Annotated in this window: 54 protein-coding genes, 1 tRNA gene and 1 pseudogene (1 of these 56 only partly in view); 17 read left to right on the top strand and 39 right to left on the bottom strand. The window is 68.1% G+C overall.

Annotation, left to right across the window (positions count from 1 at the left end; genetic code table 11):
* The 5 genes from IFU11_RS10240 to IFU11_RS10220 form a co-directional block, all read right to left on the bottom strand.
* Positions 1–481, bottom strand: partial view of a GTP pyrophosphokinase family protein gene (locus IFU11_RS10240; protein ID WP_192018887.1) — the 5' portion only. 371 nt of this gene lie to the left of the window's left edge; the window shows 481 of its 852 coding nt (coding positions 1–481); the start codon lies at positions 479–481; its stop codon lies off the left edge, out of view.
* A 105-nt stretch (positions 482–586) separates the two neighbouring features.
* Entirely contained in the window at positions 587–1,315 is a 729-nt protein-coding gene (locus IFU11_RS10235) for a YoaK family protein (protein ID WP_192018886.1), read from the bottom strand.
* A gap of 78 nt (positions 1,316–1,393) precedes the next feature.
* Complete coding sequence (locus IFU11_RS10230) at positions 1,394–2,362, bottom strand: acetylxylan esterase (protein ID WP_192018885.1); 969 nt, start codon at positions 2,360–2,362, stop codon at positions 1,394–1,396.
* Positions 2,363–2,403: 41 nt separating this feature from the next.
* Complete coding sequence (locus tag IFU11_RS10225; RefSeq protein WP_192018884.1) at positions 2,404–3,186, bottom strand: IclR family transcriptional regulator; 783 nt, start codon at positions 3,184–3,186, stop codon at positions 2,404–2,406.
* A 53-nt stretch (positions 3,187–3,239) separates the two neighbouring features.
* Complete coding sequence (locus IFU11_RS10220) at positions 3,240–5,588, bottom strand: FAD-dependent oxidoreductase (RefSeq protein ID WP_192018883.1); 2,349 nt, start codon at positions 5,586–5,588, stop codon at positions 3,240–3,242.
* Positions 5,589–5,750: 162 nt separating this feature from the next.
* On the opposite strand from IFU11_RS10220, the pseudogene IFU11_RS20760 reads away from it, so the two are divergent.
* Positions 5,751–7,095 (top strand): annotated as a pseudogene (locus tag IFU11_RS20760) (MFS transporter); the annotation flags it as partial.
* Position 7,096: 1 nt separating this feature from the next.
* Here the strand turns inward: IFU11_RS20760 and IFU11_RS10210 are convergent.
* The 4 genes from IFU11_RS10210 to IFU11_RS10195 form a co-directional block, all read right to left on the bottom strand.
* Entirely contained in the window at positions 7,097–7,462 is a 366-nt protein-coding gene (locus IFU11_RS10210; RefSeq protein WP_192018882.1) for a hypothetical protein, read from the bottom strand.
* Between the two features lie 64 nt (positions 7,463–7,526).
* Positions 7,527–7,967 (bottom strand): DoxX family protein, encoded by a 441-nt coding sequence (locus tag IFU11_RS10205; RefSeq protein WP_192018881.1) that lies wholly within the window; start codon positions 7,965–7,967, stop codon positions 7,527–7,529.
* A gap of 2 nt (positions 7,968–7,969) precedes the next feature.
* A complete protein-coding gene (locus IFU11_RS10200; protein ID WP_192018880.1) occupies positions 7,970–8,491 on the bottom strand; it encodes a GNAT family N-acetyltransferase in 522 nt (173 codons plus the stop codon).
* A 12-nt stretch (positions 8,492–8,503) separates the two neighbouring features.
* Positions 8,504–9,502: an acetylxylan esterase gene (locus IFU11_RS10195; RefSeq protein WP_192018879.1), complete on the bottom strand. Its 999-nt coding sequence runs from the start codon at positions 9,500–9,502 to the stop codon at positions 8,504–8,506.
* A gap of 95 nt (positions 9,503–9,597) precedes the next feature.
* Between IFU11_RS10195 and IFU11_RS10190 the strand changes: the two genes are divergently transcribed.
* Positions 9,598–10,419 carry a DeoR/GlpR family DNA-binding transcription regulator gene (locus IFU11_RS10190; protein ID WP_192018878.1) on the top strand — a complete coding sequence of 274 codons (822 nt, stop codon included), beginning with the start codon at positions 9,598–9,600 and terminating at the stop codon, positions 10,417–10,419.
* Between the two features lie 61 nt (positions 10,420–10,480).
* Here the strand turns inward: IFU11_RS10190 and IFU11_RS10185 are convergent, their stop codons facing one another.
* From IFU11_RS10185 to IFU11_RS10165, 5 genes are all read right to left on the bottom strand, one after another.
* Positions 10,481–11,374: a LacI family DNA-binding transcriptional regulator gene (locus IFU11_RS10185; RefSeq protein ID WP_086472515.1), complete on the bottom strand. Its 894-nt coding sequence runs from the start codon at positions 11,372–11,374 to the stop codon at positions 10,481–10,483.
* A 73-nt stretch (positions 11,375–11,447) separates the two neighbouring features.
* Positions 11,448–13,352, bottom strand: a complete 1,905-nt coding sequence (locus tag IFU11_RS10180) for a BNR-4 repeat-containing protein (RefSeq protein ID WP_192018877.1) — start codon at positions 13,350–13,352, stop codon at positions 11,448–11,450.
* A gap of 39 nt (positions 13,353–13,391) precedes the next feature.
* The gene (locus tag IFU11_RS10175; protein ID WP_192018876.1) at positions 13,392–14,726 is read right to left on the bottom strand and encodes an ABC transporter substrate-binding protein; all 1,335 of its coding nucleotides are present in this window, start codon (positions 14,724–14,726) and stop codon (positions 13,392–13,394) included.
* 94 nt (positions 14,727–14,820) lie between these two features.
* Positions 14,821–15,759, bottom strand: coding sequence for a carbohydrate ABC transporter permease (locus IFU11_RS10170; protein ID WP_083397394.1), 939 nt, complete (start codon positions 15,757–15,759; stop codon positions 14,821–14,823).
* Positions 15,756–16,604: a carbohydrate ABC transporter permease gene (locus IFU11_RS10165; RefSeq protein ID WP_192018875.1), complete on the bottom strand. Its 849-nt coding sequence runs from the start codon at positions 16,602–16,604 to the stop codon at positions 15,756–15,758. Before IFU11_RS10165 ends, IFU11_RS10170 begins: the two co-directional genes overlap by 4 nt.
* A gap of 272 nt (positions 16,605–16,876) precedes the next feature.
* Between IFU11_RS10165 and IFU11_RS10160 the strand changes: the two genes are divergently transcribed.
* The 4 genes from IFU11_RS10160 (at position 16,877) to IFU11_RS10145 (ending at position 18,938) form a co-directional block, all read left to right on the top strand.
* Positions 16,877–17,416 (top strand): hypothetical protein, encoded by a 540-nt coding sequence (locus tag IFU11_RS10160; protein ID WP_137242905.1) that lies wholly within the window; start codon positions 16,877–16,879, stop codon positions 17,414–17,416.
* Positions 17,417–17,512: 96 nt separating this feature from the next.
* Positions 17,513–17,953: a hypothetical protein gene (locus IFU11_RS10155; RefSeq protein WP_137242906.1), complete on the top strand. Its 441-nt coding sequence runs from the start codon at positions 17,513–17,515 to the stop codon at positions 17,951–17,953.
* Positions 17,954–18,041: 88 nt separating this feature from the next.
* Complete coding sequence (locus IFU11_RS10150; RefSeq protein ID WP_161578585.1) at positions 18,042–18,443, top strand: peptidoglycan-binding domain-containing protein; 402 nt, start codon at positions 18,042–18,044, stop codon at positions 18,441–18,443.
* Positions 18,444–18,524: 81 nt separating this feature from the next.
* Entirely contained in the window at positions 18,525–18,938 is a 414-nt protein-coding gene (locus IFU11_RS10145) for a peptidoglycan-binding domain-containing protein (RefSeq protein WP_137242908.1), read from the top strand.
* 85 nt (positions 18,939–19,023) lie between these two features.
* Here the strand turns inward: IFU11_RS10145 and IFU11_RS10140 are convergent, their stop codons facing one another.
* The 5 genes from IFU11_RS10140 to IFU11_RS10120 form a co-directional block, all read right to left on the bottom strand.
* Positions 19,024–21,126 carry an alpha-galactosidase gene (locus tag IFU11_RS10140; protein ID WP_371742756.1) on the bottom strand — a complete coding sequence of 701 codons (2,103 nt, stop codon included), beginning with the start codon at positions 21,124–21,126 and terminating at the stop codon, positions 19,024–19,026.
* Between the two features lie 7 nt (positions 21,127–21,133).
* Positions 21,134–22,456, bottom strand: a complete 1,323-nt coding sequence (locus tag IFU11_RS10135; protein ID WP_192018873.1) for an ABC transporter substrate-binding protein — start codon at positions 22,454–22,456, stop codon at positions 21,134–21,136.
* A 78-nt stretch (positions 22,457–22,534) separates the two neighbouring features.
* On the bottom strand, positions 22,535–23,404 hold the full coding sequence (locus IFU11_RS10130; RefSeq protein WP_079704354.1) for a carbohydrate ABC transporter permease: 870 nt from the start codon (positions 23,402–23,404) through the stop codon (positions 22,535–22,537).
* The gene (locus IFU11_RS10125) at positions 23,401–24,345 is read right to left on the bottom strand and encodes a carbohydrate ABC transporter permease (RefSeq protein ID WP_137242911.1); all 945 of its coding nucleotides are present in this window, start codon (positions 24,343–24,345) and stop codon (positions 23,401–23,403) included. The genes IFU11_RS10130 and IFU11_RS10125 overlap by 4 nt, the downstream gene beginning before the upstream one ends.
* Positions 24,342–26,351 carry a beta-galactosidase gene (locus tag IFU11_RS10120; protein WP_192018872.1) on the bottom strand — a complete coding sequence of 670 codons (2,010 nt, stop codon included), beginning with the start codon at positions 26,349–26,351 and terminating at the stop codon, positions 24,342–24,344. Before IFU11_RS10120 ends, IFU11_RS10125 begins: the two co-directional genes overlap by 4 nt.
* Positions 26,352–26,502: 151 nt before the next feature.
* Between IFU11_RS10120 and IFU11_RS10115 the strand changes: the two genes are divergently transcribed.
* Positions 26,503–27,525, top strand: coding sequence for a LacI family DNA-binding transcriptional regulator (locus tag IFU11_RS10115; protein ID WP_192018871.1), 1,023 nt, complete (start codon positions 26,503–26,505; stop codon positions 27,523–27,525).
* 78 nt (positions 27,526–27,603) lie between these two features.
* Here IFU11_RS10115 and IFU11_RS10110 read toward each other — a convergent pair whose 3' ends face one another.
* The 8 genes from IFU11_RS10110 to IFU11_RS10075 form a co-directional block, all read right to left on the bottom strand.
* Positions 27,604–27,879 (bottom strand): hypothetical protein, encoded by a 276-nt coding sequence (locus tag IFU11_RS10110; RefSeq protein WP_192018870.1) that lies wholly within the window; start codon positions 27,877–27,879, stop codon positions 27,604–27,606.
* 110 nt (positions 27,880–27,989) lie between these two features.
* The gene (gene rarD / locus IFU11_RS10105) at positions 27,990–28,892 is read right to left on the bottom strand and encodes an EamA family transporter RarD (protein WP_192018869.1); all 903 of its coding nucleotides are present in this window, start codon (positions 28,890–28,892) and stop codon (positions 27,990–27,992) included.
* Positions 28,893–28,925: 33 nt separating this feature from the next.
* Positions 28,926–30,053 (bottom strand): SIR2 family protein, encoded by a 1,128-nt coding sequence (locus IFU11_RS10100; RefSeq protein ID WP_192018868.1) that lies wholly within the window; start codon positions 30,051–30,053, stop codon positions 28,926–28,928.
* A gap of 342 nt (positions 30,054–30,395) precedes the next feature.
* A complete protein-coding gene (locus tag IFU11_RS10095; RefSeq protein WP_192018867.1) occupies positions 30,396–31,883 on the bottom strand; it encodes an ATP-binding protein in 1,488 nt (495 codons plus the stop codon).
* 131 nt (positions 31,884–32,014) lie between these two features.
* The gene (manD, locus tag IFU11_RS10090) at positions 32,015–33,256 is read right to left on the bottom strand and encodes a D-mannonate dehydratase ManD (protein ID WP_192018866.1); all 1,242 of its coding nucleotides are present in this window, start codon (positions 33,254–33,256) and stop codon (positions 32,015–32,017) included.
* 30 nt (positions 33,257–33,286) lie between these two features.
* The gene (locus IFU11_RS10085; RefSeq protein ID WP_192018865.1) at positions 33,287–34,678 is read right to left on the bottom strand and encodes an MFS transporter; all 1,392 of its coding nucleotides are present in this window, start codon (positions 34,676–34,678) and stop codon (positions 33,287–33,289) included.
* A gap of 63 nt (positions 34,679–34,741) precedes the next feature.
* Positions 34,742–35,746 carry an L-idonate 5-dehydrogenase gene (locus IFU11_RS10080; protein ID WP_192018864.1) on the bottom strand — a complete coding sequence of 335 codons (1,005 nt, stop codon included), beginning with the start codon at positions 35,744–35,746 and terminating at the stop codon, positions 34,742–34,744.
* Positions 35,743–37,260 carry a mannitol dehydrogenase family protein gene (locus tag IFU11_RS10075; RefSeq protein ID WP_192018863.1) on the bottom strand — a complete coding sequence of 506 codons (1,518 nt, stop codon included), beginning with the start codon at positions 37,258–37,260 and terminating at the stop codon, positions 35,743–35,745. Before IFU11_RS10075 ends, IFU11_RS10080 begins: the two co-directional genes overlap by 4 nt.
* A gap of 154 nt (positions 37,261–37,414) precedes the next feature.
* Between IFU11_RS10075 and IFU11_RS10070 the strand changes: the two genes are divergently transcribed.
* On the top strand, positions 37,415–38,380 hold the full coding sequence (locus IFU11_RS10070) for a LacI family DNA-binding transcriptional regulator (RefSeq protein WP_192018862.1): 966 nt from the start codon (positions 37,415–37,417) through the stop codon (positions 38,378–38,380).
* A gap of 24 nt (positions 38,381–38,404) precedes the next feature.
* Here IFU11_RS10070 and IFU11_RS10065 read toward each other — a convergent pair whose 3' ends face one another.
* The 5 genes from IFU11_RS10065 to IFU11_RS10045 are packed head-to-tail and all read right to left on the bottom strand — an operon-like array spanning position 38,405 to position 41,847.
* Entirely contained in the window at positions 38,405–39,178 is a 774-nt protein-coding gene (locus IFU11_RS10065) for an ABC transporter permease (protein ID WP_192018861.1), read from the bottom strand.
* Positions 39,175–40,134, bottom strand: a complete 960-nt coding sequence (locus IFU11_RS10060) for an ABC transporter ATP-binding protein (protein WP_192018860.1) — start codon at positions 40,132–40,134, stop codon at positions 39,175–39,177. Before IFU11_RS10060 ends, IFU11_RS10065 begins: the two co-directional genes overlap by 4 nt.
* Entirely contained in the window at positions 40,131–40,355 is a 225-nt protein-coding gene (locus IFU11_RS10055; RefSeq protein ID WP_079704339.1) for a helix-turn-helix transcriptional regulator, read from the bottom strand. The genes IFU11_RS10060 and IFU11_RS10055 overlap by 4 nt, the downstream gene beginning before the upstream one ends.
* Positions 40,352–40,774, bottom strand: coding sequence for a hypothetical protein (locus tag IFU11_RS10050; protein ID WP_192018859.1), 423 nt, complete (start codon positions 40,772–40,774; stop codon positions 40,352–40,354). The genes IFU11_RS10055 and IFU11_RS10050 overlap by 4 nt, the downstream gene beginning before the upstream one ends.
* Complete coding sequence (locus IFU11_RS10045) at positions 40,771–41,847, bottom strand: ABC transporter permease (RefSeq protein WP_192018858.1); 1,077 nt, start codon at positions 41,845–41,847, stop codon at positions 40,771–40,773. The genes IFU11_RS10050 and IFU11_RS10045 overlap by 4 nt, the downstream gene beginning before the upstream one ends.
* 122 nt (positions 41,848–41,969) lie before the next feature.
* Between IFU11_RS10045 and IFU11_RS10040 the strand changes: the two genes are divergently transcribed.
* Positions 41,970–43,127, top strand: coding sequence for a low temperature requirement protein A (locus tag IFU11_RS10040; RefSeq protein WP_371742755.1), 1,158 nt, complete (start codon positions 41,970–41,972; stop codon positions 43,125–43,127).
* A gap of 118 nt (positions 43,128–43,245) precedes the next feature.
* Here the strand turns inward: IFU11_RS10040 and IFU11_RS10035 are convergent, their stop codons facing one another.
* From IFU11_RS10035 to IFU11_RS10025, 3 genes are all read right to left on the bottom strand, one after another.
* A complete protein-coding gene (locus IFU11_RS10035) occupies positions 43,246–43,446 on the bottom strand; it encodes a hypothetical protein (RefSeq protein WP_192018857.1) in 201 nt (66 codons plus the stop codon).
* Between the two features lie 103 nt (positions 43,447–43,549).
* Positions 43,550–43,921, bottom strand: coding sequence for a hypothetical protein (locus IFU11_RS10030; protein ID WP_192018856.1), 372 nt, complete (start codon positions 43,919–43,921; stop codon positions 43,550–43,552).
* Positions 43,922–44,002: 81 nt separating this feature from the next.
* Positions 44,003–44,089 (bottom strand) — tRNA-Leu (locus IFU11_RS10025).
* A 238-nt stretch (positions 44,090–44,327) separates the two neighbouring features.
* Between IFU11_RS10025 and IFU11_RS10020 the strand changes: the two genes are divergently transcribed.
* The 7 genes from IFU11_RS10020 to pknB all read left to right on the top strand — a co-directional run bounded on the left by IFU11_RS10020 (position 44,328) and on the right by pknB (position 53,251).
* Positions 44,328–45,074, top strand: coding sequence for an FhaA domain-containing protein (locus tag IFU11_RS10020; protein WP_191939957.1), 747 nt, complete (start codon positions 44,328–44,330; stop codon positions 45,072–45,074).
* Entirely contained in the window at positions 45,071–45,607 is a 537-nt protein-coding gene (locus IFU11_RS10015; RefSeq protein ID WP_064294019.1) for an FHA domain-containing protein FhaB/FipA, read from the top strand. Before IFU11_RS10020 ends, IFU11_RS10015 begins: the two co-directional genes overlap by 4 nt.
* 4 nt (positions 45,608–45,611) lie before the next feature.
* Positions 45,612–46,856: a Stp1/IreP family PP2C-type Ser/Thr phosphatase gene (locus IFU11_RS10010; RefSeq protein WP_191939956.1), complete on the top strand. Its 1,245-nt coding sequence runs from the start codon at positions 45,612–45,614 to the stop codon at positions 46,854–46,856.
* Positions 46,846–48,243 (top strand): FtsW/RodA/SpoVE family cell cycle protein, encoded by a 1,398-nt coding sequence (locus tag IFU11_RS10005; RefSeq protein WP_079704333.1) that lies wholly within the window; start codon positions 46,846–46,848, stop codon positions 48,241–48,243. The genes IFU11_RS10010 and IFU11_RS10005 overlap by 11 nt, the downstream gene beginning before the upstream one ends.
* Positions 48,240–49,715, top strand: a complete 1,476-nt coding sequence (locus IFU11_RS10000; protein ID WP_071261991.1) for a peptidoglycan D,D-transpeptidase FtsI family protein — start codon at positions 48,240–48,242, stop codon at positions 49,713–49,715. The genes IFU11_RS10005 and IFU11_RS10000 overlap by 4 nt, the downstream gene beginning before the upstream one ends.
* Positions 49,712–51,460 (top strand): protein kinase domain-containing protein, encoded by a 1,749-nt coding sequence (locus tag IFU11_RS09995; RefSeq protein ID WP_192018855.1) that lies wholly within the window; start codon positions 49,712–49,714, stop codon positions 51,458–51,460. The genes IFU11_RS10000 and IFU11_RS09995 overlap by 4 nt, the downstream gene beginning before the upstream one ends.
* Before the next feature lie 99 nt (positions 51,461–51,559).
* Positions 51,560–53,251, top strand: coding sequence for a Stk1 family PASTA domain-containing Ser/Thr kinase (gene pknB, locus IFU11_RS09990; RefSeq protein ID WP_192018854.1), 1,692 nt, complete (start codon positions 51,560–51,562; stop codon positions 53,249–53,251).
* A gap of 134 nt (positions 53,252–53,385) precedes the next feature.
* Here the strand turns inward: pknB and IFU11_RS09985 are convergent, their stop codons facing one another.
* The 3 genes from IFU11_RS09985 to IFU11_RS09975 are packed head-to-tail and all read right to left on the bottom strand — an operon-like array spanning position 53,386 to position 54,988.
* The gene (locus IFU11_RS09985; RefSeq protein ID WP_192018853.1) at positions 53,386–54,021 is read right to left on the bottom strand and encodes an anthranilate synthase component II; all 636 of its coding nucleotides are present in this window, start codon (positions 54,019–54,021) and stop codon (positions 53,386–53,388) included.
* On the bottom strand, positions 54,018–54,179 hold the full coding sequence (locus IFU11_RS09980; RefSeq protein WP_162852296.1) for a hypothetical protein: 162 nt from the start codon (positions 54,177–54,179) through the stop codon (positions 54,018–54,020). Before IFU11_RS09980 ends, IFU11_RS09985 begins: the two co-directional genes overlap by 4 nt.
* Positions 54,180–54,181: 2 nt before the next feature.
* Positions 54,182–54,988 (bottom strand): class E sortase, encoded by an 807-nt coding sequence (locus IFU11_RS09975; protein WP_191939953.1) that lies wholly within the window; start codon positions 54,986–54,988, stop codon positions 54,182–54,184.
* A gap of 78 nt (positions 54,989–55,066) precedes the next feature.
* Here IFU11_RS09975 and IFU11_RS09970 point away from each other — a divergent pair, with 78 nt between their 5' ends.
* Positions 55,067–55,312, top strand: a complete 246-nt coding sequence (locus IFU11_RS09970) for a cell division protein CrgA (RefSeq protein WP_064294026.1) — start codon at positions 55,067–55,069, stop codon at positions 55,310–55,312.
* Positions 55,313–55,747: 435 nt separating this feature from the next.
* On the opposite strand, the gene IFU11_RS09965 is transcribed toward IFU11_RS09970, so the two are convergent.
* A partial coding sequence (locus tag IFU11_RS09965) for a rhomboid family intramembrane serine protease (protein ID WP_192018852.1) occupies positions 55,748–56,541 on the bottom strand: 794 nt, incomplete at its 5' end.

Here is a 56,541-nt window from a genome sequence, read left to right as displayed (position 1 = left end):
CTCCCTGCAGGTGCGTCCGCACCTGCACTTCCACGTATCGCTGCAATTTGAGGCGCAGGTGGACGGCACGATAACCACTGTGCGGATCCGCTCGCAGATCGCGGACAGCGTCCTCAGGGCGATGATCGAACGCGCCGGCGATGGCTACCGCGACCGCATCCTGCTCGGAGAGCGTCATCTCCGCTTCGAATCGCACGCCCGCGATGTCTCCGATGCGACCCAGCGGCGTCTTGCCCTGCCTGATGAGCTTGTCTCGCAGCGTATCGATCGTCTTGGGACGGGAAGTGATTTCGGGTACTCGGTCGCCAAGTAGGGGCGACCAGTCGATTCGTTCGATGCGCTTCTGCACGAGCGTCGCAAGGTCGTTGGACCAGAGCATCACCTCCGAGTAGCTCGGTAGAGATGGGTCTGGTTCAGAGCGGTCGCGGATCTGAGTGCCCAGCCGCTCGAGCTGCCTGTTCGACCATGGGCACTGTTCCATGGCCAGGATCGTGTCCGTCGGGCGTGCTCTCTGCAGCCAGATGAGCCGTGTACACATCAATCCATCGACCGAGCACCTTTGTGGAGGACTCGTCGTTGAAGAAGCTCAGCCGGAGGCCGTCGGCGCGAGCCGGAGGAGGACCAGCCCGACGATCGACGGGACGAGAGGCAGCGCGGCACCGAACACCGGGTCCACGCCGGTGAGGAGCGAGCCGCAGAGGGCGCCCGCCACGAGCAGCACGATCGCGCCGATGCGGATGAGGTGGTGGTCGTGGACACCGTCGGCGAGGCTCTGCATGAGACTCGTGAGGGTGCCGGTCACGAAGGTGGTCGTCACGCCTGAGCGTTCGATGCGACGGGCGACGGCCGTCTGCCCCGCCATCGCGAGCGTGGAGAGCGCGATGAGGACGCAGATCACGGGCGTCGTGCGCAGGTCGGAGGACACGATCCATCCGATGAGGACACACGCTTGCGCGACCACCGCACCGCCGAGCACGAGGACGAGCCGGTGCTGCGGCGCCTCCGGGGTCGGTCTGTCAGCGGTGGCGACGAGCCTCGTGAAGCGGAAGGCGAGGAACGTCCCGACGGAGAACAGCAGCACGGCGACCGTCGCCCCGAGCAGCACCTCGCCGAAGTCCGGCCGGCTCGTGAGTCCGGCCAGCACGAAGTTGCCGGTCATGTTCGCGGTGAAGACGCCGCCGAGTTGGAGGAACGCGAAGGCGTCGGTCGCCCCGGCCGCGAACGACAGCACGAGCGCCATCGCCGCGATCATGCCGGCACGCGTCCGACGCCGGGTGGTCGTCAGGGTCGGGTCGGTGCCGCCGGTCTCAGTCACGTGCACATCGTCCCACGCCCGTTCGCCCATCTTCGGGCGAATGGGAGCCCGCTCGCCCCGAGATGGGCGAACGAAGCGTCAGGCGAGGAGGTCCGCGAGGAAGGTCAGCTGCGCCTGCTGCTGCACCGGCCCGCCACCCTCGTGCCCGTTGTACGGGTAGACGGCGATGTCCTTCTGCGTGCCCGCGTAGTGGTTGAACGCCGCGTACACCGTCGAGGGCGGACACACCGCGTCGCAGAGCGCGACGGAGAACAGCGCGGGGGCGGTCGCACGGGCGGCGAAGTTCGTCGCGTCGAAGTACGAGAGCGTCCGGAACACCTCCTCCTCGTGACCACGTCGGCTGATGAGGTACGTCTTCAGCTCGGCGAAGGGGCTCGCGTCGGTGATCTGCAGGGCACGACGGAAGTGCGACAGGAACGGGACGTCGACGAGCGCCGCGGCGAGTCCCTCGCAGAGCCCGGCCGCAGCGAGCGCGATGCCGCCGCCCTGGCTGCCGCCGGCGACGACGACCCGGGCGGGGTCGACGTCGGGGAAGCTGCGCACCACGTCGACCGCGAGCGCCGCGTCCGTGAAGACCCGGCGGTAGTAGTAGGTCTCGGGACTGTCGAGGCCGGCGCTCATCTTGCCGGCGACCTGCGGACCGCTCCCGAACGGGTCGGCCGTCGCGCCCGGCAGGTTCGCGCTCCCCTGGCCGCGGGTGTCCATGACGAACACCGCATAGCCCGCGGACGGGTGCATCGTCCACTGGTGGGCGAGCCCACGACCGCCGCTGTACCCGATGTAGTGCACGATGCACGGGAGCGGCTCGGTCGCGCCGGCCGGTCGGATGAACCAACCCTTGATCGGGTCGCCGCCGAATCCGGAGAACGTGACGTCCTCGACGACGAGACCCGTCAGCTCAGGGTTGGATCGTTCACGCACCGTCGGCTGGGCGAGGGCGTGGGCTTCGGCGAGGGTGTCCATCCAGAAGGTGTCGAAGTCCGACGCCTCCTCGCGGTCGGGCAGGTACTGCTGGAGCTGGGCGAGGGGGAGGTCGAATTGCGCCACTGGTCACCTTCGGTTCGTGAGATCGGATGCGGGAGGACGGGTCAGGAGGACGGGATCGCGGAGATGAGTCCGAGACCGACGCTGATGCGGTCGGCCACCTCGATGAGGTCCTCGGTGAGGACGTCGAGGTCGCGCTCGCGCATCAGGCTCAGTCGACCCGAGATGGAGATCGCCGCCACGACTCTGGCGTTCGCGTCGCGGATCGGCGCCGCGATCCCGAGACGACCCAGCGCGAGCTCCTGGTCCTCCATGCAGACGCCGCGTTCCCGCGCCGTCGCGAGCTCGGCCGCGAGCGCCGCGTGCTCCGTGATGGTGTTGGCCGTGTAGCGCGGGAGCGGCTCGTCACCGAGCAGCGCACGGAGGCCGTCCGCGTCGAGGTCGAGGAGCAGACACTTGCCGAGCGCGGACGCGTGCAGCGGCTGGCGCAGCCCGATCATCGAGTGCGATTTGGGTGCAAGGGCTCCCTCGAAGTGGCAGAGGTAGATGAGGCTCGAGCCGTCGAGGACGCCGACGTTGACGCTGAGTCCGATCCGCTGCGCGAGCTCCTGGGCGGGAGCACGCGACTCCCGGTGCACCGGGTTCTGATTGAGCCCCTCGCTTGCGAGCGCCAGAATGGCCGCGCCGATGGCGTAGGACGGACTGTCGGCCACCTTCGTCACATAGCCGAGCTCCTCGAGCGTGCCGAGGAGGCGTGCGGTCGTCGAGGTACCGAGACCGGTCGCACGGGCGATGTCGGAGGCCCGCAACGGTCCGGTGGTCGATGCGCCGAGAACGGCGAGCACGGATGCTGCACGGCCGATGCCCTGCTGGATCTCACCTGCCACTGGTCCTCCACGGTGTCGGTGTCGGTTCGGATGTCCGGCCTCGGAGGCCGTGTTCAGCGTAGCGGTCGGGCTCGGCGTGGCCGGGTGGTGCGCCCGCTCGGCTGCTCGAAGACCTTCACACTCGCGACACTCACGTAGGGCGACCCGTTCGTGGCCGTGACGACGACACGGAGGGCGTCGACCCGCACGGGTTCGACATCGTGGATCCGGTGGCGGTGGCGGTTCCCCTCGACCTCGGCCAACACCGTCCACGTCCCTTCAGCCGCACCCGCCGGTCTCCCCTCGAGTCGGTAGTCGGCGACGAGCTCCGGCACCGCCTCGAAGTCGGTGCGGTGGTGGTGCAGGTTGATGAGGTCCACGTCGACGTCGTCGTTGAACACGATCCGGACGGACGCGACATCGACCGGCTCATCCCAGTGCAGGGTGAGGACCTCGGGCTCGGCGACCAGATCGCGGTTGTCATCGAGTCGCTCCGAGGACCACAGGTGCGGTCCGCCGTAGGGACGTTGGTAGCCGTCGACGATCCGCTCCGGGCGGTACGCCGTGGTGTCCCCACCGACGGCCAGCGCGACGCTCCGGCCGCGCAGCTTCCGCGCGTTCCAGTCGAGGATCGCCTGGTCCTGCTCCTCGGGGATGTGGTCGTCGAACACCTCGTCGGAAGCGTGCTTGGCGGTCAGCACGAGGAGCCCGTAGGGGTGGCCTTCAGTGAGGAGCAGGCTGATGTCCGGGTTGGCGCGGACGACGAGCACCGCGTTCTGCTCGATCTCCGGCGTCCATCCGAAGCGGACGGTGGCCGACACGCCGACCCCGGCAGCGATCTCCGCGGCGCCATCGAGGAGGTACTCGACCGGGACGGCGTTCTGACGCTTGCCCGTGCTCCACAGCTCGACGCGGAGGGTGGTGTCGCGTGCGGCGTCGACCAGCAGGGTGATCTGGTCGAGTGACGGAGCGACGGGCACCAGGATCGCGACGTCGCGGTCGAGCGTGAACCGCTCGCCGGAGCCGAGGTGCTCCAGTGTGGAGATCGCGTCGAGCGCGCTCGAGGCGGAGACCGTCGCCCGCCTGGCCAGGTCGTCGGGGTCGTCCGTGGTGATGCCGATGACCGGCGCGTCCTCGCGGAGAAGCGTGCGCTGCAGGAGCGGGAGCGCCTGCCCGGCGAGCTCCCGCGGCGTCAGTCCATCGCGGGCGATGAGCGCCGCAGCCGTCCCCACCGCCTGACCCTGCGTGGCGCAGGTCGCCATGACGCGGGTGGACCCGAACGCGACGTGGGAGGCGGAGATGTTGCGTCCGGCGAACAGCAGGTTGCCGACGTCCCGCGAGTACAGGCTGCGGAAGGGGATCCCGTAGGTGCCGTTGCTGAAGCGCTGTTGCGCACCGGCGGTCTCGGCGTAGACGCCCTCGACAGGGTGCAGGTCGATCGACCACCCTCCGAAGGCCACGGTGTCCTCGAAGTCGACCTGGTCGAGCAGGTCGTTCTGCGTGAGGGTGTGGTCGCCGAGGAGCCGGCGGTACTCACGCTTGCCCGGGATCGATCCGACCCACTCGAGCGTGAGGTTGTCGGCGTCGAACTCGCCGGAGTTCTTGATGTAGTCCCAGATCCCGAAGACGACGCTCCACAGTTCGTCGCGGATCTGCTCGTTCTCAGCGACGGTGTCGAGCTCGCCGCCCCACTCGATCCACCAGTAGTTGCAGCCGTTGTCGCCGGTCCGGATGATCCGGTTGGTGAGGATCGGGGTGTCGCGGATGTCGCGCGCGATGTCAGGGGCAACGAACCGCTCGGGGCGTCCGGCGTCCTTCGTGTAGAAGAAGATCGAGCTGCCGAGGAGTTCGTCGTCCGCCACCTCGGGCGCCCACGGCTCGCCGAGCTCGGCACGGCCCTCTCGCCCGATGCGGGAGGTCGCACCCGCCAGATGACCCACCAGCCCGTCTCCGGTGCAGTCGATGAAGACTGGTGCGACGAACTCCGTCTCGATCTCGCTGCCCATCGTCCATCCGGTGACGGACGCGATCCTCGGTGTCGGCGACGCCACGCCCTCAGCGCCCTCCGCCATCGTGACGATGCGGACGTCGGTGTTGAGGTGCAGCTGCAGGTTCGGCTCGGCCCGCACGAGGTCGAGGACCGTCTGATCCCAGTAGAACGGGTTGCCCTCCGGGTTGCGGTACTGGTTCTCGAGGAAGAGCTCCCCCATGATGCCGGTCTCCCGCGCGAACCGCTGGTGCCCGTGCGCGGTCGCTCCGACGACCCACACCCGCACCTCGCTCGACGAGTTGCCACCGAGCACCGGCCGGTTCGTGACGAGCGAGACCCGGGAGCCGAGACGGGCGGCCGCGACGGCGGCCGAGACCCCCGCGAGACCACCGCCGATGACCACGACGTCGGCGGACTGGGTGCGGTGCTGCATGGGAGACACTCCTTCGTGATGCGTGATCCTGGAAGCCGTCGGACACGTGTCGACCACCGGACGGTTGCCACGCTACCATTCAGCGGTACGACTTTCCCATTCAGTGGGTAAGATTCTTCGGCAGGTGAACCTCGAAGCACCCCGACAACGATGTGAGGACCGATGGACGAGAGCAGGACCCAGGCCGCAGCCCTGGCCGAAGCCGCCGCGCACAGTGCGCAGACCCCCTACGACGACGCTGAGCGATCACGCCGGATGCGGAAGGTCATCTGGGCCGCGGGGGCCGGACACTTCGTCGAATGGTTCGACTTCGGTCTGTACGGCACGCTCGCGACGGTCATCAGCCTCAACTTCTTCCAGCAGGGCAACACGCAGGCGGCCCTCCTGCCCGCGTTCGCGGTGTTCGGCGCCGGCTTCGTGATGCGCCCCCTCGGTGGCCTCTTCTGGGGCTCGCTCGGCGACCGCATCGGGCGCAAGACGGTCCTCGCGACGGTGATCCTCGTGACCTCCGGGGCGACGGTCGTGATGGGTCTGCTACCGACGTTCGACCTCATCGGCCTCTGGGCGCCGATCCTGCTCGTCATCGTGCGGCTCGTGCAGGGCTTCGCCGCCGGCGGCGAGAGCTCCGGCGCCACGACGCTCCTCGCCGAGTACGCCCCGTCCAACCGACGCGGCTTCGTGACGAGCTTCATCGACGTGTTCGGCTTCGCGGCCTTCGTGGTCGGTGCGGGCCTCGTGCTCCTCTTCACCTCGACGCTCGGCACCGACGCCCTCAACGAATGGGGTTGGCGCGCCCTCTTCTTCCTCGCCCTGCCCCTCGGCCTCGCTGGCCTCTACCTGCGGAACAAGCTCGAGGACACCCCGGAGTTCCAGGCGATCCAGGCCAAGGGGACCGTCTCGAAGTCACCGCTGCGGACCTCCTTGCGCACCTCGTGGAAGGCGCTGCTCTTCTGCGTCGGCTTCGTCGTCATCAAGGCCGTCGGCCACTGGATCCTGCAGACCTTCATGCCGTCCTACCTGCAGACCGACCTCGGCTACTCGCAGCCGCTCAGCTACGGCGTCACGGTGCTCGGGCTGCTCGCGATCGCGATCCTCGTCCCGTTCATGGGCCTGCTGAGCGACCGCATCGGGCGGAAGCCGGTGATGATCGCCGGTTGCGTCGGGTTCCTGGTGTTGACGTACCCGACGCTCATGCTCATGAGCGCGGGCAACTTCGCCGCCGCGGCCGTCGCGATGGTGATCCTCGGCGTCTTCATGGCGGCGTACGACGGTGCGTCGAGTGCTGCGATGGCCGAGCTGTTCCCGACCAGCATCCGTTACGGCTCGATGGCGATCGCGTACAACCTGTCGGTCGCCGTGTTCGGTGGGATCACGCCCTACTTCGCGACATTCCTGATCGCCTCGACCGGCAACCGGTTCGCTCCCGCGTTCTATGTGATGGCGGCCGCGCTCATCACGTTGATCGTCGTGCTGCGGGCCCGCGAGACGGCCAAGCTGCCGCTCCCGCNTCAGCGGGCGAAGTCGCGCAGGTCGAGGTCGGGATCCTCGAGGACGTCCGAGGTCTCGATGGAGTCGCGCGGCTCGTAGGCCGTCGTGGACGGACGGATGTCATCGAGGTAGCCCTGCAGGCGCGATTCGGCCTCACTGAAGTCCGGTACGTCCTGATCCCAGGCGTGCGGCACGGACAGCACGTCGTTGCCGAGACCGATCACGAGCTGGGCTGATGCGTCTTCGACGTCGGAGTCCACGACGATCGGAATGGTGACCGCTTCAGCGCGTCCGCGCTTCGCGAGCTCCGCCGTCAGTTCGACCAGCAGGGCCGCGACCTCGTCGGTCGTCACAACGTTCTCACCCGCGTATGTAATGCATCGCATGCATCAACCCTGCCGGATCAGGCCTGGAACCTCAGGCCCCTTGACACCCGGTGGGGCCGGATGACTAGGCAGCTCCGAGGCCGGACTCGGTCGAGGACGACCGGCGGCGGCTGGTCCGCCACGCTCGCCACGCTCCCGTCGACCAGAGCGCCCAGACGACGAGAAGCGGTTGGAACACCAGTCGAACACCGCGCGCGACGTCACTGTCGAGGCCGAAGGCGTCGGTGCCGCGGACGAACTGCTCGATGTTGCCGGGGAACACCGCGACGAAGAACGCGGCGACGAGCCAGCCGACGGCGACGCGGTACCGGGCGAGCAGGATCAGCGAGAGGCCGAGCAGGATCTCGACGACTCCCGACGCAACGACGACCACGTCGACCGGCAGGGGCAGCCACTGCGGCACCTGGGCGACGAAGGACTGCCGCGCGAAGGTGAGGTGGCCGGTACCCGCGAAGACGAGAGCCGCTCCGAGGAGCCAGCGGGCGAGTGTGCGGACGATACCCATCCTCAGCTCGCAGCCGTCACGGCGTACTTGAAGCCGCGGTGCGAGCCGACGAAGCCGAGTCGTTCGTAGAAGCGGTGGGCGTCGACCCGGGCCTCGTCGGAGGTCAACTGCACGATCGACGAACCGGTCGCCGGAGCGGCGACGTCCGTCACCCAGCGCATCATGGCCGATCCGACACCACCGGAGCGCAGGCTCGAGGACACACGCACCGCTTCGACCAGCAGCCGTGTCGAGCCGCGACGGGCCATCCCGGGGATGCGGGTCAGCTGCATCGTCGCGATGACGGCCTCCGCCGCGTCGACGACCAGCAGGATCTCGTTCGCCGGGTCGTCGATGAGGTCCGCGAGCGCACGCTCGTAGGCGGGGAGATCGCTCTCGTTCGCCAGGTCACCGCGGGACGCACTGATCGGGTCGTCGGCGAGGAGCGCCATCAGCGCGTCGAGGTCGGCCAGGTCAGCCCGCCGCAGCAGCAGTTCCTGCCCCGGTGTGGTGAGGGCGACGGGGAGCGTGAGCGCAGCGATCATCCATCCACCCTCTCACCTCTCGATCGTCGATCCGTCCACTGCCAGCGCGACCGCCCGGAGTGCGTGTGCCCTCGTCGCGGCATACGACTCCGCCAGTACCGCATCGAGCCCCGGATACTCGATGTGTCCGGCGGGGAGGACGCTCAGCTCGAGGTCCTCGAGTGCGTTGGCGACGGCGAACTGCCCGGGTGGTGGCACGTGTCCGTCCCAGAGCGCGGCCTCCACCCGCACCGGCACGTGGATGAACCCCGCGGCCGTCGAGGCGTCGAAGAACCGCAGGACCTCGCGCGCCTCCGGGTGCTCGGCGACGTGGTGTCGCACACGCTCCCCGCTCCCCTCGCACGGCAGGCGCAGACGCAGGTCGTACTGACCGAAGCTCGGCACCACGAGCGTCGCTCCGACGAAGCGGTCGTCCCACGGCAGGGCGAGCGCACCGATCCCCCCGCCGAAGCTCTCACCGACGAAGTAGAGCGGGAGCGGTCCGACGACGTCGAGCAGCGCCGACGCCGCGTGCCAGAGGTCGACGGCACAGCGGCCGAGCGCGTACCGCTCGACGCTGTCGATGCCGAACAGGACATGCCCGTCCTCCGGTGTCGGCGCTCCGAGTCCCGCGTTGAAGACGCCCTGGCCGCGTGCGATCGGGAAGATGACGGCGGCCTCGTCCGGGACGCGGGACCAGTCCGGCGCGTCCCGCCCGCCGTAGCCGTGCCCGTGCACCATCCCGAAGCGCGCCTGCCCGTCCGCCGGCGTGGCGAGCCATCCGCGGAGGCGAAGGCCATCGGCGACCGTGTGCTCGACGACGAAGACCTCGTGGGCACCCTGTCGGCCGATCGGGGTCAAGACCGGATCTGGAGACACCTCACGTGCCGCCGCGTACCACCCGCGCCACAGCTCCTCGAATCCGGCCGGCGGCACGACCGGTTCGATCGCCAGGAGCGCCTCGAGGTCGTAGCCGTAGGTGCCGTCGCGAACCTCGTCGCCGAACCAGTCCCGATGTCGTACCTCACACATGCGTTGTCCGCCTCCGTCTCGTCGTCGTGGATCGCCGGTGCCGAGGTTCGCCGTGCGCGCGTGCCAGACTGGCAACCGGGTCGAAGGAGGACGCTGTGCTCGGTGCGGAACGCAGATCGCAGATCATGTCGGAGGTGCGCCGCAACGGTGCGGCGAGCGTCGTCGACCTCGCGACCGCACTCGGCGTCAGCGAGATGACCGTGCGACGCGACATCGAGCAACTCGCGACGGAAGGCCTCGTCGACCGCGTCCGTGGTGGCGCCACCACGCCCCGCCTGCCCGACCGTGCCGAGCTGGGCTTTCCCAACCAGGCACGCCGACTGCTGGCCGAGAAGCGCGCCATCGCCCGTCGCGCGGCCATCCTCGTCGAGCCCGGCATGTCGGTCGGCCTGTCCGGCGGGACCACCACCTGGACCCTCGCCCAGGAGCTGCGAGCCATCCCGGAGCTCACCATCGTCACGAACTCCCTCCCGGTGGCCGACGTGTTCGCACGGCCCGACCGCGCCGACGAGCCGTACACCCAGACGGTCGTGCTGACCGGCGGCGTCCGCACCCCCTCGGACGCCCTGGTCGGTCCGGTCGCCGTGCGCGCGATCGAGTCCCTGCACTGCGACGTCGTCTTCCTCGGCGTCCGCGGGATCGACCTGCAGGCGGGGCTGACGACCTCGAACCTCCTCGAGGCCGAGACCAACCGGGCGTTCGTCGGCGCCGGGCGTCGCTCCGTCGTGCTCGCCGACCACTCCAAATGGGGCGCCGTCGGGCTGACGACGATCGTCGACCTCCGCGAGGTGGACCACCTCGTCATGGACGACGACGTGTCCGAGGACGTCGAGACCACGCTGCGCGCGCAGTTCGGCGAGGTCTGGCTCGCGCCGGTCGCCTCCGCTTCGCTGGACGACGACCGTATGGACGCCTGACCGCGACACGTCCAGCACCCCGGCACAGCGGAGCGCCGGCCTGCCCTGCCGCTCATGGACCTCAGCGTGCCGTGCTGTCGCGCACGACGATCCGCGCGTCGACGACCACGTGCCGGACCGGGGTGTCGGCACCGGGCGGGGCGGCGATCTGGCGTTCGAGCTCGGTGAAGGCCGCGCGCACGATCGCGTCGTAGTCGGGCGCCACCGTCGTGAGCGATGGGGTCGAGAACTGGGCGGCGTGGACGTCGTCGATGCCGATCACCGCGACCTCCTCGGGCACCAGCCGGCCGGCTTCGTGCAGAGCCGCGAGGACGCCGAAGGCGATCGAGTCGTTGGAGCAGACGACGCCGTCGAGCGCGACGCCCTCGGCGGTCATCCTGCGCATCACGCGGCGTCCCTCCTCGGGCGTGAACGCGTCGACGTGTCCGATCAGCGACGGCTCCTGCGCGAGCCCGAGCCGCGCGACCACGTCCCGATACCCGGCGTACCGCTGATCCGCTGCGTCGGACGGTCGTTCGTCCCTGGGCCCGATGAACGCGATCCGGGAGCAGCCGACCTCGGCGAGGTGCGTCGTCGCGGCGTCGGCGGCCGCCCGGTTGTCGATGGAGATGTGCGTGAACGGGCTCACCTGGATGTGCTCGCCGAGGAGCACCAGGGGCCCCGGGGAGGTCCGCCGCGTGAGGTCGCCGACCGTCAGCGAGCGGGGGATGTGGATGAGTCCGTCCGTGAGCGGCAGGCCCACCCCGTTGGCGATGTCGACCTCGCGGTCGTGGTCGCCCTCGGTGTGCTGGATGAGGATCGACAGTCCACGCTCGTCGGCACCACGGACGAGGAGCGTGGTGAGCTCCGCGAAGTACGGTTCGTCGAGGTTCGGGACGGCGAGCGCCACCATGCCCGTGCGCGAACGGCGAGGCACCGGTGCCGACCGCTGAGAGCCGAAGGCGGCGTCCGACATGGTGCTGCTCCTCACTGCTGACCGGGTGGATCCCGGCCGCTCGGGACCGTTGCGGTCCCGACTGAGCACAACGCTATCCCGGGACATCGTCGTTCCTCGCGGATTCGGTGGCCGGTGCCGCGATCGCCTCGATCTCGAAGACCCGCGCGACGTCGGTCGCCGAGGCGGACGGGTCGGTGATGAGCAGGCGCACCGCGTCGACGACCAGTCCGTCCACGGGCGCGGTGACGGTGCCTGCGGTGTTGTCGTCGAACCGTCCGACCTCGACCCAGGCACCGCCCGTCCGGACCTCGATCGTGAAGTCACGGAGCACCGAATCGGTCGAGACTCCCCCGGCGTAGCCGCTCTTGACCCTGACCTCGGCGAGCGCCGTCGGGGCCTGCCAGGCGGCCGTGATCGTGGGTGCCGTATCGCCGACCGCGGAGATCCAGCGACTCGCGTCCGTGCACACGCCGTCGACGGCGAGCGCCCCGCCGGTGTCGGCTCGCAGCGCGGAGGAGGCCGTCACCGTGGCTCCGAGCGCGACGTTCGTCCCGCCGAGGTCGCCTCGGAGTCCGGACACGATGTCGGCGAGCGTCGTGCCGCCGGTCTCCGCGGCCGTACCGCGGTGGATCGAGGCCCAGCGCAGGGTCCCGCGCGTGGTCTCGCTGACCGGTGCCGTCAGATACAGGACGTCGGTCCCGCTCGTGGTCTCCGCTCGCAGGCGCTGTGGGCCGGACTCCGGATCGCCCACGACACGAGCCGACCAGGTCGAGCCGGCTCCCCCTCGCTCCAGCCGGACCACCTGGCTGCGGTTCTCGCCGCAGACCTGCACGGCGAGGACCGCGTAGACGCGGTCGACCCCGCCGGCGCTCGTCGTGTCGATCGCGGCGACGGTCGAGACGCCGGAACCGAGCGCGGAGGCGTCGATGAGCGACTCGTCATTCCAGGCACCGCCGTCCCACGAGGTGTATCGCACGTCGTATGCGGTCTCGTCGGCTTCGACGAACCGGTAGACGATCCCCGCGAGCGCCGTGCCATCGAGGGCGAGTTTCGCGGTCTGCAGCGCCGGCGTGTAGCTGCCGATGGCCTCACCGGCACCGAAGGGGCGCCAGACGACGGATCCCGGGGTGGTCGGGGTGATCGGTCCGGTGAGCGCTGTCCCCGCGACGTCGGCGAAGGAACCGTCGGACGGGTCGTACGTCGCGTACGACCCGAGGTGCCGCGCCGGGTCCGCCGGGAATGGGCCCCATTCCCACAGCACGTGGACGCGGCCGTCGGCGTCCACCTCGAGGTCGTCGGGATAGAAGGAGTAGCCGGTCGCTGCGGCGACCACCGCTTCGCGTTCCCAGACACCGGTGTCGAGGTCGTACCGATAGAGGCGCCCCTCACGTCGTACTTGTGCGTCCGTCCCGACGCGCACGAGTACCCAGGCGTCGCCGTCCGGCCCGCGCGCCGTCACCGGATAGGTGATCGCCGCGTCGAGGTCGGGCATGGACGACGTCGTCTCCACGAGCGAGGTGACGTCGCCGGGTGCACTGGACCGGAACACGTTCCACTGCTCGTTGTGCATCGACACGAAGGCGTGGATGATGCCGTCGCCGTCGACCACGATCGACGGCTGGTTGTGACCGTTGTCGTCGGTGAAGGTCACGCAGGCACCGCCGGCCGTCGAGCGCAGGCACCCTTCGGTCCATGTCCCGTCCGCGCCCCGCGAGGCCAGGTGCACCTCGTGCTTGGAAGCGGTGGACGCCGGCGCGTTGAAGGCGAAATAGGAGACACCGTCGACGACGTCGAGCGGTCGCCACCAGCCGGCCTGGTTCGACGTGTCGACGGTGACGGGCACGGTCTCGACCGAGTCGGTCACCGTACTCGCACCCTCGTCGCTCCGCACTGGTCCTCCTGGAGCGGCGACCGCCGGCGCCGTCACCCCCAGCGCGAGGACCGTGAGTGCGGCCGCGGCGAGCGCGCGGACCGTGTTCGATGAGCTGCGTCGCATGGTTCTCCCGGTGCCGGTCACGATCGTCCGATCCGCGGCTCAGCCGACGAGCTTCTGCGCGGCTGCCCCGGCGGCCTTCATGGCTTCAGCGGGCTTCTCCTGGCCGACGAGGACCGCCTGCACCTTCTCCGCGATCTTCGTCTCGATCTGCGAGTACTGGACGAACTTCCAGAACGGGTTCGTCGAGCTCGTCTTGGTGATCCGGTCGCTGAAGTTCGTGGCGAACGAGTCGTTCTTCACGGCGTCGGAGTTGAGCGCGTCCTCGGTCGCCGGCGGCAGACCACGGGCAGCGAAGTCCTCGAGCACGGTCTCCGGGTCGGACGTGACCCACTGGGCGAAGTCCGCTGCGGTGCCGGCGGCCGGACCGTCGACCACGGCGAGCGCCCCGCCCCACACGAGCGCACGGGGCGTGTCCCCCTGCTTGAGGACCGGCCGGGAGACCGGCTGCAGCTTGCTCGCGAAGTCGGGGTCGGGTGACTCGCCGGTCACCGCGCTCCGTCCGACGATCGCGTCGTCGTAGATCGCGGTGCGGCCCTGCGCGAAGAGGGAGCGTGCGTCGAAGCGGTCGACGTCTGCTGCGATGAGGCCCTGGTCGTACAGGCTCTTGTACCAGGTGACCGCCTCGATGCTGGCGTCATCGCCGATCGTCACGGTGTCCCCGTCGACCAGGGGGCTGCCGAAGGTCTGCATCCAGATGAGGATGTCCTTCAGCTGCGCGGCCTTCGTCGACGCCGCGTAGGGGATCATGCCGTTGCCGAGGCCCTTGAGCTGCTTGAGTGAGCCCTCGAACTCGTCGATCGTCGTGGGGAACTCGCCGATGCCGGCCTGGTCGAGGATCGCCTGGTTGGTGACGAGGCCGATCGCGCCGATCGTCCACGGGAGGCCGTACTGCACGCCGTCGAACGTCGCGGCCGTGAGTCCGGCCTTCGTGTATCCGCGTCCCTCGGTCAGCCCGGACACGTCCTGCAGCTTGCCGAGGCTCGCGAGGGAACCCAGCCACGCGACATCGACGTGGGCGACTCCTGAGAACTGACCGCCGCGGACCTGCAGCATGAGCTGGTTGATGTACTCGTTGTAGGGGAAGGACACCTCACCGACGTCGATCTTGGCCTTGCCCTCGTATTTCTGCAGGAGGCTCTGGATGGCGGGTGCCGAAGCCTTCTCGGTGAGCGACCAGCTCGCGAAGTCGAAGTCGGTCGCTGTGCCGCCGGCGGTCGCCTTCGGGATGGATCCCGCTCCGGGCGCGGCACCGGTGGGCGCACATCCGGCGAGGGTGGCTGCGGCGACGCCGATGCCGAGGAACTGCAGGGCACGGCGGCGGGTGATGACGGTCTGCTGTGCGGCGGTGGCGAAGGACGGGGTGGTGTGGGACATGGCTCCTCCTCGAGCGTGATCCTGGTGGGACGTGTCTGGGTTGGTGGAACGGATTGTGGGGAGACCGGCGGCGGGCCGGTTCGGTGTGCTGCGCTCAGCCCTTCACGGCACCGGCGGTCAGTCCGCCGACGAGGTGACGCTGCAGGGCCATGAACGCGATCGCCACGGGTAGGGAGACGACGAGCGATGCGGCCATGAGCTCGGGCCAAGCCGTGGCCGCCTCACCGACGAAGGTGTTCACGAGGCCGGGCGGGAGGGTCTGCTTGTCGGGTCCCGCCAGCGTGAGCGCGAAGATGAAGTCGTTCCACCCGCGAACGAAGGCGAACAGGCCCGCGGCGACCAGGCCGGGTGCGGACAGCGGCAGCACGATGGAGTGGATGATCCGCAGGCGGGACGCCCCGTCGACGCGAGCCGCCTCGATGAGTTCGTCAGGGATCGTGTCGAAGAACCCCTTCAGCATCCAGACGCACAGCGGCAGGGTGAACGTCGTGAAGGAGAGCACCAGCGCCGCGTAGGTGTTCAGGAGTCCGTAGGCACTGAACACCGAGTACAGGGTGATCAGCAGCAACGCCTGCGGGAACATCTGCGAGGCGAGCACGAAGTACATGAGTGATCGACGCCCGCGGTAGCGGAACTTCGAGAACGAGTAGCCCATGTAGGCCGAGACGATCACGGACAGCAGGGCGGTGATGACCGACACGATGATGCTGTTCCGCAGGTAACCGAACAGGTCCGGGTTCGATGCGAGGGCGGTGTAGGCCTCGAAGCTGATCTCCGTGGGGAAGAGCTTCGGTGGGTAGGAGAAGACCTGGGCTCGCGGGGTCAGCGAGGTGGCCAGCAACCAGTACACCGGCAGCAGCCCGAAGCCGCCGCAGACGATCACCGCGACCCAAGCGCTGATCCGGACCGCCCGGCTCTCCGAGCGGAAGAGCGACGGACGGCGTCGCAGCGTGCCGAGTTCGGTCGCGACGAACGGCGGTTGCGGGTCCGGCGTGGTGTCCTGCGGTGCAGGCGGGGCGGTGGAGACGCTCATTTCTGCTCGCCTTTCTCCGAGAATCGGACGTAGACGACGACGAGCGCCATCAGGAGGATGAGCCAGAGCAGTCCGAGGGCGCCCGCGTGGCCGAGGTCGAAGCCGCGGAAGGCGGTCTCGTAGACGGCGGTGGCGAAGGTCTGGGTGCTCCCGGCCGGACCGCCGCCCGTCAGGACGTAGATGATGTCGAAGTGCTGGAAGTTCCAGATGAACTCGAGCAGCAGGACGAGGCCGATGATGCCCTTCAGCTGCGGGACCGTGATCGAGAAGAAGCGTCGGATGGTCCCGGCGCCGTCCATCTCGGCCGCCTCATGGAGTTCCTGTGGCACGGTCTGCAGGCCGGCGAGCAGCATGACCATGATCCAGGGGAAGGACTGCCAGGTCTTCGCGACGATCACCGCGAACATGGCCGTCTGCGGTTGGGCGAGCCAGGCCTGCGCGTCGACCCCGAACAGGCCGAGGACGGCGTTCGCCACCCCGTAGTTCGCGTTGAAGATCCACATCCAGAGGAACGACACGACGACACCCGGAACGAGCCAGGGGATCAGCATGAGTCCGCGCAGCATCTTGGCACCGCGGATGCGCGTGTTGAGCGCGAGGGCGAGCGCGAAGCCGATGATGAAGGGGGCGATGGTCGTCCCGAGGGTGAAGACCATGGTCTGCCCGAGCAGCTTGAGGAAGTCACCCTGGAGCACGTCGATGATGTTCTGGAATCCGACGAACTCGCGTCCGGGGACGACCAGGCTCTGCTTGAAGAACGCCGTGACGAGCGCGGTCAGCAGCGGATAGGCGACGACCGCCACCAGGAGCGCGAGCCCCGGGAGGACGAGGACGAACGCGAACATCCCGTCCGGCATCCGTCTTGGTTTGTTCGAAACTGTATCTAACTGTGAAGTCGTCATACTCACATCCTTGTGAGGAGCATTCCGCTGCATGCGGGGCTTCCTGGGGCGGCGGCGCTCTTATCAGCGGCCAAGTGTTGTTCAGCATGCCCGGTGTCCGCGTGACAGGTCAACGCGCGGTGGTCACGGTTCAATAACGGACTGTTCGTACTTGATTGAAACTGTCTCATAAGAGCGTCCGTCCGCTGCCGGAGTGGACATGGGAGAGTTGATGGGTGAACTACGACCTCAGCGCTCCTGCTCGCCGCGACATCAAAGGCCTCACGGCCGCCATCGAGTCGGCCGAGGACGCTGCTTCACTGCAAGCGCGTCTGAGCGTGCCCCGCTACGGCGTGTTCGACCTCGTCGGCCGGGCCCGCCGCTCGCCGATCATCGGCGGACTCCTCCTGGCCGGCACGGCACTCGATCAGAACGGCAAGCCGACGAAGCCGTTGCAGGTGCTCGAGTCGATCCCCGAGCTCGACCCCGTCGACCCCGACGCCGGTGCTGTCGCCGCTCAGCTCGCCGAGCTCTCACACGGCGACCTCGTCACGGTGCGGTTCTCCGATGGCGCTTACGGCGACTTCGGAGTGACCGGCATCGCCGTCTGGTCGGTCCCCGGCACCACCTTCCTCGTGGGCGGCTGGCTCATCGGTTCCGCGGGTGCGCCGGCGCCCCGGGTCACCGAGCTCGTCCGTCTCGCACCCGTCGGCGACCACCCGTGGCCCGTCCCGGCCCAGATCACCGTCGTCGGCGAGGACATCGGCATCGACTGACCGCGCTTCGTTCGCCCAAACATGGGCGAACGAGCACACATTCGCCCGAAGATGGGCGAACGAACCGACACACCGGAGGCGCTGGGGGGCGAACCGATGAGCAGGACCGTCCGCGAGGTCGTCTCGGCCGGGATGATGTGCCTCCCGCTGGCAGTGGGGATCGTCACTGCTTGGACCGTTCTCCCGACCGCACCCCCGACGCTCGACGTCCACGTCGACCGGAGCGGAGTGGTCGACGGCACCGCGCCGACCTGGCTCATGGTCGCGGTCCCGCTCGCGCTGTCCGTGGTCGCCGCGGTCCTCGGCCTCGCCGGTCTCCGCGAGTCGTGGCAGGCGAACCGTCGGGTGCAGCGAGCACTCGCCGGAGGAGCGGCCGTGCTGGGTCTCGTCGTCTGGATGTGGTCGGTGGAGTTCACCCGGCTGGCCGGTACGGGAGCCGACCTGGTCGCGCTGCCGGTCGTCCTCTCGGTGTTCGGCGCGATGTTCTGGGGCGTCCTCTGCTTGGTCGTCACCCCGCCCGATCTCCTCGCGGACTGAACCCGGGCATGGGCACCACTGCCCATTCAGGGTTCGAGACGCCCGACCTACGCTCGTGATGTCCGAGCAGTCGACCGAGAGGAACATCATGACCACACGAACGATGCGCAACAGGATCACCATCGCGGGGGCCGTCCTCGGTCTCGCCATCGCCGGCTCCGTCGGCGGCGTGGCGACCGCCACACCAGCCGAAGCAGCCGGTCAGTGCGTCGACTACCAGTACTCGATCGGCGGCGACGGCGGGTGCGTCGCCAACATCCAGACGCTCCTCAACGCCCTCAAGGCCGGAGGTCCCCAGCTGGAGGTCGACGGCCAGTTCGGGGAGCAGACGCGAACGGCCGTCATGGCGCTCCAGAGCACCTTCGGCGTGGAGCCCGACGGGGTCGTCGGCCCCGACACCTGGGCCCAGATGTGCACCCCGCACATGGGCCCCGGGCCGATCACGTGGTACCCCTACGATGCTGCTCGTGCCTCCGGCTGCAACATCTGATGGGCACCACTCCCCATTCACCGTTCGAGACGCTCGACCTACGCTCGTGATGTCCGAGCAGTCGACCGAGAGGAACATGACATGACCACACGAACGATGCGCAACAGGATCACCATCGCGGGGGCCGTCCTCGGTCTCGCCATAGCCGGCTCCGTCGGCGGGGTCGCCACGGCTGCACCGGCCCAAGCGGCGGGCCAGTGCGTCGACTACCAGTACTCCGCCGGCGGCGACGGTAGTTGCGTCGCCAACATCCAGACCCTGCTCAACGCCTTCGGGCCGAGGATCCCCGGTGGTGTGTCCAACCTGGAGGTCGACGGCCAGTTCGGCGACCAGACCCGAGCAGCCGTCGTAGCCTTCCAGACGTACTGGGGCATGCAGGTCGACGGCGTCGTGGGCGCCGAGACCTGGAACATCCTCTGTGCTCCGCAGATGGGACCCGGTCCGGTCGCCTGGTTCCCGTACGACGCGGCTCGCGCCTCCGGCTGCAACATCTGACCGGACCCGCACGACGACACTCCCTCGCCCGTGTTCGGGCGAGGGAGTTCTCGTTCACCCGGGAACGGGCGAACGAACGTGGCGGCTACTCCGCGTCGAGGGTGAAGAGCTGCGCCTGCTCGGGAGCGAGCAGCGGCATCGCGACCCCGACCTCGGCCATCGCGCGGCCGGTGAGCACGACCGAGCCCTCGGTCAGCCACAGTGGCGGCACGTCCTGGATCGACCGGGCGGGCGCGCCGAGGTCGAGCGGGCGGACCCGATAGCGACGCTCGGGATCGAGGCCGGGCACGCGAAGTGGCGCGGGGATCGCCGTCAGCGGTGCGGCGAGCGCCACCTGCGCGACGATCGCGGACGAGCGGTCCTGGGCGATCACCCCGTGCGCGTGCAGTGCCGGGTCGGCGCTGTCCATGCGGACGACCTCGCCCGTGTGCAGCAGCGGGCGAAGGCGCTTGTAGTGCGCGATCCATGTCGCGATCAGCTCGAGTTCCGGCTCGCTCGCCTCGTTGAGGTTCCACTCGATGCCAGCGCTCCCGAAGAGGGCTGTGGCCAGGCGGAACGAGAGGTCCGAGGTGCGCCAGGTGGTGTGCGAACGGGCCGCACCGAGATGACCGCCGAGATACTCCGGTGGAATGACGAGCCCCGTGTGGCGCTGGATCGACTGCCGCTCGAGCGGGTCGTTCGTGTCGCTCGTCCACACCCGCTCGACCCGTTCGAGAATGCCGAGGTCGATCCGCGCGCCACCTGAGGCGCACGACTCGATGTCGACACCGGGGTGCAGCGCACGCACCTCGTCGAGCAGTCGGTAGAGCGCCGTCGTCTGCCGGTGCGCCGAGCCGCCGAGGAGGTCGCGGTTGTGGTCCCACTTGAGGAACGCGATGTCGTACTCGGTCAGCAACGCGTCGAGTCGTCCGAGGAGGTACGCGAAGGCGTCCGGGTTGTCCAGGTCGAGCACCCGTTGGAAGCGCCAGGTCGGAGCGTCCGGGTGCCCGAGGACCCAATCGGGATGCGTGCGCGCGAGCTCGGAGTCGGGGTTCACCATCTCGGGCTCGACCCACAGTCCGAAGTCCATGCCGGCACCGGTCACCGCGTCGATGAGTGGCGACAGCCCGCCCGCCCAGCGTTCCGGGTCGACGAACCAGTCGCCCAGCGCACGGCGGTCGTCCGTGCGACCGGTGAACCAGCCGTCGTCCAGGACGAACCGTTCGACACCGACGCGCTTGGCCTGCTCCACGAGGGTGAGCAGTGTCGGCAGATCGTGGTCGAAGTACACGGCCTCCCAGGTGTTCAGCACCACCGGGCGAGGCTTCGTGATCGTGCTCCACGAGCGGATCCAGGGGTGCAGTCGCGCGGAGACGCCGTCGAGACCAGCGTCGGAGTAGACGGCGACCGTCCACGGCGACTCGTAGGTCTCCCCTGGCTCCAGCGTGACTTCGCCGGGCGCGAGGAGTTCACCGGAGCCGGTGACCACGGGACCGAGTGGCGAGCGCTCACTCCAGATCACCTTGTCGCCGCTCCACGCGAGGTGGGTCGCCCACACTTCGCCGCTGCGGAACTCGAAGCCGGGTGCGCCCGCGACGGACAGGAACGCGTCGTCGTGACCGGGTCGTCCGTGACGGTGCTCGCGCGTCCAGGCACCCTGACCGAGGCGGTGGCGCTGCGGCGTGCGCTCGTGCGTCCAGAGACCGGTGAAGTCGAGGAGTTCGGTGGCGCGGCCGGGAACCGGGAGCACGACGGCGAGGGCGTCGACGGCGAGCGGTCGGTCGACCTCGGCGTCGTTCCGCACCGTGTGCCGGACGCGGAGCACACCCTGGGGGGTCAACTCGATCGTCGAGACGATCGTCACCGCGGCGCGCTCGTCGGAAGTCGTCAGGATCAGCGAGGTGTCGGTGGCCTGTTGGTCGATCAGCCGCAGCGCGAGCAGGTTCGACGCATCGGTTCCGCCCGACCGGTGCACGCCGATACCCGGGCGGCCGCTCCAACCGTCGAACACGGTGGGCAGCAGGCTGAGGCGCGGCGGGGCGTCGATGGAGGAGGGCGGGATCGCCGGCGTCAGCCCGTCGGCGACGGCGATGAGGGAGTCGGCGGCGAGTTCGCCGACATCGGCTCCCCAGTGGAGAATGGTGGGCACCTTCGTGCCGCGGGCGTCGACGATCAGGCTGACGCCCGCGGCACGAAGGTGGTGGATCACTGCTCTGTTACTCCTTGACGGGGATGGACTGCGCCTTGAGGGCGTCGATCGTCGCGGACTGGCCCTTGGTGAGGGCATCGAGCAGGGTTCCGTCGCCGGAGACCGCAGCCTTGAAGCCGTCGGACACGTCGTTGTACGTCTGCGTCATCGTCGGACCCCAGGCGAAGTCCTCCGACACCTCGGAGGAAGCCTCCGCGAAGACATCGTAGATCGGCTGGCCGCCGTAGAAGTCGACGCCCTCCTTGAGGACGGGCAGGTTCAGGCCCTCCTTCGTCGCCGGGTAGATGTTGGCGCTCTTGTTGAGCATGGTGAGTGCCTCATCGGAGGTGTTCAGCCACAGCGCGAACTTCGACGCCTCATAGGGGTGCTTGGAACCGGTGAAGACTGCGGTCGAGGAGCCGCCCCAGTTGCCTGCCGTGGAGTCGCCGGCCTCCCACTGCGGAGCCTTCGCGACGGCCCACTTGCCGGCGGTGTCGGGAGCACCCGAGGCGATGGAGTTCGCGCCCCAGACGGCGGAGTTCCAGGTCCAGGCGGCGCTGGTGTTGTAGGCGTTGTCCCACTCGGTCGTCCAGGTGGGGACGGTCGAGACGAGGTCCTCGTCGATCAGGTCCTGCCAGTAGTCGGCGACCTTCTTGGAGGCGGGGTCGGTCAGGTCGACGGTCCAGTCTCTGCCGTCGTTGTTGAACCAGCTGCCGCCGGCCTGCCAGACGAAGCCGGCGAACTGGTTGATGTCACCCTGCGAGAAGTTGGTGATGTAGGCACCGGTGGCGCGGACCTGCTTGGCGGCCTCCTTGTACTCGGCCCACGTCGTCGGGATGGCGATCCCGTTCTGCTCGAACAGGTCGGCGCGGTAGAACATGGCCATCGGGCCGGAGTCCTGCGGGACGGCGTAGACCGAGTCGGACTCACCGAGCGAGACCTGACCCCAGGTCCAGTCGACGAAGTCGTCCTTGGCGGCCATGACGTCGTCGCACGCACCGAGGTCCATGAGGCCGTTCTGCACGCGGAAGTTCGGCAGGGCGTCGTACTCGATCTGGCCGAGGTCGGGGGCGTTGCCGGCCTTCAGCTGGTTGAAGAAGTTCTGGTACGTACCGCTGTTGCCGTTCGGGCCGGTCTGGACCTTGACCTGGATGTCGGGGTTCTCCTTGTTCCAGACGTCGACGACCTCTTCGATGCCGGGGATCCAGGAGGTGAAGCTGAGGTCGACCTTGCCCTCGGCCGGGGCGCAGGAGGCAGCAGCACTGCCGCCCTCCGACCCGGTGGAGGAGCAGCCGCTCAGGACGACGGCCGACAGCACCGCTGCGGCGACCGCTGTTCTCTTGAGGTTCATAGCGAATCCGTTCTTCTGTGAATGGTGCGGGATGGGTGTTGGTGCGGGATGGAGAGGAGTGTCAGCTCGTCGGTCCGACTACTTCACGGCGCCGGCACCGAGGCCGGAGCGCCAGAACCGCTGGAGCAGGAGGAAGGTGATGACGAGCGGGATGATCGACAGGAATGCGCCGACGAGGACGTAGAGGCGCAGCTCGGGGATCTGGTTGACCTGCGAGTTCCAGGAGTAGAGCCCGAGGGTGACCGGGAACAAGGCTTCGTCGCGCAGCATGATGAGCGGCAGGAAGAAGTTGTTCCAGATGGCGACGAACTGGAAGAGGAACACGGTGACGAGCGCCGGGAACATGAGTCGCACGGAGATGGTGAAGAAGGTCCGGATCTCACCGGCACCGTCGAGACGCGAGGCCTCGAGGAGTTCCTCGGGCACGCTCGACGCCGCGAAGATCCGCGTCAGGTAGACACCGAAGGGGCTCACCAGCGAGGGCAGGAAGACCGCCCAGAACGTGTTCGTGAGGCCCACCTGGCTGAAGATGAGGAACAGCGGGAGCGCGAGCGCGGTCGCGGGGACGAGCACACCGCCGAGGACGACGTTGAAGATCAGGTCGCGTCCCGGGAACCGGTACTTCGCGAGGGCGTAGCCGCACATGGCCGCGAAGAGCGTGCCGAGCAGTGCGCCGAGGCCGGCGTACAGCACCGAGTTCAGCATCCACTTGAGGTAGACGCCGTCGCGGTAGGCGACGAGCTGGCCGATGTTCTCGAACAGGTTGAAGTCAGCGAACCAGAGCGGAGCCGAGTTGCCGAACTGCGCTGACGACTTCGTCGAGGCGATGAACAGCCACCAGATGGGGATGAGGAAGTAGAGCGTGAAGACGAGCATCACGATGAGCGCGCCGGCGCGCGACAGGCGGCTCTCCTGCGGGCCGCGGCCGGTGGACAGGATGGCGGTCATTTGCCTTCCTTTCGCTGCGTGAACTTCAGGAACCCGAAGGAGAGGACGAAGGTCGCCAACGCGAGCACGACCGAGAAGGCGGCTGCGAGGTTCACGTTCGGGATGGACGAGGTGGTGTAGACGGTGAGGTTCGGGGTGAAGGTGCTGCTGACGGCCGAGCTGAAGGTGCGGAACACCTGCGGCTCGGCGAGCAGCTGCAGCGTGCCGATGATCGAGAAGATCGCCGTGAGCACGATCGCCGGCATCACGAGCGGGATCTTGATCGACCAGGCGATGCGCGCCTGACCGGCGCCGTCGAGCCGGGCGGCCTCGTAGATCTCCGTCGGGATGGAGAGCAGCGAGGAGTAGATGATGAGCATGTTGTAGCCGACGAACACCCAGGTGACGACGTTCGCGATGGCCCAGAGCACGAGGTCGGCCGAGAGGAAGTCCACGTTCTGCGTGATCGCGGTGAACGGCGACAGGTTCGGCGAGTAGAGGAAGCCCCACATGATGGCGGCGATCACGCCGGGCACCGCGTACGGGACGAAGAACGCGAGACGGAAGAACCGCTTGCCTCGTAGGAGCGGTGAGTCGAGCAGCAGTGCGAAGAGGAGCGCGAGCCCGAGCATCACCGGCACCTGGACGACGCCGAACAGGAGCACCCGTCCGACGGACTGCCAGAACGGGCCGTTCTGGAAGACCTGCACGTACTGCGCCAGTCCGCCGAATACCTCCCGTGCTTGACCGAAGGTGCCGTCACGCTCGATCACGAGCAGCGACTGGTAGACCGCGTACCCGATCGGCACGAGGTAGAACAGCGTGAACAGCACGGCGAACGGGACGATGAAGATCGCGATCGCCCGCTTGTGCTGCACCACCGCCTTCGGCAACTTGGCCGCCCTCGGCGGGCGGACGGGCCGTGGCGACGTCGCCTCGGCCGTCTCGATGTTGACGCTCATCGCGTGCGGTCCTCTCTGATGACGCGCACGGCGCCGGCTGGCACGCGTGCGATGGAGTCGACGGGTTCGCCGGTGACGAGCTCGCGCCCGCTGGCCGGCAGCTCGACGTCGTTCGTCGAGTGGTTGATGAGGAAGAGGTAGCTCCGTCCCTCATCGGCGCGGCGGATGACCTCGAGGCCCGGCTGGTCCGGATCACCCTGCGGCAGCGCCCCGGCCCCCGCGGCTGCGTCGCGGAGCACCTCGTCGAGCGCGACGGCATCCAGGTTCGTCGCGAGGTACCAGGCGTCGCCGCCACCCGCGATGCGGTTGCGCGTGACGGCCGGGCGACCGGCCGACGGGCCGTCGGCGAAGGAGTCGACGACCTCGGCACCGCGGGCGCGGGTCCGCTCGGACCAGGCCGTCGCGGTCCGGCCCGACGCGAGCGTCAGCACCTGGCCGGGAAGGACGGGGGCGAACTCCTCGACGTTGACGCCGAGCAGCTCACGGAACGCGCCGGGGTAGCCGCCGGGGCGGACCCGGTCCTCCTCGTCGGCGATGCCGCTGAAGAACGTGACGACGGCGTGCCCACCGGCTGCGACGAAGTCCGAGACGACCGCGGCCTCGCTGTCGCGCACCAGGTACAGGTTCGGGACGACGACGAGCCGGTAGGCGGAGAGGTCGGCGCCCGGACGCACGACGTCGACGGTGTGACCCAGACGACGCAGCGACGCGTGGACCGCGTGGACCTGCGAGAGGTGGTCGATCGCGTGGGTCGGGCGACTCTCGCCGTCGGCGGCCCACCAGTTCTCCCAGGAGAAGAGGAGCGCCACGTCGGCCTGGACGCGCGTGCCGGTGATCTCGTCGAGTCGGTCGAGGGTGCCGCCCAGCTCGACGACCTCGCGCCACACGTCCGAGTCGGTACCCGCGTGCGGCAGGAGAGCCGAGTGGAACTTCTCCGAGCCCTGCAGCGACGCCCTCCACTGGAAGAAGCAGATCGCCTCGGCGCCCTTCGCGACGTGCGTCAGGGAGTTGCGGGTCATCTCGCCCGGTGCCTTCGCGAGGTTCTGCGGCTGCCAGTTGACCGCGCCGGTGGACTGCTCCATGAGCAACCACGCACCGCCACCCGCGAGACCGCGCGTGAGGTCGCTCGCGAACGCGAGTTCGGCCGTGGGGTCCGCGAGGCGGTTGTCGAGGTAGTGGTCGTTGGCGACGACGTCCATCTCGGGCGCCCACTGCCAGTAGTCGAGGTTCCGGATGTGCGCGGTGACCATGAAGTTGGTCGTGACTGGCACCGAGCTGTGGCGGCGCAGGACCTCGAGCTCGGCCCGGTAGTAGCCGAGGAGCTCGTCGGAGGAGAAGCGGTGGAAGTCGATGACCTGGCTCGGGTTCCGGCTCGACAGGGTCAAGCGCGGCGGCAGGATCTCGGCGAAGTCGCTGTACTGCTGGCTCCAGAACGACGTGCCCCACGCGGTGTTCAGGCGCTCGATCGTCTCGTAGCGGGCGCGGAGCCAGCCCCGGAAGGCCTCGGCGCTCTCGTCGTCGTAGCAGAGCGCGTTGTGGCAGCCGAGTTCGTTCGACACGTGCCAGAGCTCGACGGCGGGGTGCTCGCCGTAGCGTTCAGCGACGCGCTCGACGAGTTCGAGGGCGTAGCGACGGAAGACCGCGGACGACGGGCACCAGGCCTGGCGACCGCCGGGGAAGCGCGTCGTCCCGTCCTCGGTCTCGGGGAGGATCTCCGGGTGCCGGAACGTCAGCCACGGTGGCGCCGATGCGGTGCCGGTCCCGAGGTTGACCCGGATGCCGGCCTCGTGGAGCAGGTCGAGGATCTCGTCGAGCCCGGCGAAGTCGAACTCCCCCGGCCGTGGCTCGAGGTGCGACCAGCCGAAGATGTTGAGGGCGACGAGGTCGACGCCCGCCTCCTGCATGAGCGCGACATCTTCGCGCCAGACGGACCGATCCCACTGCTCGGGGTTGTAGTCGCAGCCGTAGGCGATGCCGTCGTGGCTGAACGTGGGGGTCGTGCTCATGGTGCCTTCCGCAATCTGTGAACGTGCACAGATCGAAGAGCGACAACTCCACGTTGAGAGTCTGTGAACGTACACAGAGTAGGCGTGCGTTTCTGAATCTGTCAACACGGAGCCCGCCGAAGGCCGCCCGGACCGGCGCTAGGGTGGAGCCGTGACCCCTCCGCCGACCCGACGCAAACGAGCGACGGTGCACGATGTCGCCGTCGAGGCCGGCGTCTCCCGGGGCACGGTCAGCCGGGTCGTCAACGGCGAGCGCTACGTGTCCGCTGAAGCGCGCGAGGCGATCGAAGCCGCCATCGAGAAGGTCGGCTACGTGCCGAACACGGCCGCCCGGAACCTCGTCATGCAGCGCACCCAGGCCGTCGGGTTCGTCGTCCACGAGCCGCACAGCCTGTTCGTCGACGACCCCAACATCGGCAACATCCTGCTCGGGGCGAACGAGGCCCTGTCACAGGCCGACCACCAGCTCGTCTGCCTGGTCGTCGACTCCGAGCGCGACACCGACCGCATCACCCGGTACCTCTCGGGCGGCTTCGTCGACGGGGTGATCATGGTCTCCGCTCGCCAGAACGACCCGATCACGCGCGTCATCGAGCGCCTCGGTCTCCCCGCGACCTTCGTCGGCCACCCGCCCGACCTCCGTGAGCTCCCCTTCGTCGGGATCGACAACCGGTCGGCGTCGGTCGACATCACCGGAGAGCTGATCGGCGCCGGTCGACAGCACATCGGCATGATCGCGGCAGCCCTCGACCGGGACTCCGGCTCCGACCGACTGGCCGGATTCCGCGATGCGCTCGGCGACCGCTTCGACGAACGACTCGTCGTGGAGGTCCCGCTCTACTCGCACCAGGACGGCTTCGCCGGCATGTCGGAGCTGCTCCGCCGCGAGCCGGCCGTCGACGGCGTGTTCGCGGCTTCGGACGCCGTCGCGGCCGGAGCGCTCGAAGCCCTTCGGGCGGCAGGGCGGAGCGTGCCGGAGGACGTGTCGGTCGTCGGCTTCGACGACTCGGCGTGGGCGCTCCGTTGCCACCCGCCCCTCACCACGGTCCACCAGCCGGCGGCGGCCGTCGGTCAGCGCGCGGCGGAAGTGCTCCTCGCGCAGCTCCGGGGCGAGACGATCTCGCCCATCGGCTCGTTCGTCCCCACGTCGATCGTGCGTCGCGGGAGCGTCTGACCCCCTTGGTTCGCCCGTTCTTGGGCGAACCAGCACTCCGTCGCCCAAGAATGGGCGAATGAATGCCGGTGGAGCGACTCAGAGCTGCGGCGACGGCCGTCGGATCGCGGCGCGCTTGGCCTCGTCGAAGGTGTCCACATGCAGCCATTCAGGCGGGCTGGGCGCCACGATGAGGACGTCGTAACCGGCGCCCTGTGCCTCGACGTATGCGAGACAACATTCGGGTGAGGAGGGATCGGCGTCGTTCGAGATCCGCCATTGCCGGGCACCGATCGGGACGACGTGGTGCCGTTCGGACGAGTCTCGCGCTGGAGACACATCGTGCTGTAAGGGAAAGGACGGCTCGAGCGACACTGCTGGAGCATGCTTCGTGACCATGCCATCAGGTTAGGCGCGCTCGCGGAACGCGTCCCGAGGCTTGACTTCACAGGTTCGCGGCGACGCGCCGTGCTGGGGGACGGCGGTCAGCGCGGGCGTCGCACGGTCTCGAGCCCCAAGAACACGAGGGCGACCACGATCGGGCCGTAGACGAACCCGTCGGCGAGGGTCAGTGATTCGCCGAGGAGGAGGACCGCCACGAGGACCAGCAGCACCGGTTCCAGATAGCTGAGCAGCCCGAAGACGCCGAACGACAGCAGACGACTCGCGACGAGGTACAGCACGAGGGCGACACCGCCGATCACCCCGAGGAGCACGATCCCCCAGCCCAGCTGCGGGTGCGCGGCCAGGATGGCGAGTGAGGCCGGTTGCAGCGCCAGCACGATTGCGACGGGGACGAGGACCGTCAGCTCGAAGCAGAACGCACCGATGGAGTCGAGCCCGGCTCGGCGCCGGATCGCGAAGTACACCGGGTAGCCGACGGCGACCGCGATGGTCGCCCAGGACAACCCACCGGCGACGACGATCGCGGCGGTGACACCGATGGCGGCTGCGACGACCGCAGCGATCCGGAGCGGTGCGAGTCGCTCCCGATGCAGGACGACGCCGACCACGACCATCGCCAATGGCATCAGCAGGTAGCCGAGCGCGAGTTCGAGCCCGTGCCCGGTCTGCGGTGCCCAACCGAAGAGCCACAGCTGCAGGGACAACAGGAGCCCGTCGAGGACGACCACGAGGACGAGGAGCGGACGACGTGCGAGACGGACCGCGATGTCGCGGACGTCCCGCCACCACCCGAACACCGCGATGAGCGTCGCCAGCACCGGCACCGTCGCGATCACGCGCCAGGCGAAGATCTCGTTCGCCCCGAACGGCTCCAGCAGCGGTGGCAGGAAGAACAGCGCCGCGAACAGGAACGAGGCGACGACGGAGACGAGGACCCCGCGGGGCGTCGTCTCGCGATGCTCAGGGGGAAGGGCGGCCGTCACGGGTCCTCACCCTATCGTCGGCGCCCGTGCGACTCAGCGAGTGAAATGCTGCCACGTCTGACGCCGTTCGATCCCGCTGGCCCCATCACGGTCGATCGTGAGCCAGGTCGCCGCGCCGTGCCTATCTTCCCGCCAGCCGAGGCAATCCAGCACTTGATCTCGACTGAGCTCGTCACCAAGGGTGACAACGAGGACTTCGATCGGGAGTCCTGCTCGACGGCGGTGCTTGAGAGCTTTTCGGAGACGTTCGTTGATGCAGGCGTCGCGGAAGGAGTACCCGACCACCAGCCATCGCTCGTCAGCGCGAAAGGCCGACGAAAGCATGTCGTAGACCAAGCTGAACGGGTACTTGGCAACCTGCGTCGCCTTGTCCCGCTGGTTCGCCAACACAACGACGGGGCGAAGTTTGGTGGTGTTGTTCCTTACGGACCTCCAAACGGGCGTCTCGCGCATCATCTCGATGGGCAGCTTGGCATATCGCGATCGAGCATCCTTCCAGTACGTCACGCTACCGTGCGCTTGCAGGAGCCGGATGCGATGAGAAGGGAATTCGTCTGCAGATGCCCGTAACGGTTGGACCGAACGTTTGACTCCACCGAACCGCGCATTGAGCCGCTTCCGCCCGTCGCCAAGATCGGCGAACGATCCTCGGCACGTCTCGGTCAGCGCGGAGAGCAACAAGGTGTCGTAGTTGAGATTGCCGATGGTGATTTCGCCATCAAACCCGTCTCGGAGGGCTTCGACGAAATGATGGAGATCCTCGGCATTCTCGCCCCCTCCTCTCGACCGTTCTGCGATGACCTCTAGTACGTGGCTGACGCCGCTGTCGCGGATCGTGCGAGCGAAACGCCTAGTCCGCTTGATCGATCGGCGGAGCTTGCGAGCATGTGGGAGCTGCAGTCGTGCGAGCGACTGCAGGTGCTGAAGCGTGCGGGACTCTGCACCGAAGGCACCCACAAGCACCTCGAAGTCGCCGTCACTCGAGGCACCGTCGGGAAGTGCTCGCGCGGCGAGCTGTTGCATCGCCTTGACGATACGCCCGCCCTGGGTCGACTCAGCTTCCAATCGACGGAGGACCTCGGCGGTAATCGCCTGCAGCGCCAGTTGACGATTGAAGGCGACACTCAGACCGTTCCCCACCAGAACCGCGACGTCTCCCATCGTGACCCCCTACGTATCCGCCACACACCGCATCCCCGCGAGAGCGCCCGCATGGTGTAATTTCACATTTATATATACAATACACACCTGGTCGGCCAACTGTCGACCGGGCATTTTAGCGAACAACGAGCGCGTCTGCACCAGCCTGCCCCAACCGCATCCACGGTCGACCCGCCGGCCGTGACCACCCCGCAGCAACGGCTGCGCTCACCCCGCCCAAGCGTCAAACACCGATCAAACAAACACGGAGAAGCGGTTCTCGCTTTTGCCCTGTTCAGAGGCTAATTCGTCGGGCCGACTACTAAGAAGGTCGTCTGAGATGCGAATCGAGTCAACCATCGCTCAAGGATCTGCCGTGTCTTTGACCCAGAACGGGACGTAGCGCCGGCTCTTGGCTCCAACCGAATCGTCCTCCAACACAAGTAGGCCGCTTTGCAGCGCATCCCTCAGCACGCGCGAAGCCTGAGCGCTGTTCGCGTCCGGAATGCCGAACCTCTCACGGACCGACGAGTTCGTCGTGGGCTCCCCTGAGACGTGACGTAGAGAGGCATGCAGGTACACCGCTTCCACCCGCTCGCTCGCGGTCATTTCGGCGAAGCCACGTGGAGCGTAAACGACAACTTTGGTGTGACCCGCCTCGACCGAGATCTTCGGAGCGGGCAGCTGATACCTCTCGACCTGCGCAGCGATCTTCTCCCAGCCGGAACCACGCTCTTCCGATATATGCGCCCTTGTCATGAATGATGCGAGCGACTCGTTTCTCGATGGCGGTCTAGCGCCGAGGAACCGTCTCACGCTGATGAGCGGCTCCCCCGGATTGGTGAATTCGATCCGGTTCGAGAAGACCTCCACCATCGGTCCGCTTCCTGCAACAGACAGATCCTGGTGGATCAGCATGTTCGCCGTGAGCTCTCGCACAACTGCATCCGGATACAACGGCTGATCCCGACGTAGTCCGTTCTCGATGGCCTCCTTCCGGGGCAGGAGCGCAGAGAGATACTCCATCAGTCCTTCGAACCCCGCCGCGTATCCGCGCTCACCCCGCTGCTCTCGCAAGGTTTCAGCCCTGTTCGAGGTTCGGTACACCACGACACGGGGCGCCTTCCGGCTGACGCTTGGGAACTCACTGAGATCTCGAGCGAACATCAGCGCACCGAGATTTGTGACAGCTGTCCCATTTCCGGAGCGCACCAACAGTCCCTCAGAAACGAACTTCTCCGCAATGGCTCGCCGTGTCTCCGACAGCGGAGTTCCGGTGAGTTCGAAGTAAGCGCCGTAAGCGAGAAGGTTGACGGCGCCTTCATCACTCAGACCCTGTCGTGCGACGCCTGCCTCAAAATTCGTCCCACGGAACGACTCCCAGAGCCTTGCTTCGTACTCCGGATAGGCACGCAGAAGCTTCTTGTACGTGCCCACTCGAACAAATCGTTCTGAGAGAAACGCGATCGGCCGCGAGCGAGCAGCGTCAATCTCGAGGAGGACCACCGTTGTTTCACCACTGATAGCTACTCGCCGGAACTGAAAATAGACCTGCGGATCGAGGTTTCGGGTGAGCCAGGGGATGAAGTCCTCGCCCTTGGCCCTGGTATTCCACGGATCGAATATCGTGCCGACGACGAGATGGTCCGAATCTCGCACACCCCAGACCATGTACGCATGTGTTCGCCCGTGCAAGACCGCGGCGTTTGACAGCGCAGAGATGTACTCACCGATTTCGCGAGGATCTGCATTGTTCTCTTTGAACTCAAGCCAGGGTCGCTCTGCGTCCTCCAGGCAGAGTTCAGCTATCAGGCGATGATCCGGGGTCAGCGACTGCACGAACTGGGGCAATCGATCACGGTGCCGTCTCCTCATAAGCTGATTAAGGGGAGCCGGGCTCGCACGATGCTCAAGAGTGAGGATCGCCGCCGTCAGGGGCGGAAACCCCCCTGATGATCCAGAGTATTAGATACCGCCGCCGCTCACCAGTCGTGGACGGTGCCGTCCGTCAGCCGGTTCACCGGCAGGTACGCCTTCGTGTACTCGAATGCGGCGGCCGCGTCCTCGTCGAGTTCGACGCCGAGGCCGGGCTGCTCGCCGGGGTGCAGGAAGCCGTCGTCGAAGGTGAAGGAGGTCTGGAACACCTCGAGGGTCTGCTCGTTGTGCGGCATGTACTCCTGGATCCCGAAGTTGTGGATCGCGAGGTCGAGGTGCAGCGCTGCGGCCATCCCGATGGGCGAGATGTCGGTGGGGCCGTGGATGCCGGAACGGATCCCGTAGATCGCCGCGAAGTCGAGCAGTTTCTTCATCGCCGTGATGCCACCGGTGTGCGTCACCGCCGAGCGGACGTAGTCGATGAGGCGCTCGGTGATGAGGGTCTGGTAGTCGTACACCGAGTTGAAGACCTCGCCGATGGCCAGCGGCGTGGTCGAGTGCTGGCGGACGAGTCGCAGGGCGGTCTGGTCCTCCCCCGGTGTGCAGTCCTCGAGCCAGAAGAGCTTGTACGGCTCGATGTCCTTCGCGAACCGGGCGGCCTCGATCGGCGACATGCGGTGGTGTCCGTCATGCAGGATCCGGAGGCCCGTCCCGAAGTCCTCGCGGATCCGTTCGAAGACGCCCGGCATGTGCGCGAGGTAGCCGGCGGTGTCCCAGGACTCCTCGGTCGGTGCCGTGGCCGCCGAGCCGTCCGCCGCGCGCTTCGCCGGCTCGTAGTCGTAGCGGACGCCGGGCCCTGAGGCGGACACCCCGTACACCTGCCCGAGCCCCGGCACACCGGTCTGGACGCGCACCGCGGTGAACCCGAGCTCCTGGTACCCGGTGATCGCGTTGGCGAGCGCCTGGTAGTCCGTCCCCGAGGCGTGGGCGTACGCCCGGATCCCCGATCGGCTCGCCCCGCCGAGCAGCTGGTACAGCGGCACCTCGGCCTTCTTCGCCTTGATGTCCCAGAGCGCCATGTCCACCGCGGCGATGGCCGCCATCGTGACGGGCCCGCGCCGCCAGTAGGGTCCGCGGTACAGGTACTGCCAGGTGTCCTCGATGCGGTCCTCATCGCGGCCGATCAGCATCGACGCGACATGGTCGCCGAGGTACGACGCGACAGCGAGCTCACGCCCGTTGAGGGTCGCGTCGCCCCAGCCCACGACACCGTCGCTGGTGGTGATCTTCAGGGTGACGAAGTTCCGGCCGGGACTCGTGACGATGACGTCCGCGCGTTCGATGCTCATGAGGTTCCTTTCGAGGAGGTCGGATGCCGGTCAGATGGCGTCGCGCGGGTCGGTGAGGTCCCGACCGGCGACCTCAGGCATCCAGATGGACGCGACCAGGGCGCAGAGGGTGAAGACGCCGAGCATGATGATGATCGGGATGAACGAACCGGTGGCGGCGGAAACCCAGGCGGCGGCGATGACTGGACCCGCGCCGGTCGCGACGATCGCCGCGATCTCCCGGGCCATCGCCGTGTAGGTGTAGCGGTTCCGCGCGCCGAAGAGTTCCGGCAGGGTCAGGTTCTCGAGCGACGCGAAGCTCATCACGGCCAGGTTGTGCAGGACGACGTAGCCGACGAACACCTGGACGGTGTCCTTGCTGTGGATCATGAGCATGGTCGGGACGATGATGACGAGCGCGATGATCGCCCACACCATGTACATGCGCTTCCGTCCGTACCGGTCACCGAGCCAGCCGGAGAGCGGCACGGTGATGAAGGCGACGAGCGAGGAGACGATGACGGCGTTGACCCCGATCGACCGGTCCAGCAGCAGGACGACGGTGATGTAGCTGATGAGGTACGTCTGGACGAGTCCCGAGTTGCCGGCCTGACCGAACCGCAGCAGGAGCGCGATGCTGAACGCCTTGATCGGCTTGCGGTTCATGGCCTCGAGCGTGCGGAGGTTGCCGGTCTCGGTCGCGAGGGCGATGGTCTCCTGCTTGGTGAGCGCCTTACCGTCGACGACGTCGTCGCGCTCCTCGAAGACCGGGCTCTCCTTGAGGTTGAAGCGGACCCAGACCGCGAAGAGCATGATCACAACGCTGCCGATGAACGGGATGCGCCAGGCCCACGCGATGACCTCGTCCTCGCTGAACGCCAGGAGCAGACCGGCCCACAGCGCGGAGGCGAGCAGGGTGCCGCAGTTGGTCCCGAGCGCCACGAGCGACGCGATGATGCCGCGTCGCTTGGCCGGGGCGTACTCGGCGAGCATGACGCCGGCGCCCGAGATCTCGGCACCGGCTCCGAAGCCCTGCGCGATCCGCAGGAGGACCAGCAGGATCGGCGCGAGGATGCCGACCTGCGAGTAGGTCGGCAGGAAGCCGATGAGCGTCGTCGACAGGCCCATGAGCAGGATCGTGTAGAAGAGGACCTTGGTCCGGCCGGTCTTGTCGCCGAGCCGGGCGAAGAAGAACGCGCCGACCGGACGGGCGACGTAGCCGACCCCGTACGTCGCCATCGCGGCGACGACGGCCATGGCCGGGTCCTCGTTGGAGAAGAAGAGGTCGGCGAACACGAGCGCGGCGGCCAGCGAGTAGAGCTGGTAGTCCATGAACTCGAGCGCGGTGCCGAGCCACCCGGAGATGGCGGCGCGGACGAGGTCGCGGACGGATCGGTTCGCGGTGGGGTCGCCGGTGGCGACGGACGATTTGGGTTCTGACATGAGGTACTCCTTCGGACCTACGGGATGCAGCGGAAGTGGGGGTGGGAGTGTGCGGTGGGTGGCTCAGAAGGCGAGGAGCACCTTCGCCGAGCGGGACGAGTCCCGAGCGACGGCGAAGGCGTCGACCGCCTCCTCGGCTGGGATGACCTGGGTCACGACGGCGTCGAGGAGATCGCCCTCGGCGAGGAACGCGATCGCGTCGTCGATCTCGGTGGAGAAGCGGAACGCGCCGCGGATGGTGAGCTCCTTGGCGAGCATGGGGGCGAGGTTGATCGGGCTGTCGGCGTCGGGGAGCATGCCGACCTGCACGATCGACCCGCCTCGTCTCGCGGCCCGGACCGCCTGGGTCAGGGCGACCGGCGCGCCCGAGCATTCGAAGACGACGTCGTAGGACTCGTCGGCGACGGCGTCGCGACCCACGAGCAGGAGCTCACCGGCTCCCACGGTCGCGGCGCGTTCCAATGCCTGTTCGCGCATGTCGCTCGCCGCGATCGTCGCTGCACCGGCCCGGCCGGCCGCGGCGATCACGAGCAGACCGATGGGCCCGGCACCGATGACGAGGACCCGCGCACCGCGCACGTCACCTGCCAGCCCGACCGCGTGCATGGCGACCGCGAGGGGTTCGGCGAGCGCCGCCCGCTCGAGCGGGAGCCCGTCGGGGAGGACGCGCACCATCGAGTGTTCGACGATCAGGTACTCCGAGGCCCCACCCTGTCGGTGCGGGTTCGCCGCGGCGCTCCCGAGGTAGTCGCCGCCAGGTCGCAGGTGTGGGCGGTCCTCGAGCCCCGGCAGGCTCGGGCCGTAGCGCGCCGGGTGCACGGTGACCCGGGTGCCGGGGGCGAGCCGCCCTGAGGGGTCCACGTCGACGACGGCCGAGAGCTCGTGGCCGGGGGTGAGTGGTTCGCGGATGACGTACTCGCCGTTCGCTCCGTGGAAGTAGTAGTGCAGGTCGGAGCCGCAGATACCGACGTACCGCACCCGGAGGCGGACCTCGCCGTCGCGTGGTTCCGGCGTGGGGGTGTCCTCCCAGCGGATGTCCTCCGCGCCGTGGATCGCGAGCGTCTTCATCGGTGGGCTCCTGTCGTGGTCGTGAGTGCCTGCGAGGCGGAGATGCTGTCGCGGATGGCCGCGTCGACGCCGTGTCGGCGGATGGTGTCGATCAGTTCGCCGACCCGCGAGATGAAGATCGGCTGCTCGGCGAGGTCCTGGCCGAAGAGGTGCAGCTCGGCGATCACCCGCTGCGCCATATGCCGACCATCCGTCGACGTGCCTGCCAGCCGGGCGAGCTCCTCGCGGGCTGGATCGACCATGGCGTGCGCGTGCGGACCGGGATCGAACCCCGGCATCGGGGCGATGCACGACAGGTAGGCCGCGACTGTGAGGGCGATGAGGTGCGGAACGGATCCGGCCTCGAGCAGACGGAGGGCGGGCTCCGGGATGCGCTGGCGGAGCTTCACCGATCCGTCGGTGCCCACCTGCGCCGTGCGGTGCCCGAGGGCGTGGTTGGCCCAGCGTTCGAAGAGCTGCCGCTCATACGTGCGGACGTCGACGCCGGACGGGAACCGCACGGACGGTTCGTACTCGTCGCGGAGGATCGCCAGTGCGGCGGATTCGACGGCGGTGTCGGCGATCGACTCCGAGATCGTGGCCACCCCGCGGAGCGCACCGAGGTAGGCGATGAGCGAGTGCGTCCCGTTGAGGAGCCGCACCTTCATCTGCTCGTACGCCCCCACCTCGTCGGTGAACACGGCGCCTCCGGCCTCCCAGGCGGGACGCGCAGCGGCGAAGCGGTCTTCGATCGCCCACATCGTGAACGGTTCGGCGGAGACCGGTGCGTCGTCCCGGACGCCGAGGCGGGCTGCCACGAGCTCGCGCAGTTGCGCGGTCGTCGCCGGGACGATGCGGTCGACCATGCTGGACGGGAAGGCGACCGCGCTGTCGAGGTAGGCGAGTGCTTCCGCGCCCTCGGTGCCGCTCAGTTCGGAGAGGAAGGCTCGGACGAGCGCCTCCGTGCGAGCGCCGTTCTCGCTCAGGTTGTCGCAGCTCAGGATCGTGATCGGGGCGCCGCTGCCGGAAGCCCGCCGCTGCAGACCGCGAGCGAGCTGGCCGATGGTCGTCTGCGGGGCACCTCCCCGGAGGTCGGCTGCGATCAGCGGGTCGTTCAGGTCGAGGAGGCCGGTCGACGGTGAGGCGCTGTAGCCGTGCTCAGTCACGGTCAGCGTGACGACCCGGATGCGGTCGTCCGCGAGGGTACCGACCACGCGCTCCGGATCCTCCGTCGCGACGAACACGTCGGTGTGCACCGCAGGCACGGAGAACGAGGCCCCGGTGGGTGAGATCTCGGCGACCGTGTAGCGGAGATCCTGCGCCTGCATGGCGTCGACGACCGCTCGAGACCGGGATGCGACACCGACGATGCCCCATTCATCGCTGCCCGCGCTGAGCGCAGCCGCCGTGTGGACGGCCTGGTGCGCTCGGTGGAAGTTGCCGAGGCCGAGGTGCAGGATGCCGGCGGCGGACGGTGCCGGGTGCTCGGGACGCGGGCCCGAACCAGCGCCCAGTCGCGGCGGCAGGGCCGTCATCGCCGAGCCTCGGGGCACTGCGTCGTCGGCTGGAGGAGATCCGCGTCGATCATCATGAAAGCGATTCTGAATGGTTTGTACAAAGTTTGTCAAGTAGTTTCATGGCAGCACGATGCCGCATCATGAGTACACCCGACCCCGCGAAGGATCAACCGTGACCGCCACCCTCACCGATGTCGCCCGTCACGCGGGCGTCTCCATCGCCACCGCGTCGCGGGCGTTCGGCGAACCGGATCGCCTTGCGAACGCGACGCTCGAGCGGGTCCTCACGGCGGCGGCGGACCTCGGGTACTCGAACCCGAACGGCTCGACGGCGGAGAAGACCTTCGGCGTCATCGTCCCCGACATCGCCAGCCCGGTCTACGCGACACTCCTGAAGGGCGTCCACGCCCAGGCCTGGCAGGGACGCCACCGCCCGGTGTTGTTCGACACCGACGAGGACCTGCATCGGGAGCACGAGCAGCTGGAACTGGCGCGGAAGCTCAACGGGATGCTCCTCTGCTCGCCACGCCTCCCGGACGACGAGATCCGCGCGCTCGTCGGCGACACCCCGGTCGTGGTGGTCAACCGCATCATCGACGGCCTGCCCTACGTCGTGATGGACACCGAGAGCGGGCCACGGCAGGCGGTCGAGCACCTCGCCGCCCTGGGTCACCGACACATCGCCTACGCGGCCGGTCCGAAGCACTCCTGGGCGGACCTCCGCCGTGGCGACGCGGTCGCGGCGGCATGTGCACAGCTCGACATCGAGTTCACCCGCCTGGGCCACCAGGCGGCCTCGATCCAGGGCGGCCTCGCCGCAGCGGCCACGATCGTGGCGAGCGGCGCGACGGCGGTCATCGCCTACAACGACCTCGTCGCCCTCGGCATCGACGCCGGGATCACGTCGATGGGCAAGCGCTGCCCCGAGGACCTCAGCATCATCGGCACCGACGACATCGAGATGGCGTCCATCCGCCAGCCCGGTCTCACCACCGTGCGGCTCGCGATCAACCGGTGCGGGTCGTTGGCGGTCGAGGTGCTGCTCCACGCCATGGCCGGAGGGTCGCCCCGTTCGGTCGCGAGTCTCGACTCGCAGCTCATCGTGCGCGACTCGACGGCACCCCCGCGCCGGGCCTGAAGCGACGGACGGCAGCTTCGCCGATCAGCCGGCGTCCCATCGGTGGAGCCGGGCGGCCGCGAGACCCGACACGAGCGCGCACGCCGCCATCAGGCTCCAGACCACCGCGAGCGGTACGGGCTGAGGGCCTTGGGAGATGGTCGCCTCGAGCGCGCCGACGATCCAGGTCGTGGGCAGGAGCCGAAAGAGACCGGCGACCCACTCCGGAAGGAACGCGAGCGGGAAGAGGGCCCCGGACGTGGCCAGAGCGAGCATCGGCAGCAGGTACGCGAGTTGCATGGCGATGTCCGGGTTCGACAGCCGGGCGGCGAGGAGATAGCCGAAGCCGAGCAGCATCGCGCCGCCGAGCAGCATCGTGACGGCGACCGCGACGAGATCGGAGAGCGGACGAGCGGGCACCGTCCAGGCCGCCAGAGCGATGATCGCCGCTGCCTCGACGACGACCAACCCTACGCGGATCGGTAGATGTCCGAGCAGGTACGCGTCGCGTCGGGCCGGCGAGGTCGACAGCGCCCGCAGCAGGCCGGTGCTGCGATGCCGGACCAGCGGGACCGTGGTGAGCATGAACGCGATCGCCATCAAGCCCGTGCTCGAAACGAGCGGGAGGCCTCGCTCCAGCACGCCGGCCGGGGTGCCGGACGCCGTCGCCACGAGGGCGTCCACACCCCAGAGCAGTCCGATCAAGGCCAGGAAACTCGCCACGAGCGCGATGATCGAGCGCGGGTCCCGGACGAGGTCACGCGCGTGGGCCGCGGCGAAGCTCCGGACCTGCGCTGGGAACGCATGCGTCGTGCTCATGGGCTGTGGGCCCGGTCGCCCTCGGCTGCAGACGTCGGCCGATTCGCGAGATCGATGAAGAGATCCTCGAGTGACCCGTGCGCCACTCGGAACCCGCGCGGTCTGAGACCGGTGGAGAAGGTGAGTCGGCGCAACACGGCGTCGGGGTCGTCGGTCACGATCCCGACCAGGCTGACGGCGCCCTTCGCCGTCACGGTGATCTCGCCGGGGATGTCGTGGGAACGCAACTCGTCCGCGGTGGTCCGGCCGGGGACCTCGAAGGTCACCGTGGCCGTCGCGGCGTGTTCCCGGACCAGGGTCTCCGGCTCCCCCGAGGCGGCGATCGAGCCGTCCACGAGGACGGCGATCCGGTCGCAGACCTGGGTGGCCTCGTCCATGTGGTGCGTCGAGAGCAGGATCGTGGTCCCGCGCTCCTGCTGGCGCCGGATGATGCCCCAGAGGTTCCGTCGAGCCTGCGGGTCGAGTCCGGCCGACGGCTCGTCGAGGACGACGATCTCGGGATTGCCGATCAACGCGATGGCGATCAGCAGGCGACGCTCCTGGCCGCCTGAGAGGTGCTTGACGCGCACGCGCCGTGCCTCCCCCAGGTCGAGCTCGTCCAAGACCTCCTCGGGGCGCCGCACGTCGCGGTAGAACGACGCGAAGAGGTCGAGCGTCTCCGCGGCCGTCAGCGTCGGGAACAGGGTGGCGGCCTGCGGCTGCACCGCCATCCGCTCGGTCACGTATCGGCGGTCGATCGACGGGTCTCGTCCGAGCACCCGGACGGTTCCGTCGGTGGGACGGCGGAGTCCGACGATGGTCTCGAGCGTGGTGGTCTTCCCGGCGCCGTTCGGTCCCAGCAGGCCGAACACCTCGCCCGCGTGGACCCGGAGGGAGACGTCGCGCAGGACGCTCCGGTCGCCGTAGCGCTTGCTGAGCCGGTCGACGGTGACGACCACTCGGTCCGATCCGTTCATCGTCGTCCTCCAGACGGCGGGGCATCGTGTTCACCCGGGAAGAAGATCTCCTCGATCGGGCGGGAGAGCAGTGCGGAGACCCGGAACGCCAACGGCAGGGAGGGGTCGTAGCGCCCGGTCTCGAGTGCGTTCACCGTCTGCCTGGAGACGCCGAGTGCCTCAGCGAACTGGACCTGGGTCCACCCGCGTTCGGTGCGCAGGGCGCGGACGTCGTTCTTCATCGGGTGGCCCGGAAGGAGACGACACCGATGGTCACGCCCCAGACCGCCATCCCGCCGATGAACACCCACCATTCCGGCTGGGGGACGACGACACCGGCGGTCGACAGGAACACGACCGCGAGGCTGATCAGCATCGCCGCGCCGAACCCGATGGCGAGACTCAGCACGATCACTCCGCGCTGCAGTTCGTCGACACGGCGCACGTGCCGGATGAGGGCGATCACGATCCACACCACCGGCACGAGCGGGACGAGTGCGACCGCGACGGCTGCGGGCGATCCCGGCTCGGTGGGGAACAGCTCCGGCAGGAAGAGGAACGTCACGAGGAACCCGACGGCACCGGCCGCGATCTCCCACATGTATCTGCGGGACGCACGACGCTCCTGCGGCGTCGATCCCCGTGTCGTGTGTTCGTTCATGCTGCCACCTCTCGTTGCGTGTCGGACATCGTGGTCGTCCACCCATCGCGCTCGGACTGATCCCACTCGAACCACCGCACGGCGAGCACGCCTGCTGCGACGGTGACGAGCGACATGAGCCCCCAGAGCGCGGGGACGGGGAGGAACGGTTCGGCCCCGGTCAGTGAGGCACTCGCGGCGGCGACGAACCAGGTGGTCGGCAGGCAGTTCATGGCGACCTGCACGGCGGCGGGGAGGATGGACTGCGGCAGGAGCCCGCCCGACGCGAACACGAGCCCGATCGTCACCATCACCATCGTCTGTTGTGTCGCCTCGGCGTTCCGCGATCGGGCGGCGAACACCAGCGCCAGAGCGAACAGCATCGCCGCTCCGAGGAGGAACGAGACCCCCAGGGCCAGGAGGTCCACGCCGTCGACGTACCTGCGCCAGACTGCGATCCCGGTCGTCAGCACCAGGATCCCCACCGCCACCAGCGCGCGCAAGGGGAGCTGGGCGAGGAGGAAGGTCGACCGGCGGAGCGGCGTCACGCCGAGCAGCCGGAGCAGCCCGCGCTCCCGCATCGCCACGAGTGGGACGGTCGTCCCGACGAACGCCAGGCTCGCGACCCCGACCAGGACCACGATGCCGAGGTTCTCCTGGAGCGGGTCGATCTTCACATCGCCCTCGTCGTCCGTCACCGTCACCCCGTGGGCCGGGACGCCTGCGTCGCGCAGCCCTCGCCAGATCGGGTCCCACGCAGCCTGGTCCGCGGCGTCGAGCACGACCAGGGCGCGCCCCTCGTGCACGGTCACCCGCGTGTTCCGATCGGGAGCGCCGTCGGCGACCACCCGCACACCGGCCCGTTCCAGCGCCGACGAGACTCCCGGGTCGTCCGTGTCCAGCGCGACGACCGGAGCAGGGCCCAGGACGACGAACGCGAGCCACATGGAGACGTAGATCACGAGGATGATGCCGGTCATGAACCACATCGAGATCCCGGTGAGCGGGCTCCGGAGCACGTCGCGAGCGCTCATCGACGCCAGCCGCCGGAACGCGGCGCCACCGCGTCGGGCCGACGTGTCGTCCGCCGTCATCGTCGGCGCACCTGGACGATCGGGGTCGAAATGACAAGGAAACCTGACATACGTCAAGCATGCTTGTCATCCGGTGATGTGTCAAGCTTCCTTGGCAACGACAGGCACGGCAGGATGGGATCGTGCTGAACCGACTGGGTCTCCTCCGTATGACCGGCCGCGACCCCGGCGAGGGGCACCGGGTGGCGAGCCCGTTGGAGCTGCTCTTCGATCTCGTCTTCGTCGTCGCCGTGTCCCAGGCCTCACAGAACCTCCACCACGGGATCGTCGAGGGCCACGCGGCGGAGACGACCGTCTCCTACGCGATGATCTTCTTCGCCATCTGGTGGGCGTGGATGAACTTCACCTGGTTCGCCTCCGCCTTCGACACCGACGACTGGCTGTACCGCCTCACGACGATCGTCCAGATGGCAGGTGTCCTCGTCCTCGCCGCCGGGGTGCACGATGCGATGGTCGACGGCCAGTGGGCGATCATCACCGTGGGATACGTGATCATGCGATTGGCGATGGTGGCGCAGTGGGTGCGCCTCGCGATCTCGGATCCCGAGCAACGGGCGGTCGCGCTCCGATTCGCCATCGGCATCAGCCTCGTCCAGGTGCTCTGGGTCGCCCGTCTCGCCCTGCCCGTCGAGGGGCAGTTCTGGATCTTCTGGCCAGCCATGCTGCTGGAGGTCCTCGTACCGGTGTGGGCCGAACGCATCCACCGCACCCCCTGGCATCCGCATCACGTCGCGGAGCGATACGGGCTGTTCACCCTCATCCTGCTGGGCGAGAGCCTGCTGGGGTCGGCGAACGCCATCATCGACGCGGCCAACAGCGACGAGCGGATCGATGGGCTCGTCGGCCTGGCCGTCGCCGGCATCGTCCTCGCAGCCGGCATGTGGTGGATCTACTTCAGCCGGGAGCAGGGCGATCGGCTGACCTCGTCACGCGAGGGGTTCGCCTTCGGGTACGCCCACTACGTCGTCTTCGCCGCCGCCGGTGCCGTCTCGGCGGGGATCGAGGTGGAGCTCGACCTCCTGACCCACGCGGGCGAGCACCTCACCGCCTCCGACGCGTCGTTCGCGCTGACCGTCCCCGTGTCGGTGTTCATGGTCGCGGTGTGGGTCGTCCTCCTGCGCGACAGGATCTCGACGACGGCCTCGGTCCTCTTCCTCCTGGCCGCCGCAGCCGTGCTCGCATCTGCGGCAGCGCCGATCGTGACCGTCCTCGGGACAGCAGCCGCCGTCGGGCTCGCCGTCCTCGTCCTGGAGGTGCAGCGCATCCGCGGGCGTCGGTGACGCCGCCATGCATCAGCAGCAGTCGGATCCTGACCTTCGGGACGTCTTCACTGCACGTTCGAAGCGGCTGCACGGAGCACTTCACGTCGCCGAACCGGGCACGTGACGGACTGACCGGTCACCGCCGTGGGCGGGCGTGACCACCTTTGGCCAGATCCATGTACCAGTTGTAGAGCGAGGACCGCTCCGCCACGAGCTCGAGGTACACCTGCCGCGCGCGTTCATCGTCCGCCACGAGGAGGTAGCGCTCATCGTCGAGGATTCCTCCGACACCGGCGGTCGTCGTCTCATAGGCGTACTGCTCCTCGATCGACGTCATCGCCCGCAGTTCGTCGAGGTACCCGACGAGGACCGGAAGATAGGCGCCCTGCGCGATCCGCCAGGCGGCCTTCTCCTGCGCGCGCCGGAAGCAGATCGCCAGATCACGCGGGAGCGCGCGCGAGTGGTTCAGGATCCCCCGCCGTGCCGGGCGCCGCGCCGAACGCCCTGACGAAGTCGACCCGCAGCGAGTTGCCAAAGGTGCTGAACGCCGCAAGATCTCGGGTCGACTCGGCCGAGATGACGAGGGTGTAGCCGTCGTGGTAGCTCGACGGACGGTGCGAACTGCGGCGATCCGGCACCGCGAGCGGAGCGTTCACCCACTCGCGGACGATCGCCGACGTGCGGTCGCGATCGTCGATGTGCGTCTCGGCGCTGCTGAACGCCGACGAGTAGTCCGCCAGCAACTCCAGCAGCACTCGACCGTCGTGCAACATCGTGATCGCGATGCTCACCGGCTTGCGGAGGGTCTCCATGTCGACACGGTAGCGGTCGCGGCCCGCCACAGGGAACGACGAAGGCCCCCGATTCCTCGGGGGCCTTCGTGTCACATCCACTGGTGCGCGAGGCGGGACTTGAACCCGCACGCCCTTTCGAGCACTGGCACCTGAAGCCAGCGCGTCTGCCAATTCCGCCACTCGCGCGAGACACCAGACGTCACCGCTCTCGCGGCAACTTATCGAGGATAGCACGCGGAGCCCGGGTGGCAGAACACCGGAGATCCGCGCCAGAGCAGGACGAAACGGCCCCGACGGTCCGGTGTCGATGCTGATCTCCTGCTGCCGAGCGGGTGAACACCTGGCGTCGGCGCCCGCGTCGATTGGCCTCGTGTGCAGGCAAACCGTCTAACATTGCCTGGACACCGACACGAATCGAGAGACCGTGGGCATTCTGGACAACTTCGAGAAGGGACTCGAGCGCGCCGTCAACGGCGCCTTCGCGAAGACCTTCAAGTCCGGACTCCAGCCGGTCGAGATCACGAGCGCGCTCCGACGCGAGCTCGACACCAAGGCCGCCGTCGTCTCCCGCGACCGCATCCTCGTGCCGAACAAGTTCACCGTCCGCATGTCGCCCACCGACTTCGAGCGCATGGACGCCATCGGCCCCTCCCTCATCGACGAACTCGGTTCGCTCGTCCAGAAGCACGCCAAGAGCCAGGGGTACTCCTTTCCGGGTGCCGTGACCATCAAACTCTCCGGCGACCGCTCCCTCCCCGACGGCCTCGTCCAGATCGACAGCGTCAACCTCAAGGGCTCTGTCACCTGGGCACCCGTGCTCGACATCGGCGGCAAGCGCTACCCGATCACGCAGGCCCGCACGGTCATCGGCCGCGGTACCGAGGCCGACATCACGATCCCCGACACCGGCACCTCGCGGAAGCACGTCGAGATCCTCTGGGACGGCAACGCAGGTCAGGCGCGCGACCTCGGCTCGACGAACGGCTCGAAGCTCAACGGCCAGCCCTTCCGCCAGGCGGCCCTCTCCCCCGACTCCGTCATCGAGATCGGCCGCACCAGGATCGTGTTCCGGGTGGTCGCCAAGGCCGGCGGATCCGATCGCCAGATGAGCGACGCGACCCGACGTCACGATGTGTCGTCGTTCGGCGACTCGTGGGGGAACGGCGCGTGAGCGAACTGACCCTGCTGGTCCTCCGCATCGGCTTCCTGCTCCTGCTCTGGACGTTCGTCTTCGGCATCGTCTACGCCCTCCGCACCGACCTCTTCGGACCGCGCGTCCGGAAGCCGCAGCAGCAGTCGTCGAACGGAGCTCCGGCCACCCCACCGCAGCCGATGCGCGCCGCGACCGCCCCGGCCCCCAGTCGGCCCGCCGCCGGTGGATCGAGCGGCACGCCTCCGCGCGCCACGGTCGACAACACCTCGCGCCTCGTCATCGTGTCCGGCCCCAAGCAGGGCACCGAGCTCCCGCTCGGCCGCGAGCCGATCACCATCGGTCGTTCAGCGGACTCCGGCCTCATCATCCGCGACGACTACACGTCCACGCATCACGCACGCCTCATGCTCTGGAACGACGAGTGGATGGTCCAGGACCTGGATTCCACCAACGGCACCTTCCTAGCGGGCAAGCGCGTGAGCGTCCCGACGCAGATCCCACTCGACACCCCCGTCAAGGTCGGCCAGACCAGTTTCGAGTTGCGGCGGTAACCCGGTGACGACCAGCGGCGCCGGCGCAGCGCTCTCCCACGTGGGTAAAGTGCGCTCAAACAACCAGGATTCCGGATACTCCGGGCATCACCTGTTCGTCGTCGCCGACGGCATGGGTGGCCACGCCGGCGGTGACGTCGCCTCGGCGATGGCACTCAACCGCATCATCGAGGCCGACGAACCGTATCCGTCCTCCGAAGCCGCCGAGGCGACGCTCCAGTCCGCGATCCTCGCGGCGAACTCCATCCTGGGCGACACGGTCTCGAAGCACCGCGAGCTGACGGGCATGGGCACCACGGTCTCCGCGCTCGCGGTCATCGGCAACGAGGTCGCCATCGCCCACATCGGCGACTCCCGCATCTACCTCTTCCGTGAGGGCGAGCTCAGTCAGATCACGGTCGACCACACCTTCGTCCAGCGCCTCGTGGACTCCGGCCGGATCACGGCCGAGGAAGCGATGGTCCATCCCCGCCGATCGGTGCTGATGCGCGTCCTCGGCGACGTCGACGCCTCCCCCGAGATCGACACGATGACGCTCGGGACGCAGCCGGGTGACCGCTGGATCCTCTGCTCGGACGGTCTGTCGGGCGTGGTCGACGAGACGCACATCACCGCGACCCTCACCGAGCAGCTGTCGGCGCAGCGCACTGCCGAGAAGCTCGTCCGGCAGAGCCTCGACCGCGGTGCACCGGACAACGTCACCGTCGTGGTCGTCGACATCGTCGACGAGCCGGTGAGTGACGGTGAGCCCGTCGTCGTCGGTTCGGCCTCGAAGCCGGTGGCCTTCGCGCTCACCCCGTCGGTGAAGAAGCCGTCACTCATCCCCAACAGCTGGCTGCACCCGGGGCGGGTCACCTCGCTCGGCAACTCGCACTTCGAGCCCGCCTCCGAGGACTACCTCGACGAGCTCATCGAGGAGGACGAGCGTCGCGCGAGACGTCGGCGCATCACCTGGCTCGTCGGCCTCATCGTGGTCATCGTCGCGATCGTCGGCGGTGTCGTGCTCGGGTACGCGTGGACCCAGACCCGCTACTTCGTGGGAGGCGACACGGACACCGTGGTCATCTACCAGGGCATCCAGCAGGACGTCGGCCCCATCAAGCTCTCGAACGTCAAGGAGGACACCGGCATCCCGCTCGGCTCGCTCTCCGACTTCGACCGCCAGGCCGTCGACCAGACCATCAGCGCGTCCTCGTTCACCGAGGCCCTCGACATCGTGAAGCGATTGCGGGTGACCGATGACCAGTGACGTCGCAGCCCCCATCCAAGCCGACACCGGCGTCATCAAGACGATGCGCCGACTCCGGCTGCCGAAGAAGCTCCGCAACCTCGAGCTCGCTCTGCTCATCTTCGCGTTCGCCATCAACGCCGTCGCGGTCATGCTCGTGCAGCTCGGCGCCCTCGGACACCTCGATTTCGCCCTGATCACCTTCGGCTCGGGCCTGTCACTCCTGGTCCTCGCCTTCCACATCGTGCTGCGCTACACCGCGGCGGAGGCCGACCCCTTCCTGTTGCCGATCGCCACCGTGCTCGGCGGCGTCGGCATCGCCGAGATCTACCGGATCGACATCGCCCTCGGCGACTCCGGTTGGGCGAGCGCCGCGGTCCGACAGATGGTGTGGAGTGCGATCGCGATCGCCGGGGCCATCGCCGTGGTCCTGATCATCCGCAACCACCGCGTGCTCTTCAAGTACACGTACATCGCCGGCCTCTTCGCCTTCGTCCTCCTCCTGCTGCCCCTGCTGCCGGGCATCGGTCGCGAGGTCAACGGAGCCCGCGTCTGGATCGGCATCGGCGACGCGGTCACCTTCCAGCCCGGCGAGATCGCGAAGATCGCTCTCGCGGTGTTCTTCGCCGGCTATCTCGTGCGCACGCGGGACAGCCTCTCGATGGTCGGCAAGAAGTTCCTCGGGATCCAGTTCCCCCGTCTGCGCGACCTCGGCCCGATCCTCGTGGTGTGGGCGATGGCGATGGGCGTGATCGTCTTCCAGCGCGACCTCGGAACCGGTCTGCTCTACTTCGGCATGTTCCTCGTCATGCTGTACGTCGCGACGAGCCGTGCCAGCTGGATCATCATCGGCCTGACGATGTTCTTCGCCGGTGCGTTCATCGCCGGCCAGACCCTCTCCTACGTCGCCGGTCGGTTCCACAACTGGTGGGACGCCTTCAACCCCGAGGTCTTCGACCGCGACGGCGGCAGCTACCAGCTCGTGCAGGGCATCTTCGGCCTCGCGCACGGCGGACTGCTCGGCACCGGGCTGGGCCAGGGCATGCCCGAGATCACCCCCGTCCCCCAGAGCGACTACATCATCGCCAGCCTCGGTGAGGAGCTCGGTCTCGCCGGTCTCTTCGCGATCTTCGCGCTCTACCTGCTGCTCGTCTCTCGGGGCTTCCGAGTCGGCTACGCCGGTACCGACGACTTCGGCAAGCTCCTCTCGATCGGCCTGGCGTTCACCGTCGCGTTGCAGGTCTTCGTCGTCGTCGGCGGCGTGACCCGCATCATCCCGCTCACGGGGCTCACCACACCCTTCCTGGCGGCCGGCGGGTCGTCGCTCGTCGCGAACTGGATCATCATCGCCGTCCTGCTCCGCATCTCCGACACGGTCCGAACCCAACCCAAGGCGGTGGTCTCATGAATCGCGAACTCAAGCGGGTGAGCATCGTCGTCCTGGCGATGTTCCTGGCGCTCTTCGGGTCGACCACCATCATCCAGATGTTCCAGGCCGACACCCTCAACGCCGACGGTCGCAACACCCGGACGCTCTACGACAGCTACCGGACGGAACGCGGTCCCATCCTGCTCACGGACGGGACCGCCATCGCCTCGTCGGTCGCGAGCGACGACGAGTACAAGTACCAGCGCGTCTACGCGAACGGACCGCTGTACGCGCCGGTCACCGGCTACTTCTCGCCCACCCAGGGCTCGTCCGGTCTCGAACTCGCGACGAACGACCTCCTCAGCGGCACGTCGAACTCCCAGTTCCTCGACTCCATCAACCGGCTCATCTCCGGTCAGGCACCGAAGGGTGCCGCGGTCGAGGTCACCCTGGACCCCGTCGTGCAGCAGGCCGCCTTCGACGCACTCGGCGACCAGGAGGGCGCGATCGTCGCCATCGAGCCGAAGACGGGCAAGATCCTCGCCTCGGTGTCGAGCCCCGGCTACGACCCGAACGTCCTGGCCAGCCACGACAACGCGGCCGTGCTCGACGCCTACCGGACCCTCGACGACGACGACCGCCAGCCACTCCTCAACAAGGGCGTCGACGGCGACCTCGATCCGCCCGGATCCACGTTCAAGCTCGTCACCGCGGCCGCCGCGTTCGCGTCGGGCGACTACACGCCGGAGTCGGAGTTCCCGAACCCCTCCACCTACACGCTGCCCGGGACGAGCACCGTCATCCGCAACTCCGAGGGTGGAAGCTGCGGCGGCGGGGCGACGGTGTCCATCGCGACGGCCGTCGAGCTCAGCTGCAACATCCCGCTCGCGGAGCTCGGCGTTGAACTCGGCTACGAGAAGATCCGCGACATGGCGCAGAGCTTCGGCTTCAACATGGACGTCAACATCACCGGAACGGGACTCAACCCCATGCCGATGCAGCCGAGCACCTTCCCGAACGCGCTGAGCGACGACCAGACCGCCATGGCCGCCTTCGGGCAGTACACCGTGCGGGCCTCGGCACTCCAGATGGCCATGGTCTCGGCCGGTATCGCGAACGGTGGCATCGTCTGCAACCCGCAGCTGGTGAACCGCGTCGTGAACCCCGATCTGAGCGTCCTCAAGGAGTTCGAACCGGCGCAGCTGTCGCAGCCGATCTCGAGCTCGGTGGCCAAGGAGATCACGGACATCATGGTCCAGGGCGTCCAGAGCGGTGCTGCGACTAATGCAAGAATAGATGGGGTCGATGTGGCTGGAAAGACAGGCACGGCACAGAACGGATCCGACGATCCGTACACGCTGTGGTTCACCGGTTTCGCGCCTGCGGACGACCCGAAGGTCGCCGTGGCGGTCGTTGTTGAAGATGGCGGTGGACTCGGACAGGACGGTTACGGCAACCTCGTGGCCGCTCCGATCGCGAAGAAAGTACTAGAGGCGGTGCTGAACAAATGAGACCGACAGCCGGGCTGACCTTCGGAGGTCGCTACGAACTGCAATCTCGCATTGCGATCGGTGGCATGGGCGAGGTGTGGCAGGCCACTGACCTGGTCATCGGCCGGACCATCGCCATCAAGATCCTCAAGGACGAGTACATGGGGGACCCCGGGTTCCTCGAGCGGTTCCGTGCCGAGGCACGGCACGCCGCACTCGTGAACCACGAGGGCATCGCCAACGTCTTCGACTACGGCGAGGAGGACGGCAGCGCGTTCCTCGTCATGGAACTCGTGCCCGGTGAGGCCCTGTCCACCGTGCTCGAGCGCGAGCGTGTCCTGCCCACCGACAAGGTGCTCGACATCGTCGCGCAGACTTCGTCCGCGCTCCAGGCCGCGCACGCTGCAGGCCTCGTCCACCGCGACATCAAGCCGGGCAACCTGCTCATCACGCCGGACGGCCGCGTCAAGATCACCGACTTCGGCATCGCCCGAATCGCCGACCAGGTGCCGCTCACGGCCACCGGTCAGGTCATGGGCACCGTGCAGTACCTCTCGCCCGAGCAGGCGAGCGGACACCCCGCCTCGCCGTCGACGGACATCTACTCGCTCGGCATCGTCGCGTACGAATGCCTCGCCGGACGCCGTCCGTTCACGGGCGAGTCGCAGGTCGCCATCGCGATGGCGCAGATCAACGAACAGCCGCCGGAGCTCCCCGTCACGATCGCCGAGCCGGTCCGCCGGTTCGTCATGTCGATGATCGCGAAGAACCCGGTCGACCGTCCGGCATCGTCCGCCCACGTCGCGCGCGCCGCTCAGGCGCTCCGTCGAGGCGACCTCAACGCCGCGGCCGCAGCCGTGCCGATGATCCTCGGTGGGGCCGGCGACGCCGCGACCACCGTCATGGACCAGACCCGCCGGATGCCCGCAGCCGACGACGCGACCACGCAGTTGCTGTCCGCCGCCGAGGCGGACCAGCTCGAGGACGACGTCGAGGGCGAGGGCGAGAAGAAGAAGCGCAGCAAGTGGACCTGGCCGCTCATCGGTCTGGTCGCGTTGCTCGTCATCGTGCTGGTCGGTTCGCTGATCGCCGTGTTCGCCAACCAGGGCAACGATGCCGGGGGCACCACGCCCCCGCCGACGACGTCCGCGGCGCCGAAGCCGACGAAGACCCCGACGCCCACACCGACGCCCACGCCCACGGTGTTTCCGATCAACCTGAGCGACCTCCAGGGCCGGTCCTTCGACGAACTCAACACGATCTTCAGCGCGCCGCCGTACAACTTCAGCGTGTCGAAGAACGTCGGCAATGCCGCGACCTCGCCGGAGCAGGTCAACACGGTGTACGACGTCAACCCGACGGGTAACGTGAAGACCGGGTCGGCGATCACCCTCACCGTGTACGGGGAGATCGCGGTCATCGACCCGCCTACGGAGGCGCCGAAGTTCGACCAGTCCGTCCTCAACGACGCTGGTCAGCTCGAGATCCCGAAGGATGCCGCGTCGACGACGATCCGTGTCGACTGGCTCGCGGTGCAGAACGCCTGCCCGAGCGGAACCGATTTCCTGGGCTACACCGTGACCGTTACGGGCGGAACGTTCCAGAACAACACCTCGGGTGAGTTCGACGCCAACACCACGTTCGGTACGGTCACCGTGGACACCCCCGGATCCCTGTCGGCGACGTACGCGGTACGGTGCAGTACAGGCACATCGTCGGGTTCCCCCGCACCGTCGCCCATCACCGTCGTCAAGGCGACTTCCTAGTACCGCTTCGAGTGCTCTCAGGGGCATCCCTGAGAGCACTCGAAGCGTGCCCGGGTAAGCTGTTAGTGTTTGTCCTCCAAGCGAATTCAGGGGTGGTACGTGGCTGACGATCAACGCCTGCTCGCAGGCCGATACGTCGTCGGCGACCTCATCGGTCGCGGGGGCATGTCCAACGTCTTCCGCGGCGTCGACACCAAGCTCGGTCGCACCGTCGCCATCAAGGTCCTGAAGTCCACGCTCGCCACCGACCCCGCATTCCGCTCCCGTTTCCGTCAGGAGGCGCAGGCCGCCTCACGGATGGCGCACCCCACGATCGTCCGCGTCTACGACGCCGGCGAGGAGCGGGTGAAGGACGGCTCCGGTCACGACCTCATCGAGCCCTTCATCGTCATGGAGTACGTCGAAGGGCGCATGCTGAAGGACCTCATCGCCGAGGGCCCCGTCGAGTCCGAGGAGGCGGTGCGCATCGCGCACAGCATCCTCACCGCGCTGGAATACTCCCACCGAGCCGGCGTCGTGCACCGCGACATCAAGCCGGGCAACGTCATGATCACCACGGCCGGCGACGTCAAGGTCACCGACTTCGGCATCGCGCGCGCCGTCTCCGATTCGTCCACGACGGTCGCCCAGACGACCGCCATCCTCGGCACGGCCGCGTACTTCTCGCCCGAGCAGGCCAAGGGCGAGACGGTCGACGCCCGGACCGACCTCTACTCCACCGGCGTGGTCCTCTTCGAGATGCTGACGGGCAAGGCGCCCTTCCGCGGCGACACCGCCGTCGCGGTCGCGTACCAGCACGTGAGCGAGCGCCCGGTGAAACCGAGCTCGATCAACCCGAAGGTGTCGCCGGCACTCGACCAGGTCGTCCTCCGAGCCCTCGCGAAGGATCGCTTCGAGCGGTACCAGAGCGCCGTCGAGTTCCGCGAGGACCTCGACGAAGCCGGAGCCGGCCATGTCCCGGTCCGACGCGACGACCACGACTCGCTGTTCGGCCCATCTCCGACGGCGGCGTCCAGCACCGAGCAGGCGATCCGTCAGCTCACCTCTGACGACACCGTGACGCGTACTCAGCGCCGGCCACCGGTCGTGTGGATCTGGGCCGCCATCGCCGGTATCGCCGTCATCCTGTTCTCACTCGTGTTCTGGGTGGTGCAGCTCCCGCCCGCGACAAGCATCTCCACGGACTCCCGAGAGGTGCCGGATCTCGTCGACGCCACGTGGGAGAGCGCGAACAGCACGATCGAGCAGCTCGAGCTCGTCCCCACCAAGTTCGACGAAGCGAGCAGCGACTACGATGCCGGGCACGTCATCCGCACCGACCCGCCAGGCGGCACCACGGTCACGAAGAACACGCAGATCAAGGTCTACGTGTCGACCGGTCGCGCTCAGGTCGAGGTACCCGACGTCACCAACCAATCCTCCGAGGCCGCGTGGGCCGCGGTCACCGCTGCCGGCCTCACCCAAGGCTCCGTGACCCGCGAGAACTCGCCGACCGTGCCGGCAGGTGTCGTGCTGCGGATGGATCCCGGAGCGGGTACCTCCGTCGACCAGGGGTCCACGGTGAACCTCGTCGTCTCCAGCGGGAACGTCACGCTGACGGACGTCGTCGGGCAGCCACTCCTCGACGCGACGAACTACCTGCAGGATGCGACGAGGCAGTTCACCGTGCAGCCGCAGGCCGACGCGACGTGCAAGGCCGTCGCCGGCGACCCGGTGACGGCCATGTCACCCGCACCGGGCGACATCCCGCAGAAGTCGGTCATCACACTCACCTACTGCACCGGTCCATAGGCCCCGCTGGTTCCTGAGCCTGTCGAAGAGCGGTCCCTGCGCACGCTCACCGGTCCCTGAGCAGGCTCTCCGGTCCCTGAGCCAGCTCTCCGGTCCCTGAGCCAGCTCTCCGGTCCCTGAGCCTGTCGAAGGGCCTACCGGGTCATGAGCGGACTGAGCCCTCGTGCCCGCTCATGCGCACCGGTGAGCCCGGCCGTCTCGAGCCAGTTCGCCAGGAGCTGGTAGCCGCCCTCGGAGAGCACCGACTCCGGATGGAACTGCACGCCGTGGATCGGGGCGTCACGATGGCGGAGGCCCATGATGACGCCGCCGGTCGTCCGGCTCGTCACGACGAGCTCCTCGGGAACGCTGCCGTCGACGACGGCCAGCGAGTGGTACCGGGTGGCGTTGAACTGCTGCGGGATCCCGCGGTAGAGGGCACTACCGTCGTGTTCCACGAGCGAGCTCTGCCCGTGCATCAGCTCGTCTGCGGTGTGCACGGTCGCTCCGAACGCCTCGGCGATCGCCTGGTGGCCGAGGCACACCCCGAGGAGCGGTGTCCCGGTGCGGCACGCGGCGCGCACGGTGGCCAGCGAGATCCCGGCGTCAGCGGGCCGGCCGGGTCCGGGCGAGACGAGCACGCCGTCGAACTCGAGGATCCGCCGCTCGAGGTCGTCGAGCGCGATGCCGTCGTTCTGCACCACAAGGGTCTCTGCGCCCAGTTGTTCGACGTACCCGTTCAGCGTGTAGACGAAGCTGTCGTAGTTGTCGATGACCAGGACTCGGGTCATTCGTCGCCGACGGTCACATTCTGATCGACGATGAACGAGTCCACGTAGGGGAACACCCAGGTGAAGAGTGCGGCCACGACCGCCACGAACAGGACGACGAGGATGATGATCCTCAGCCAGACGGGTCCGGGCAGGACCCTCCAGAGTGCGCCGTACATCGTCAGCCTCCAGCGGCCGCGACGGACGCGGCGATCTCGGCGGGCGGCCCGGCGGACAGCGGCTGCCAGGACTCGTACACCGCGTAAGCGATACTGCGTTCCGCTGTCGAATAGAGCGGGTTGCAGGTGGTCAGGGTGAGGATGCGCTGCGTGGGTGCGACGCCGTCCACCTGTGGGACGGGATTGAGGACGTCCACCTGGGTGGGCAACACGTAGGTGATGTTCCGGAACACGTAGGTGTAATAGCCGTCGGCCGTCTGGACGTAGACCTTGTCGCCGATCTGCAGGTCACTGATCAGGGTCATCGCGCCGCCGTAAGCCTTGCGGTGACCGGCGACGACGAAGTTGCCGACCTCTCCGGGCATCTGGGTGCTCGGGTAGTGACCGACGCCGAGGTCGAAGCTGTTGAGGACGGTCGCGGTGTCGACACCCTCGGCGACCACGCGGCGGTAGTCGGCACCGTACCGCGGCACGTAGAGCACAGCGAACGGGTCGCCCGGCGCGGGCCGGGCGGTCACGGGCGGCTCACCGTAGTTCGGCGCGCCGGTCGCATCGACGGTCGGTTCGGGCGCCGGAGCGCTCTCGGCGTTCTTGATCCACTCCTGCGACTGGTTCGACGCGGCGTTCGCCTGGCTGCCGGCCATGATCATGTCGTTCCACCAGAGCTGCCAGGCGAGGAACAGCAGGACCACCATGCCCGCGGTGATGAGCAGCTCCCCGGCCACCCCGAAGACGCTGATCCGGTGCTTCGACGGCGCTCTGCGCTCAGCGGCGCGTGCGCTCGCTCGCGAAGGTAGGTCGTCGGTCACGGATGGATTCTACCGAGAAGAACCGGGGATCGGCTGATCCCCAAGGCACCGATTGGGGTGAACAGGTAGAATGTCGGCATGGCACGCACGAAGTCACGAAGCAAACCGTCCCGCGAACCCGAGCAGACGAGCGGCGAACCCGCACCGAACGCGGTCTGGTTCAAGCCGGTCATGTTCGGCTTCATGCTCCTCGGCCTCGCCTGGATCGTCGTCTACTACCTGAGCGGCACGCTGCTCCCGATCCAGTCGCTCGGCCCGTGGAACATCCTCGTCGGCTTCGGGATCGCCTTCATCGGCTTCCTCATGACCACCAGGTGGCGCTAGCCTCTCTCACTTCACGTCGTGCACAGCGGGTCGTCCTCTCGGACGGCCCGCTGTTTCGTTGCACTCGGGATCCGGCGTATCGAGTTCTCCACAGGAATGTGGAGAACTTCCGAGTTATCCACATGCCGGTGTGGAGAACCGCAGGGAGTCCCGGAAACACGGGGAACCACACCGGTGTAATTATCCCCAGTGTTCATAACTCTGTGGATAACTCGAGAAACCTTCAACGTCTGCTGCACGGTTGTGGCGCGCCGCCGGGCGCACCACTGGTCGACGCGGGTCACCGGGCAGCACCCGGTCACGGATCCGAACCCTGTCACCGAGCCACACCGGGTCACCGAGCCAAACCCGGTCACTGAGCCAAACCCGGTCACTGAGCCAAACCCGGTCACTGAGCCGAACCCGGTCACTGAGCCTGTCGAAGTGCGGTCCCGCTCAGAGGAGGGCGGGCAGCAGGCTGGCACCCACGAGGACGACGCTCAAGGCGCCGATCAGGACCGCCTGGAGCGGCTGCTGCGTGCGCTTGCGGGTGTTGACGAGGATGAGGCCGACGAGGGCGCCTCCGACGAGCCCGCCCAGGTGGGCCTGCCAGGCGATGTTCACGCCGGGGATGAAACCGATGACGAGGTTGATACCCAGGAGCACCAGCAGCCCGCGGGTGTCGGCACCCATGCGTCGCTGGATGACGAGGAACGCCCCGAGGAGACCGAAGATCGCGCCCGAGGCGCCGACGACGGCCGTCCTCGGGTCGGCGAGGAACAGGACACCGACCGAACCGGCGAACCCGGCGACCAGGTAGAGGGCGAGGAACCGCCAGTGCCCGAGCATCGTCTCGAGGATCCGGCCGAAGATCCAGAGCGTGTACATGTTCAGCAGGATGTGGAAGATGAACCCCTGCGAGTGCACGAACACGGCGGTCAGCATCCGCCAGGGCTGGAAGGCGCCGTACGACGGATCGGAGTACACGCCGGCGTAGAGGAGCGCGTTCGTGACGCCGAGCCCGGGGATCCACTGCAACAGGAACACGAACGCCGTCACGGCGATGATCGCGTACGTGACGATGGGGGAGGAGTTGCTGATCCTCGCGCCGAGACGGTTGCGGGGGGCGCTCTGTCGTTGCGCCTTCATGTCCTCCGGACAGATGAACCCGACTGCCCCGGGCGTCTGGCACTCTCCACAGATCGTCCGACCGCAACGCTGGCAGAGCACGAAGCTCTGTCGGTCGGGGT

It is taken from the genome of Plantibacter sp. CFBP 8804 (genome assembly GCF_014841225.1).
Classification (GTDB): Bacteria; Actinomycetota; Actinomycetes; order Actinomycetales; family Microbacteriaceae; genus Plantibacter; species Plantibacter auratus.
Note: the sequence above shows the minus strand (reverse complement) of the source record. Positions and strands in the feature narration are given on the sequence as shown.

Coding starts and splice junctions, on each gene's coding strand:
- IFU11_RS10220 (WP_192018883.1), bottom strand. CDS start 5,588: ATGCAGCACCGCACCCAGTCCGCCGACGTCGTGGTCATCGGCGGTGGT.
- IFU11_RS10210 (WP_192018882.1), bottom strand. CDS start 7,462: ATGCGATGCATTACATACGCGGGTGAGAACGTTGTGACGACCGACGAG.
- IFU11_RS10205 (WP_192018881.1), bottom strand. CDS start 7,967: ATGGGTATCGTCCGCACACTCGCCCGCTGGCTCCTCGGAGCGGCTCTC.
- IFU11_RS10200 (WP_192018880.1), bottom strand. CDS start 8,491: ATGATCGCTGCGCTCACGCTCCCCGTCGCCCTCACCACACCGGGGCAG.
- IFU11_RS10195 (WP_192018879.1), bottom strand. CDS start 9,502: ATGTGTGAGGTACGACATCGGGACTGGTTCGGCGACGAGGTTCGCGAC.
- IFU11_RS10185 (WP_086472515.1), bottom strand. CDS start 11,374: ATGTCGGACGCCGCCTTCGGCTCTCAGCGGTCGGCACCGGTGCCTCGC.
- IFU11_RS10180 (WP_192018877.1), bottom strand. CDS start 13,352: ATGCGACGCAGCTCATCGAACACGGTCCGCGCGCTCGCCGCGGCCGCA.
- IFU11_RS10175 (WP_192018876.1), bottom strand. CDS start 14,726: ATGTCCCACACCACCCCGTCCTTCGCCACCGCCGCACAGCAGACCGTC.
- IFU11_RS10170 (WP_083397394.1), bottom strand. CDS start 15,759: ATGAGCGTCTCCACCGCCCCGCCTGCACCGCAGGACACCACGCCGGAC.
- IFU11_RS10165 (WP_192018875.1), bottom strand. CDS start 16,604: ATGTTCGCGTTCGTCCTCGTCCTCCCGGGGCTCGCGCTCCTGGTGGCG.
- IFU11_RS10155 (WP_137242906.1), top strand. CDS start 17,513: ATGAGCAGGACCGTCCGCGAGGTCGTCTCGGCCGGGATGATGTGCCTC.
- IFU11_RS10150 (WP_161578585.1), top strand. CDS start 18,042: ATGACCACACGAACGATGCGCAACAGGATCACCATCGCGGGGGCCGTC.
- IFU11_RS10145 (WP_137242908.1), top strand. CDS start 18,525: ATGACCACACGAACGATGCGCAACAGGATCACCATCGCGGGGGCCGTC.
- IFU11_RS10135 (WP_192018873.1), bottom strand. CDS start 22,456: ATGAACCTCAAGAGAACAGCGGTCGCCGCAGCGGTGCTGTCGGCCGTC.
- IFU11_RS10130 (WP_079704354.1), bottom strand. CDS start 23,404: ATGACCGCCATCCTGTCCACCGGCCGCGGCCCGCAGGAGAGCCGCCTG.
- IFU11_RS10125 (WP_137242911.1), bottom strand. CDS start 24,345: ATGAGCGTCAACATCGAGACGGCCGAGGCGACGTCGCCACGGCCCGTC.
- IFU11_RS10120 (WP_192018872.1), bottom strand. CDS start 26,351: ATGAGCACGACCCCCACGTTCAGCCACGACGGCATCGCCTACGGCTGC.
- IFU11_RS10100 (WP_192018868.1), bottom strand. CDS start 30,053: ATGGGAGACGTCGCGGTTCTGGTGGGGAACGGTCTGAGTGTCGCCTTC.
- manD (WP_192018866.1), bottom strand. CDS start 33,256: ATGAGCATCGAACGCGCGGACGTCATCGTCACGAGTCCCGGCCGGAAC.
- IFU11_RS10085 (WP_192018865.1), bottom strand. CDS start 34,678: ATGTCAGAACCCAAATCGTCCGTCGCCACCGGCGACCCCACCGCGAAC.
- IFU11_RS10080 (WP_192018864.1), bottom strand. CDS start 35,746: ATGAAGACGCTCGCGATCCACGGCGCGGAGGACATCCGCTGGGAGGAC.
- IFU11_RS10075 (WP_192018863.1), bottom strand. CDS start 37,260: ATGACGGCCCTGCCGCCGCGACTGGGCGCTGGTTCGGGCCCGCGTCCC.
- IFU11_RS10065 (WP_192018861.1), bottom strand. CDS start 39,178: ATGAGCACGACGCATGCGTTCCCAGCGCAGGTCCGGAGCTTCGCCGCG.
- IFU11_RS10060 (WP_192018860.1), bottom strand. CDS start 40,134: ATGAACGGATCGGACCGAGTGGTCGTCACCGTCGACCGGCTCAGCAAG.
- IFU11_RS10055 (WP_079704339.1), bottom strand. CDS start 40,355: ATGAAGAACGACGTCCGCGCCCTGCGCACCGAACGCGGGTGGACCCAG.
- IFU11_RS10050 (WP_192018859.1), bottom strand. CDS start 40,774: ATGAACGAACACACGACACGGGGATCGACGCCGCAGGAGCGTCGTGCG.
- IFU11_RS10045 (WP_192018858.1), bottom strand. CDS start 41,847: ATGACGGCGGACGACACGTCGGCCCGACGCGGTGGCGCCGCGTTCCGG.
- IFU11_RS10035 (WP_192018857.1), bottom strand. CDS start 43,446: ATGACGTCGATCGAGGAGCAGTACGCCTATGAGACGACGACCGCCGGT.
- IFU11_RS10030 (WP_192018856.1), bottom strand. CDS start 43,921: ATGGAGACCCTCCGCAAGCCGGTGAGCATCGCGATCACGATGTTGCAC.
- IFU11_RS10005 (WP_079704333.1), top strand. CDS start 46,846: ATGACCAGTGACGTCGCAGCCCCCATCCAAGCCGACACCGGCGTCATC.
- IFU11_RS10000 (WP_071261991.1), top strand. CDS start 48,240: ATGAATCGCGAACTCAAGCGGGTGAGCATCGTCGTCCTGGCGATGTTC.
- IFU11_RS09995 (WP_192018855.1), top strand. CDS start 49,712: ATGAGACCGACAGCCGGGCTGACCTTCGGAGGTCGCTACGAACTGCAA.
- IFU11_RS09985 (WP_192018853.1), bottom strand. CDS start 54,021: ATGACCCGAGTCCTGGTCATCGACAACTACGACAGCTTCGTCTACACG.
- IFU11_RS09980 (WP_162852296.1), bottom strand. CDS start 54,179: ATGTACGGCGCACTCTGGAGGGTCCTGCCCGGACCCGTCTGGCTGAGG.
- IFU11_RS09970 (WP_064294026.1), top strand. CDS start 55,067: ATGGCACGCACGAAGTCACGAAGCAAACCGTCCCGCGAACCCGAGCAG.